The sequence below is a fragment of the Photorhabdus heterorhabditis genome (genome assembly GCF_001280945.1).
In the GTDB taxonomy this organism is placed as follows: Bacteria; Pseudomonadota; Gammaproteobacteria; order Enterobacterales; family Enterobacteriaceae; genus Photorhabdus; species Photorhabdus heterorhabditis.
Window position 1 is genome coordinate 1 of record NZ_LJCS01000032.1, and the last position, 52,848, is coordinate 52,848.

Here is a 52,848-nt window from a genome sequence, read left to right on the forward strand (position 1 = left end):
TATACCCTATGGATTTCAAGATGCATCGCGGCAGCAAGAGAACGCATCCCCAGGAGCATAGATAACTATGTGACTGGGGTAAGTGAACGCAGCCAACAAAGAAGCAACTTGAAAGATGACGGGTATATAATTAAAATTCCCTAACAATTTTAATAGCCTTATATGATGCTAAACATCTGGAAGGATAGTTTGTTATTTTATTTCACAAAATAGAGATGTGATTCTCCAGATAAATATATTTTCCATCCACTTTAGCCCCAACAGTGCAATGATGCCTGCTAATACTATCGGCATCTATGTTATAGTAGGTGATATTTCCACTATTTCCGCGTCTGGTTCCCTATGATATTTGGGGAGCTGGCAGAGTAAAATTAGTAAAAATGTACGAAAGTAAAGAAATTGAAAAGAACGGAGAAACCAATATTTCCAATAAGTTATGGCAAGGCCGGTTCTCCGTCGCCCCGATGCTGGATTGGACAGATCGTCACTGCCGTTATTTCCATCGTTTGTTGAGTAAACAAACTCTGTTGTATACCGAAATGGTAACAACGGGGGCGATTATTCATGGCAAAGGCAATTATCTGGCATATAGTGAAGAAGAGCATCCGGTGGCATTGCAACTGGGTGGCAGTGATCCGCAGGCATTGGCTCATTGTGCGAAAATTGCTCAGGAGCACGGCTATGATGAAATTAACCTGAATGTGGGTTGTCCTTCTGATCGGGTACAAAATGGTCGCTTTGGTGCTTGCTTGATGGCAGAAGCTAAACGGGTTGCTGATTGTGTCAAGGCAATGCAAGATGTGGTCAGTGTGCCGGTGACTGTTAAAACCCGTATTGGTATTGATGAACAGGACAGCTATGAATTCCTGTGTGATTTTATTGATACCGTTGTGCAGCATAGTGGTTGCAATATATTTACCATTCATGCCCGCAAAGCCTGGCTTTCTGGTCTGAGTCCAAAAGAAAACCGTGAGATTCCACCGCTGGATTATCCGCGAGTTTATCAATTGAAAAAGGATTTTCCTCAATTAACGATTGCTATTAATGGCGGTATTAAATCGCTGGAAGAAGCGAAACAGCATTTGCAACATGTGGATGGTGTTATGGTTGGGCGTGAGGCGTACCAGAATCCGGCTATTTTGGCACAGGTTGATCATGAATTATTTGATGCTGCAATTCCGGTAGTTGATACCGTTGCGGTAGTCAAAGCGCTTTATCCTTATATAGAGCGAGAACTTTCACAAGGGACATATTTAGGTCATATTACTCGCCATATTTTGGGTATTTTTCAGGGGATTCCGGGGGCGCGTCAGTGGCGTCGTCATCTTAGTGAGAATGCCCACAAACCGGGGGCAAATATTTCTGTTGTGGAGCAGGCGTTAGCTATGGTGACTGAGCGGATGTAATATCCGTTCATTTTACCGTTAAGTTACAGTTATATGTGGGACTTAAGTATTAAAATATTGATAGATATCGCATGATTTTTTGCCGTGCTTTAATCTGCTTTTCCGGATTAGCTTCCCATTATCGGGCAAAAACAGATATCCATATATTTTTGTGAAACTGCTCGAATAAATTAATTTTGCCATATTGGAATTTGGAAAACTGTTCCGGGTAATAATATCCCAGTTTACGTGATTCTTGCTGATAGTAAGTACATAGCAACTGGCTTGTTAGGTATTATTCAGCACGAAATGTATTAATATTAGGCATTTCTATTTTTTTGATAATGATATATTATGATTATTAACGGTAGACAAGGACTAAGATACCCAGAAGTTATTGATTGCTTAATGGATACTAAATAAATATCTAATAGTAAGGTAAGTAACTAATGATAGCTTGTAAAGAAGAGACGTTATTCAAGATGAAACTTTTATGTTTGGATAACATTAGAATACAAACATAAGAGCACTGGTGTGGTAAAACCACTAGGCTGTTACACCAGAACGAAAAATTACCCTTTTGGAGGCTAGATGTTTATGGATAGTTTAAGATATGAAAAATTCAGCTATTTCAATCATAATGACATTTTTTTCGACTCATTAAAAGAAAGTTATATTGAATTTCCAGATTGGTTAAATAAGAAAGCTAGAAATAATGAATCAGCTTATGTATTGTATGATACTACTGGTAAAATAGAAGGGTTTCTTTATTTAAAACTTGAGAATAATGTTTCAGATGTTGATCCTCCTTTACCTGGTAATACTCATCTTAAAATAGGTACATTTAAATTTGAATCAAAAGGGACATTGCGTGGACAGCGTTTTATAAAGAAGGTATTCGATACAGCAATAGTGATGGAAGTTGATAATATCTATGTGACTGTTTTTGAAAAACATGATTACCTTATTCGCTTATTTGAAAAATATGGTTTCTATAAGCATGGCGAAAAACGTACAGATAATGGTATAGAGTTTGTATATGTTAGAGACTTAACATTGACAAATGGTGATATTCTTCTTGACTATCCGTTGATAGTTAATAAAGAAAAAAATAAATATTTATTATCAATATATCCAGAATTTCATACACGCCTTTTCCCTGACTCGCGGCTTTTCACTGAGTCACCTGATATTGTTCGGGATGTTTCACATACCAATAGTATTCATAAAATATATATATGTGCAATGAAAGATGTCCTTCATATGAAGAGAGGGGATATCATTGTTATATATAGAACGACTGATAAACAAGGGGCAGCACGATATAGATCTGTGATTAGTTCACTTTGCGTTGTTGAAGAAGTCAGGTGTATTAATGAGTTCTCAACGCTAGGAAGTTATATTGATTATTGTAGTAAATTTAGTGTCTTTAGTGAAAATGAATTAATTGAAAAATATAGAATAAGAAAGTACCCATACATAATAAGATTTACTTATAATATGGCTTTACCCAAAAGGATTATTCGTGATAGACTCATTAACGAAGTCGGTTTAAATAATGGTGATTATTGGGGTGTAATGAAATTAACCAATGATCAATTTAATAAAATTATCAAACTGAGTGAAGTGAATGAAAGTTTTATTATCAATTAAGCCAGAATATGTTGATAGAATACTTGATGGCTCAAAGAAATTTGAATTTAGGAAAGTTGCTTTTAAGAATAATCAAGTTCAATCCGTTGTTATATATGCAACTATGCCGATAGGAATGATTGTCGGTGAGTTTGAAATTAAAGAGATCATTTCTAACTCTCCTTCCGTTGTATGGGAAATGACTCATAAATTTGCAGGTACAACGAAGGATTTTTTTGATAGTTATTTTGAGGGAAGAGAAAAGGCTGTCGCAATTAGTATTGGTAATGTTAAAAAATACGATAAGCCTTTGCCTTTAAATATGCTTGGTCAAGGGGTAACAGCGCCTCAATCTTATCGTTACTTATCTGCATGAGGTACGTCCTACCAATAGGGGTATTGCTCTGTCTATCTCCTATGGATTTCAAGATACATCGCAACGGCAAGGGAGCGAATCCCCGGGAAAATAGATAACTATGTGACCGGGGTGAGTGAGTGCAGCCACAAAAGGCAACTTGAAAGATAACGAGTATATTAGACTTGCTGGCTTAGTTAATAATCCGCTCAACTTACCGTTAAGGGATTAGTAAACTTGACCCTTGTGTTGCTCGACTTTCCAGAATCTGATGTGCCCTTGTTGCTTCACTTAATGGGAACTTCTGATTTTCTGGTACATCGACATTAATTTTGCCGCTAGCAATCAGATCAAATAATTCTTTACTTGCTTCATCCAACTCTTCGCGTGTTGAAATATAGCCAGCGATAGAAGGACGGGTAACAAACAGTGAGCCTTTCTGGTTTAAAATCCCCAAATCAACACCAGTAACTGGCCCGGATGCATTGCCAAAGCTGACCATCAATCCGTGACGTTTCAAGCAATCCAGTGAATCCAGCCAGGTGGATTTACCAACCGAATCATAAACTACACCGACTTTCTCATCATGGGTAATTTCATGAACCCGTTCGACAATATTTTCACGGTTATAGTTAATTACCTGCCATGCTCCGGCATTTTTAGCGAGTTGTGCTTTCTCATCAGAGCCAACTGTCCCAATAAGTTTTGCACCTAAAGTTTTTGCCCATTGGCAAGCAATTAGCCCAACGCCACCCGCAGCGGCATGAAATAAAAAGATTTCTCCTGGCTGAATTTTGTAGGTACGGCGTAGAAGATAATAAACCGTCAGTCCTTTTAAAAAAGAAGCAGCAGCTTGCTCGAAGGAGATAGTATCAGGCAGAACAGTGACTTTATTTTCCGCGACATTATGCACTTCACTGTAAGCACCCAAAGTTGATTGTGCATAAACCACGCGATCACCGACTTTTAGGGTAGTGACCGCAGAACCAACTTTGGTAACGACGCCTGCGGCTTCAGTCCCCAGACCGCTAGGTAATTGTGCTGGTGGATAGAGTCCACTACGAATATAAGTGTCGATGTAGTTGATTCCAATAGCTCTGTTTTCTATTTGTACTTCATTATTAGCAGGATCTACAGGTGTAAATTCACAATATTTCAGGGTTTCAGGGCCACCAGTTGTAGAAAATTCGATATGTCTTGCCATGACTCAACCTCTTAAATGTTGGTGGAACGCTTGTACGTAACAGTTGAACTCATTGTAAACGGGCTTTAGTGTGTCAGAAATAATTACAAACTATATGTAATTACTCAAGGCACTTCATAGCGTATACTCGTGTCCTGTTGCAGATTTATCAGTAGATTATTGCGGGATTCATGGCGGGAAAAAAATCAACTCACAACAAAGCGGTCGAACCTAAAGATCGCCAAATGGAAGGACTGAAGCTTCCGCCACACTCTTTGGAAGCAGAGCAATCCGTGTTAGGCGGTTTAATGTTAGATAACGAGCGCTGGGATAATGTATCCGAACGTGTTACTAGCAATGATTTTTTCAGCCGTCCACACCGGCGCATTTTTTCTGAAATGCAGCGATTGCTGGAGATGGGTAATCCAATCGATCTGATTACGTTATCTGAATCTCTTGAGCAAAGTGGTGATCTAAGTAATGTAGGTGGTTTTGCTTATCTGGCCGAGTTATCAAAAAATACGCCAAGTGCCGCTAACATTAACGCTTATGCAGATATTGTCCGTGAACGTGCTGTTGTCCGCGATATGATCGCCGTTGCGAATGAAATTGCGGATGCCGGTTATGATCCTCAGGGCAGGAGCAGCGAAGAATTATTGGATCTGGCTGAATCACGAGTATTCCAGATCGCAGAAAACCGGGCCAGCAAAGATGAAGGGCCAAAAGGGATAGAGCGTATCCTTGAGGAAACCGTCGAACGAATTGAACAACTCTATCAGCGCCCTCATGATGGCGTAACCGGTGTTTCTACCGGTTATCAGGATCTGGATAAGAAAACCGCGGGGTTACAGAAATCGGATCTGATTATTGTGGCCGCTCGTCCTTCTATGGGTAAAACCACTTTCGCTATGAACCTGTGTGAAAATGCAGCTATGATGCAGGATAAGCCGGTTCTGATTTTCAGCCTTGAGATGCCTGGCAACCAGATCATGATGCGTATGTTGGCATCTCTTTCTCGAGTGGATCAAACTCGTATCCGCACCGGCCAGCTTGATGATGAGGATTGGGCGCGGATCTCCAGTACGATGGGAATACTGCTGGAAAAACGCAATATGTATATTGATGACTCGTCGGGTCTGACGCCTACCGAAGTCCGTTCCCGCGCCCGGCGTGTTTTTCGTGAAAATGGTGGATTGAGTCTCATCATGATCGACTACCTGCAATTGATGCGGGTTCCGTCCTTATCAGATAACCGTACCTTGGAGATTGCAGAGATTTCCCGTTCATTGAAGGCGTTGGCTAAGGAGCTTCAGGTGCCGGTGGTTGCACTTTCTCAGCTCAACCGTAGCCTTGAACAACGTGCGGATAAACGTCCAGTTAACTCCGATTTACGTGAATCCGGTTCTATTGAGCAGGATGCTGATCTGATCATGTTTATCTACCGTGACGAGGTTTACCATGAGAACAGCGACATGAAAGGTGTGGCTGAAATCATTCTTGGTAAGCAGCGTAACGGCCCAATTGGTACAGTTCGCCTGACGTTTAATGGTCAATGGTCGCGGTTTGATAACTATGCCGGACCCAGTTATGACGACGAATAAGTACTCACCACCAAAGAATCAATAAATTAAGGAATAGAATGAAAGCGGCAACCGCAGTTATTGACCGCCGCGCTCTGCGACATAACCTGCAACGGGTAAGGGAGCTTGCCCCTAAAAGTAATCTGATTGCAGTTGTGAAAGCAAACGCTTATGGCCATGGTTTACTAGAAACAGCACATACGCTGGAAGATGCCGATTGTTTCGGTGTAGCGCGAATTGGTGAAGCATTGACGTTGCGTAATGGTGGTGTCGTCAAACCGATTCTATTATTAGAAGGATGTTTTGGTGCGGTTGATCTGCCGGTGTTGGTAGCCAACCAGATTGAGACTGTGGTTCACAGCATTGAACAACTGGAGGCACTGGAACAGGCTGAGTTAACTCATCCGGTAAAAGTGTGGATGAAACTTGACAGTGGAATGCATCGCCTTGGCATACGGCCGGAAGATGCAGAAGATTTCTACGAACGGCTGAGTCGTTGTAAAAATGTGCAGCAACCCGTTAATATTGTTAGCCATTTTGGCAGGGCTGATGAACCAACGGCAGACACAACTTGCCAACAGATAGCCTGTTTTCAAGCTTTCTGTGCTGACAAACCGGGAGAAAAATCTATTGATGCATCGGGAGGTATCCTGTTGTGGCCAGAAGTCCATCAGGATTGGGTGCGTCCTGGGCTGATGATGTATGGTGTATCGCCATTGTCTGATAAAACGGCCACGGATTTTAACCTGATCCCAGCGATGACCTTAAAATCGAGCTTAATTGCTGTTCGTAAGCATAAAGCTGGCGAGTCAGTCGGTTATGGCGGGACTTGGGTTAGTGAACATGATACACGTCTGGGGGTTGTGGCTATCGGTTATGGTGATGGTTATCCGCGTAGTGCTCCTTCAGGGACACCAATATATATTAATGGCCGTGAAGTGCCGATTGCTGGCCGTGTCTCGATGGATATGATCTCTGTTGATTTGGGGCCAGATGCGACAGATAACGTCGGTGATGAAGTGGTCCTCTGGGGAGATGTGTTGCCAGTGGAACGGGTTGCTGAATGCACTGGTATCATTACTTATGAGTTGGTGACCAAACTCACTTCCAGAGTGGTAATGGAGTACCTGGACGAATGATGTTGTAGGTTATATTGTTCTTAAGTAACTCACTAATAAGGAGTAAAGCCTGATGTTCCAGAATGTTGATGCTTATGCCGGTGATCCTATTCTTTCGCTGGCTGAAGAATTTAAAAAAGATCCTCGTGCGGAAAAAATTAATCTGAGCATCGGGCTTTATTACGATGAGCAGGGTGTGACTCCGCAATTGCAGTCGGTAGCTACCGCAGAAGAACAACTTAGAGCGTTATCGCAGACTGCCTCTCTTTATCTGCCGATGGAAGGATTGACATCATATCGTCTTGCGGTTCAGGAACTGTTATTTGGTAAAGATCATCCGGTGTTGAAACAGCAGCAAGTGGCAACCATTCAAACATTAGGCGGTTCTGGCGCCCTTAAAATTGGTGCTGATTTTTTGCGTCGCTACTTCCCTGATTCAGAAGTATGGTGCAGTGATCCAACCTGGGAAAACCATGCTGCTATTTTTGCAGGTGCTGGTATTAAGGTGAATTATTACCCTTATTTTGATACACAGACCAAAGGGGTAAAATTCAGTGAGATGTTGGAAACGTTCGGGAAATTACCAGCAAAAAGCATTATTGTGATGCACCCTTGTTGCCATAATCCAACAGGATCTGACCTGACCTATGATCAGTGGGATCAGGTTGTTCAGATTGTTAAAGAGAGAGAATTACTGCCATTCCTTGATATTGCTTATCAGGGACTTGCTGATGGTATGGAAAAAGATGCTTATGCCATTCGTGCTATGGCGACAGCCGGATTGCCTTGTCTGGTAAGTAATTCTTTTTCGAAGATATTCTCCATGTATGGTGAACGCGTCGGTGGCTTATCTGTCATTTGTGATGGTGAGCAGATTAAAGAGCAAGTATTGGGGCAACTGAAAGCGGGTGTACGTCGTGTCTACTCTAGCCCGCCGAATTTTGGTGCACAGGTTGTCGCTAAGGTGCTGACTGATCCCGCATTGAAAGCGCAGTGGTTGGAAGAAGTTGAGCGTATGCGCTTGCGTATTTTGGAAATGCGCACAGTGCTGGTGGATACCTTGAAAACCACATTACCAGAGAAAAACTTTGAGTATTTTCTAAAACAGCGCGGGATGTTCAGCTATACCGGTTTTAGTCAGAAACAGGCGGATCGTTTGCGCCAAGAGTTTGCTGTTTATCTGGTTGGTAATGGCCGGGTTTGTATGGCGGGTGTTAATCACCGTAATGTTGCACGTATTACTGAAACATTTGCGGCGGTAAATAAGTAATAAATTTTAATGTAAATGAGCTGCTGTTGACGATTGTGAGCGGCAGTTTTGTAAAATAGTAGTATACCCTCTTTAGAAGCGTACCGTGTATGGTGTGCTTAATTTTAACTTCAATCAATTGAATTATAATATTTTTTCTCTGTGTTTTTTCACCCTGCAATTATTAATTAAACTATTAACTAGTATCACTAATCTTAAATAAAGTGGAGGGAGAAAGCGTAACATTAAAAAATTTTTATGAGGTGAGTTATGGGGTTAAAGTTAAACATTGTGTGGTTTGACAGAAAATCGGAAGAGTTTATTGGTGAAGAGTATTCTGGAGATCTGGGAGATGATGGTTCAGTAATAGAGAAATTAGGGCTTCCTATTCAAGATAATATTAATAATGGTGGATTCGATGTAAAAAAATAATGGGTTCCGATACTTTAGTCATATTTTAAAAATAAAATTTAAATAGATAAATATTGGTATCAAATATATTTTGACTACCGAGATTAATGGTAATTATTTATTCTTACTTAAACCTTGCTAACATGAATTGCAGAAAAATTAGGTAGATACTAAGCATTGAGTTCTATATATCATAGAATTCAGTTCTTTTATGTACCACTCTTAATGGTAATGACAATATACTTTCATAGTTATTTTATTGAATTTAATTACCTAGTTAAACGATAATTTTTGATTATTATGGTCATAGGATAACTTTCTTATCTAATAATATACTATTTGATAATGCTCCGACTATCCCTATTTATTGTGAAATAGATCACTTTTTTATGAAATATGTTTCATCCGGTAAAAATACTTATGACTATTTCAAAGCATAGCCAAACACTTGTTAGTATTCGATAAGAATTTTCCTATTCCTTTGTTTTATCAGGTTTATTTTAAACATAAAATACAGATTTATTATCAAAGTGCTGGAATAAATGTTTTCTAGCAGAATTTAACTTGATGGTTATCACATAAAATAGGACTGAAAATTCAGCAAAGCATTCTTACGATCATTCTCTCAACTTCGTTATAAAGTAAAAAATCCTTCTTTACTGTTTTGCGTTTCACGCATAAAACAAACGTATGTTTAGAAACAAACAAGTGCCTAAAAATGACGAACCGGGAAAAGCAAATATTGTATCTTCTGAGACAAGATCCGTTGATCCCACAGCAGGAAATTGCCAATATTTTAGGGATAAGCCGCTCTGGTGTCGCGGGTCACATTATGAATTTAATGAATAAAGGGTATATAAAGGGGAAAGGTTATATTTTATCTGATCACAATTATGTGGTGGCTGTTGGTTCTATTAATATGGATGTCTGTGGTTATGCCTCTTCTAAATTAATTTATGCAGATTCTAACCCAGGAAAAGTAAAGTGTGCACCTGGTGGTGTAGGGAGAAATATTGCCCAAAATATCGCGTTGTTAGGTAAAGAATGTCATCTTATTTCTGTGGTTGGTAATGATTTCTATGGTAGTACTTTATTGGATTTAGCCAAACGTGCAGGTGTCAACATCGATCATTGCTATAAGCTTCATGGTGAGAATACCTCAACTTATATCTCTTTATTAGATGACAATGGCGAGATGTTAGTTGCCATTAACGACATGCATATTCTGGAAAAACTGACGCCATCGTTGTTGGTGGATAATTGTGATCTTATCCAGCATGCGGGTGTACTGGCTATTGATTGCAATTTATCCGAAGAAGCCTTGACCTGGCTGTTTACCAATGCCGGAACAGTCCCTGTATTTGTCGATCCGGTATCTGCATTTAAAGCACCTAAAATTAAAAATTGGCTTTCCTATATTCATACTTTAAAGCCTAATCGCCTAGAGGCAGAGGCGCTTAGTGGCATGAAAATAACCCATCTTTCTGATGTTCTTGGTGTAGCACAGTGGTTTCATGATCAGGGCGTGCAGCGATTAGTGCTCAGCATGGGTATGGACGGTGCCTATTTCAGCGAAAATAATGGTGTGGCCGGCTGGTCACGTCCCATCAGTATCAAGATTGTCAATGTAACAGGTGCCGGCGACGCTATGATGGCCGGGTTGGTAAGCTGTTGGCTGGAGGATATGACGCTGGCCGAAAGTGTTCGCTTTGCTCAAGGATGTTCTGCGTTAACGCTATCTTGTGAATTTACCAATAATCCAAATCTGTCGAATGGCAGTGTTCAAAAACTTTTGGAATTACAATCATGAAAAATCACGCTATTGGAAATGAGTATCTGGATATTTCTCCAGAAGTTACAGAGGCTTTAGCAAATAATCAACCGGTCGTAGCGTTTGAATCCACGATTATTGCTCAAGGGATGCCCTATCCGCAGAATGTGGAGGTTGCCTTACAGGTTGAACAGAAAGTCAGAGAAAATGGAGCTGTTCCCGCAACGATAGCTGTCATCAATGGGCGGATGACAGCAGGATTGTCGTATGAGGAAATAGAACTTTTAGGTAGAGAAGGTTATAAGGTGACGAAAGTCAGTCGCCGTGATTTACCCTTTGTTATCGCTGCTGGAAAAAACGGTGCGACTACGGTTGCTTCTACCATGATTATCGCTGAAATGGCGGGCATTAAAATTTTTGCTACTGGCGGCATTGGTGGTGTGCACCGTGGAGCGGAACATACTTTTGATATTTCCGCCGACTTGCAGGAATTGGCTAAAACCCGTGTTGCGGTAGTTTGTGCCGGGGCTAAATCCATTTTGGATCTTGGTTTGACAACAGAATATCTTGAGACTCATGGTGTGCCACTCATTGGTTATCAGACTCACTCTTTGCCGGCGTTTTTCTGTCGTACCAGTCCATTTTCGGTTAGTGCTCGCTTAGATTCCCCAGAACAGATAGCCCAAGTCATGGCGATAAAATGGCGTACTGGATTGCAGGGGGGATTAGTGATAGCTAATCCGATCCCTGAGCAGTACGCCATGCCAGAAGAGGAAATTAATGCTGCTATTGAGCAGGCGGTGCGTGAGTCCATTGAGCAGGAAGTTAGTGGAAAAGAGTGTACACCGTTTTTGTTAGCCAGAGTGGCTGAGTTGACTGGCGGCAATAGCCGGTCTTCTAATATTCAATTAGTGCTCAATAACGCTGAATTAGCGGCGAAAATTGCTTGTCATTATTGGGAAAACTATATGTGAAGTTGCTGTCAGGAAATAGAGGGGCCTCACTAAGCCCCTACCTGCGCGTTATACTTTTTTCTGCAATATAGGTTTCAGGAAACGGGCGGTATGTGATTTTTCACATTCGGCTACCTCTTCTGGGGTGCCAGAAACCAGAATTTCGCCGCCGCCGCTACCTCCTTCAGGACCAAGATCAATGATCCAGTCAGCGGTTTTAATAACATCAAGGTTGTGCTCAATAACCACAATAGTATTTCCTTGAGCGCGTAACTGATGCAAAACCGCCAGCAATTGCTGGATATCAGCAAAATGCAAACCTGTTGTTGGTTCATCAAGAATATATAATGTCTGTCCAGTTCCGCGTTTGGATAACTCGCGTGCTAGTTTTACTCGCTGAGCTTCACCACCTGATAACGTTGTTGCTGATTGCCCCAGACGAATGTAGGAAAGACCAACATCCATTAATGTTTGCAGTTTACGAGCCAAAGCCGGAACAGCATCAAAGAATTCACGAGCTTCTTCGATAGTCATATTCAGCACTTCATTGATATTCTTGCCTTTATATTTTATTTCCAATGTTTCACGGTTATAACGCTTACCTTTACATTGATCGCAAGGTACATAAATATCAGGTAGGAAGTGCATTTCTACTTTAATCACGCCATCACCCTGACAAGCTTCACAGCGTCCACCTTTAACGTTAAAACTGAATCGTCCAAGTGTATAACCACGGGTACGGGATTCCGGTACGCCAGAAAATAATTCACGGACTGGCGTGAATACGCCGGTGTAAGTTGCTGGGTTAGAACGGGGAGTTCGGCCTATCGGACTCTGGTCAATATCAATCACTTTATCGAAATGTTCCAGCCCCTGAATATCAACATAAGGAGCGGGGTTGATATTGGTCGCACCATTTAACTGACGTTGTGCAATGGGGAATAGCGTATCATTTATTAGCGTCGATTTACCGGAGCCAGAAACCCCGGTAATACAAGTGAATAACCCGACTGGCAGATTGAACATCACATTTTTCAGGTTATTACCTTTGGCACCAATCAGTTTCAGTATCTTTTCCGGATCTGCCGGAATACGCTTTTCTGGAATCGCAATTTCTCGTTCACCACTCAGGAACTTACCTGTCAGTGAATCTTTACTCACCATGATATCTTTAACTGTGCCTTCTGCGACGATTTCGCCACCATGCACACCGGCACCGGGGCCGATATCAATGATATGGTCGGCAGCGCGGATTGCATCTTCATCATGTTCAACCACAATCACGGTATTTCCCAAGTTGCGCAAGTGGATCAGTGTCTCCAGCAAGCGTTCATTATCCCGCTGATGCAATCCGATAGAAGGTTCATCAAGTACATACATCACTCCCACCAGACCGGCACCAATTTGGCTGGCAAGGCGGATACGTTGAGCTTCACCACCGGACAGCGTTTCGGCAGAACGGGAAAGTGTCAGATAATTCAGACCAACATTAACCAGAAATTTCAGACGGTCGCGGATCTCTTTCAGTACTTTCTCAGCGATTTGTGCACGTTGACCGCTGAGTTTGAGATTTTGGAAGAAGTTCATCGCATGGCCGATACTGAAATCTGAAATCTCCGGCAGGGTTGTATTCTCGATAAATACGTAACGTGCTTCTTTGCGCAAGCGGGTTCCGTGGCAGGAGATACATGAGCGATTACTAATATATTTTGCCAGTTCTTCACGAACAGCAATGGATTCCGTTTCTTTATAGCGGCGTTCCATATTATGCAGTACACCCTCGAACGGATGGTTGCGTACTGTGGTATCGCCACGGTCATTGATGTATTTAAATTCGATAGATTGTTTACCAGAACCGTACAACACCACTTTCTGAATACTGCTGCTCAGGGAGTTGAAAGATGCTTCAATATCGAATTTATAATGTTCTGCCAGTGAACATAGCATCTGGAAATAGTAGAAATTACGGCGATCCCAGCCACGAATCGCACCACCGGCGAGAGAGATATCACCATTCTGAATCACTCTGTCAGGATCGAAAAATTGCTGAATGCCTAAACCATCACAAGTTGGGCAAGCACCGGCTGGGTTGTTAAAAGAGAACAAGCGAGGTTCCAGTTCACTCATACTGTAGCCACATGTTGGACACGCAAAGTTGGCGGAGAAAATCAGTTCCTCAGCCTGAGCGTCATCCATATCGGCGACAATGGCTGTACCGCCTGAAAGCTCCAGAGCGGTTTCAAAAGATTCCGCCAGACGTTGCGCCAGATCGGCGCGAACTTTAAAACGATCAATGACCACTTCAATGGTGTGTTTCTTCTGTAATTCCAGTTTTGGTGGATCGGATAAATCACAGACCTCGCCATCAATGCGCGCGCGGATGTAACCTTGTGCTGCCAGATTATCCAGTAATTTAGTGTGTTCGCCTTTGCGCTCTTTTACAATCGGTGCCAGCAGCATCAAGCGATTACCTTCTGGCAGTGCTAATACATTATCTACCATTTGGCTAACAGTCTGAGCTGTCAATGGAATATCGTGATCAGGGCAGCGAGGTTCACCTACTCGGGCAAACAGCAAACGTAGATAATCATGGATTTCGGTAATTGTCCCCACGGTTGAACGTGGGTTGTGGGAAGTGGATTTTTGCTCAATGGAAATGGCCGGGGATAATCCTTCAATATGATCAACATCGGGTTTCTCCATCAGTGACAGAAACTGGCGCGCATAAGCTGAAAGCGATTCAACATAACGGCGCTGCCCTTCTGCATAAAGGGTGTCAAATGCTAGAGAAGACTTACCTGAGCCGGACAAACCCGTGATAACGATCAGCTTGTCTCGGGGAATTATCAGATTGATATTTTTGAGATTATGGGTGCGTGCGCCCCGAACTTCGATGTTATCCATGAACTATTTCCCGGATGATTCATACGTGCATATACCCGTCATCTTTCAAGTTGCCTCTTTGTTGGCTGCACTCGCTCACCCTGGTCACAGAGTTTGCTATGCTCCCGGGGATTCACTCCCTTGCCGCCGCGATGCATCTTGAAATCCATAGGGTATATAATAATAAGTGAGTTATTATTACACAGAGTTGACTGATTAGATATACAGTATTTAAGTGAAATAATGTAATAAGTACAGTATGAAAGTACGGTAAGCTTCGCAAAGTCCACTTTAAAGTGGTCACGTTTCATTTTTAGCGTCGCATGTTAAACTGCGTTGCTTAATAATTGTAGAAATTCATTTCATCAGGAGTATTCCCAATGGCCAGCAGAGGCATAAACAAAGTTATTCTAATTGGTAATCTGGGGCAGGACCCTGAAGTCCGCTACATGCCAAACGGCGGCGCAGTTACCAACATTACTCTGGCGACTTCTGAAAGCTGGCGCGATAAACAAACCGGCGAGATGAAAGAGAAGACTGAATGGCACCGGGTGGTTTTATTCGGCAAACTGGCAGAAGTTGCGGGTGAATACCTGCGTAAAGGCTCGCAGGTTTATATTGAAGGTTCCCTGCAAACTCGCAAATGGCAGGATCAGAACGGCCAGGATCGTTACACCACTGAAGTTGTGGTAAACATGGGTGGTACCATGCAAATGTTGGGTGGCCGCGCTGGTGGTAATTTCCAGGAGGGGCAACCACAAGGGGGAAGTTGGGGACAGCCACAGCAACCACAATCACAGCAGCCACAATCACAACCACAACAGGCTCAGCAGTTCAGCGGCGGCGCTACTTCTCGTCCAGCTCAATCCTTTGCTCCACAGAGCAATGAGCCGCCAATGGATTTTGATGATGATATTCCTTTTTAGGTGCGCCGTTTTTGCTTTGTAAATCAAGTGGTTAATTTAATTTATTGAGTTAATCATAGGCTGTTGGAGTGCCTATTGCAAGCCTGACTTATCCTTATCCAGTAATGGGTTTGAACCTTGAAAGAGGAAGGGGAGTGCAGCATGTCAGGAAAAGGCTGGTTGCGGGGAAATAACCTACTTTGCGCCAGCCATTGCAAGTCCCATATGGTTAAGCCTGATTGGTTGAATCATAGTTCATAGTGGGTTTCGGGATGCCTTTGACTCACGGTTATTCAGGAGTCATACCAATATTTATAGTGGTTATCATTAGAAGGCCACTATATCCAACAATACTGGCACCTGCTCGGTGAGAGTGGTAATTGAACGTAAGTGGAACCTAAGTGGGACGTACCTTGACTACAAAGAAATACGGGATTATCTAAGTTGGTTAAGTAATTAACCAATAAGGTAACGGAGACTCCATAGTACCCAACGTAACTCTGTAATGGAGTGGCAATTGGCTGGCCAATCTGAAAAATATATATAAATCGATAAGTAATTATCGGTGAAATTATATTCGTAAGGGGGAAGGGAGTCAGTTGGAACTATACTAAAAGAAGCGAGGTTCGATAGTCAGTGCTATCACAGAGAACACTCAATGCTTTAAGTGGTATAAACAAAGCCAGCATACAAGGTTATAAGATCAGGAAACTGCATAAAATTATGTGCAGCAATAAAGATCTTTGGGCGCAGGCTTATGCCAATATTTATTCCAATCGGGGAGCTATGACGAGAGGAGTAAATAATAATACGATGGATGAAATGAGCGTCAATAGGATCGTAAGTCTTATTGAAACTATTAACTCAAACACGTATAAACCCGAACCTTGTAGGCGCATATACATACCTACAGATGCCCGAAAACCAAATGGGAAGAAACGCCCATTAGGTATTCCTACTGGAGATGATAAATTAATACAGGAAGTAATGAGAATGTTATTGGAAGAAATCTATGAACCGGTCTTTAGTGACTGGAGTTATGGATTCAGGCCAAAACGTTCCTGTCATTCTGCATTAAAAGAAATCAGAAACAGTTGGAAAGGAACAAAATGGGTATGTGATGTTGATATCAAAGGTTACTTCGACAATATTGACCACGATTTATTGCTGAAATTTTTGAGCAAGCGGATCGCTGATAACAAATTTCTGGCGCTTCTCAAGAAGTTCCTGAAAGCTGGCTATCTGGACAATTGGCATTACTTTGGCACCCATAGCGGGACACCACAAGGTGGGATTATTTCCCCTATCCTTGCCAATGTATTCCTCCATGAACTTGATGATTTTATGAGTAATAAAATCAAAGAGTTTGGCAAAGGAGAACGAAGGAAACCCAATCCCATATACAAAAGAGCACTACAGAATCGGGCAAATCGTATTAAATGGATCAGGCAAGGATTCGGAGCTTCTGGAATGCCTGCTGATGAGCAGAAAATCCAAAAATGGAAACATGAAGCGGATGAACTGGAGGAAAAACTGCGCACACTACCCAGTGTTATTATGGATGATGCTGAATTCAAAAGAATGCGGTATGTTCGATATGCTGATGATTTTCTAATTGGTGTGACAGGAAGTAAAAGTGAGGCGAAAAAGATAATGAAAGAGGTTGTCGATTTTGTTGAAACTGAACTTCATCTGGAAATATCAAAAGAAAAATCCGGCATTATTGACCCAAAGAAAGGATTTAAGTTTCTCGGTTATGAAATTAAAACACGCCGTGAAAGCAAACAGGTCAAATGTGTTGTAGGGCTTAATGCAGATGGAAGTAAAACTCATGCGGTAAAACGTACGATAACGGAACATATTCATCTGGGCGTACCGAGGGATAGAATCCAGAAATTCTGCTCTCTACGCGGTTATGGGAATTACGACGGCGGATATGGTAACAGCGTTAGTCGGCCAGCAATGATGCACATGTCTGACTATGAAATTATTAGTCAGTATAATGCTGAAATGCGAGGCTATGCGAATTACTACAATCTTGCACCAGTTCTCTATCTCAATAAGTTGCACTGGATATGGGAAAATAGTCTTTATAAGACGCTGGCAGGTAAACATCGGACATCACGCACTAAAATTGCACGGCGATTAAGGCAAGCGGATGGCAGGTATGTTTATCAGGAAAATCGTAATGGAAAGATATATGAGTTGGAAGTATTCAGACTCAAGAACAGAAGTGCGCCCAAATACAGCTCACCGGATATATTGCCAAACACGCATAAATACTCTGGCAGAACTGAATTGCTGGACAGGATGGCAGCGTCCCAATGTGAATATTGCGGTATCAGAACTGGTCCTTTTGAAGTCCACCATGTGAGGAAGCTCAAGGATATCAAAGCGGGTACAGAAAACTGGAAGAAGCTGATGATTGCCCGTAACAGGAAAACGTTAGTGCTCTGCCAGACATGTCACGTCGATCTTCACAGAGGAACACTGCCAGATCGAAGAACCTTTGTTTGTTCCAATGGAGAGCCGTATGCATAGAAATATGCACGTACGGTTCGGTGGGAGGGCAACGGCTAACCCGTACTGGGCGCACGTGCCCTACCCAACGATTTACCTAAGAGTAAAAGTGTAAATTTACGAGAATAAGCCTCTGTTTTTGCAGAGGCTTTTTATCTGAACTCGTATTAAATTGACTGGATAGCCACTAGGGTATTGGCATGATACGCGATATGTTCGCCGATAAAACTGGCGACGAAATAGTAGCTATGGTCATAGCCGGTGCGTAGGTTTAGTGTGTAGGGATGTCCTGTCCTTTCGCATATATCTTTTAGTCGTTCAGGGCGCAACTGTTCTTCAATAAACGGGTCATCGGTACCGATATCAATTAACACATGCAATGGTTCAGTGCTATTGGCTAGCAGCTCGACTGTATCATAGGCTTTCCATGTGTCACGATCTTCGCCCAAGTAAGCGCGAAAAGCTTTTTCTCCCCAAGGAACCTGAGAGGGCGCAACGATCGGTGAAAAGGCCGATGCACTGCGGTAACGATCTGGATTACGTAGAGCTATCATCAGTGCTCCGTGGCCGCCCATAGAATGACCACTGATGGCCCTAGCGGTTGTTGCCGGAAAATGTGCTTCGATCAGGGCCGGTAGCTCTGACACCACATAATCGTACATGCGGTAGTGCGTCGCCCAAGGTTGCTGTGTCGCGTTGAGGTAAAAACCGGCTCCCTGACCCAAATCATAAGCGTTATCATCCGCAATTTTTTCACCGCGCGGGCTGGTATCCGGGGCGACAAGGATAATACTCTGTTCGGCAGCGTAACGTTGAGCACCGGCTTTAGTGATGAAATTCTGCTCATTGCATGTTAAGCCTGAGAGCCAGTACAGCACCGGTAATTTCTGATGTTCAGCTTGAGGAGGAAGGTAGACAGCAAAATTCATGGTACAGCCAAGTACAGCCGATTCGTGCTGATAAACATCCTGCCATCCTCCAAAACAAGCGTGGTGTTCAATTCTCTCCATTCTTTTTCCTCTGTAAAACTTACCGGTTCACTCATTTCACGTTAAAAACCGTCTGCTACAGCACGGTTTTTAACTCCTGTAAAACAGCTTAGTAATGGATGACTGTGCGAATGGATTTTCCCTCATGCATCAAATCGAATGCTTCATTGATGCGTTCGAGCGGCAAGGTGTGAGTAACAAAGGGTTTTAATTCAATTTCACCTTTCATTGCTTCTTCCACCATTTTAGGCAACTGACTGCGGCCTTTAACACCGCCAAAGGCGGTGCCTCGCCATGAACGGCCCGTGACTAGTTGAAATGGTCGGGTTGAGATTTCTTGCCCTGCACCGGCCACACCAATAATTACTGATTGCCCCCAGCCACGGTGTGCACTTTCGAGCGCGGCACGCATGACATTGACATTACCAATACACTCAAAGGTGTGATCCACACCCCATTCCGTCATTTCGATAATAACCTGCTGAATAGGTTTGTCGTAATCATTCGGGTTCAGGCAGTCGGTTGCACCGAACTGTGTTGCCAGCTCAAATTTTGCTGGATTTGTATCAATGGCAATGATTCTGCCCGCTTTTGCCTGACGAGCGCCTTGGATCACGGCAAGGCCAATGCCGCCGAGTCCAAAGACGGCGACAGAGTCACTAGGTTGCACTTTAGCTGTATTGTGCACGGCACCAATGCCGGTAGTGACACCGCAGCCCAGTAGGCACACTTCTTCATGGTTTGCTTCTGGGTTGATTTTTGCCAGTGATACTTCGGCTACGACTGTATATTCGCTGAATGTGGAGCATCCCATATAATGATAAATAGGCTGCCCTTTGTAGGAAAAACGGGTTGTGCCATCTGGCATGACTCCTTTCCCTTGAGTTGCCCGTACGGACACACACAGGTTGGTTTTTCCTGATTTACAGAACAGGCATTCTCCGCATTCCGCGGTATAAAGAGGGATAACGTGATCTCCGGGTTTAACGCTGGTGACGCCTTCGCCAACCTCAACGACTACGCCTGCACCTTCATGCCCGAGTACGGTAGGAAAAACGCCTTCCGGATCATCCCCTGACAGGGTGAAGGCATCCGTGTGGCACACACCGGTATGACTGATTTTGACCAGTACTTCACCGGCTTGGGGTGGGGCAACATCGATTTCAACGATTTCAAGGGGTTGACTTGGTCCAAATGCAACAGCGGCTCGTGATTTCATAATCTTTCCTTTTGAATAAACAATGTCATGTGTTCGCGAATACAGATTAATAAAGTCAGTCGGTTTGTCAGCGAAGGTATGTTCGGTGCGGATAAACTGCATCTTCGATCGAGGCTTTTTGTGCGTCAATCTGGCCTTTTATCCTCCTGATCTGAGTGAGAACACGTTTTTTCTCTTTCTGGCGAATGGGTATAAAACAAGTATCTCCTGAATAGTCGGGGATGTATATATACTCGTTATCTTTCAAGTTGCCTCTTTGTTGGCTGCACTCACTCACCCCGGTCACAGAGTTATCTATGTTCCCGGGGATTCGCTCCTTTGCCGTCGCGATCCATCTTGAAATCTATTGGGTCTAGCGTGTGGTGAAATATGGATTTAGATCGCACTATTGAGTCTATTTGTTTTTTAATTCTGTATCCTGTTCTGATAAATATTTACCTATTTTTTCAGTGAACCTTAGTTTAAATTAATAGGAATAAACGAGATGAGTTATTCACATTATATGATTGAGAATTCATTGATCTTATTATTAAGGCAAAATCCTTGATTGATTTTAGTATTAATTTTGGCAGGAATTTAGCTTTGGTTGAAAAATGATGATAAAAATTGGGTGATTATCATGTTTAATTTAGATATTTAAATTAGTAAATTATTTATATAAAAATTGCTATAAATTAAAGGTTTATTTCTTGGGTTTTATAATTAAATTTGTTGAAATGAATTTTTCCACGGATGTCTATGAAATAGATAAGCTTTATTTTAGACAAGGAGAATGGGGGGGTTATAAGGCTCTGCATATGCAGAGCCTATATGTATTACTGCGTAACATCGATCAAACCGAGATCATTATTTAATGTTGTGCCACTAATCATATAGTTGGCAATCGCTTGGCTTCCTTTTTTGTATGAAAAAACTTGATGAGCTTCATTATCACGACCCCATACTACAAATACATGCATATAAACCGTCGCGCCATCAGGAACGCCAAGATCGCCTGGGTCAATGGTTTTTGTTACTCCAAGAGTAATGTCATCACTTTGTTTACTTAAATACTTTTCGCCATCAGAATCAATATAACTAAACAGAATTCTGGCAACAAATCCGCCTGAATTTTTTAGGCTCATTTGTCCAATTTGTTGAAATTCCATCATAATTTCCTCTTAAGAAAAACATTAATAACATTAAGATATTCGATTGCACAAATCGTCCAAGATTTATAAAAAGTAAATAACATCTTAAAACAACTGGGGCAAATAAATATTACGTTTATTTTAGGGGGGATAAAATTATGCTGATAAACATCAAGAATATATGATTTATTTGTTTTTATTTTTGCAGATATTTAATATAGTTCATACTTTTTCTTTGAAATATAATTCAGTGTGATGTTTGTTTTTTATTATATAGTAACGTTTTTATATTATTTTTATAATGCTCTTATATTGTTTTTATTAGCAATAATTTCAATGTATAATATTTTTGTTGAGAGTTTGGAATTAAATTTTTATTTTTGAAGGATTTATCCAAATAGCATTTAATATATAACTCTTTGAGTTAAGTTAATGGGAGTCTATTAGACTTCATTTATTGAGTCAGTATTAGTTGTTTGTCATTCTGGAGTATCAATCTAAAATTTTATTTTATAAAACTATAATATCATTAAATGAATTAAGAAAACGTACAATTTTTTAGGTGTTATATTGGAATATGAATAATTGAATCTTTGTAAGTAATAATATATACCCAATAGATTTCAAGTTGCAGGGCGGCGGCAAGGGTGCGAATCCCCGGGAGCATAGAGTTATCTATGCTCCCGGGGATTGGGAGTTTGTTTGGCCCATTGCTTGCAGGTGTAGCGAGTTCAGTGGTGCCATCAGGTTTACCTATTTTACTTGTCATCATTGCGGCATTATTTCTGGTTTCGACAATGGATCGGTTTAATCCACAGAGTGATAATGGCTGAAGATTGTTACAGCGATAGAAGCTGGTTGTGAGCAGCAGCCAGCCCCGAGTAAATCTTATTTCTTTTCGAAGAGTGAATAAATTGAACTCTAAATAATCTCGTTAGCTATTGATTTCGACACTATGATCACTGGATAATCTTTCGCCTTAAATTCTCTCACTGTTTTCTATTCTAAAAGCCAAACGATTGCTTTTATGATTTATTGAACCGATTGGTGCAATATTCATTAGTTGTTATTCAGTGAGGTAATCGTTTTCGTTTGATTAGGAAGTGGAAGAAGTACCATGAACATAATGCAGGGGAATAATATGTCTGGCACTCTGGCACCAGTTAAATGCAGACTGGATAAGTATTTCAAATTGACTGAACGTGGAACAACGGTACGCCGTGAAATGCTGGCAGGACTTACAACTTTCTTGGCGATGGTTTATTCAGTCATCGTTGTACCGGGGATGTTAGGACAGGCAGGGTTTCCCCATACGGCTGTCTTTATTGCGACTTGTTTGGTTGCCGGTTTTGGTTCTTTGTTAATGGGCCTTTGGGCTAACTTGCCGATGGCAATTGGTTGTGCAATTTCATTGACTGCATTTACCGCTTTTAGTTTGGTTTTAGGACAGCAAATCAGTATTCCGGTTGCACTTGGTGCAGTATTCCTGATGGGGTGCTTGTTTACGGTGATTTCTGTTACTGGTATTCGTTCCTGGATTTTACGCAATATACCTATGGGTATTGCACATGGTGCAGGGATTGGTATTGGACTGTTTTTGTTACTGATTGCGTCAAACGGTGTTGGTCTGGTCATTAAGAACCCGTTGGAAGGTTTGCCTGTTGCTCTGGGGGCGTTCACCTCTTTTCCTGTGGTGATGACTTTGCTTGGGCTGGCTGTTATTTTCGGCTTGGAAAAGTTGAAAGTTCCTGGCGGTGTGCTGTTGGTGATTGTTGTGATTTCTGTTATTGGGTTGATTTTTGATCCAACGGTGAGATATCAAGGGTTCTTTAAAGTACCGAGTCTGGGTGATGATGGATTGTCCCTGATTTTTAGTATGGATATTATGGGGGCTTTACAGCCGATTGTATTACCTAGTGTGTTAGCGTTGGTAATGACCGCCGTATTTGATGCGACCGGTACAATCCGTGCGGTAGCAGGGCAAGGGAATCTGTTGGATAAAGGTGGACAGATTATTAACGGTAGTAAAGCGCTGACTGCCGATTCTGTCAGTAGTATTTTTGCCGGTGCTATCGGTGCTTCTCCGGCTGCGGTATATATTGAATCAGCCGCGGGTACCGCAGCAGGTGGTAAAACAGGTTTAACCGCAACAGTTGTCGGTATCCTGTTCCTGTTGATTTTGTTCTTTTCTCCACTTTCATATCTTGTACCGGCATACGCGACTGCACCGGCGCTGATGTATGTTGGTCTGCTGATGTTGAGTAATATCAGGAAACTGGATTTCAATGATTTTGTTGGGGCAATGTCCGGTATGCTCTGTGCAGTCTTTATTGTTCTGACCTGCAATATTGTTACTGGTATTATGCTGGGCTTCAGCTCTTTGGTTGTTGGTCGTATCTGTTCCGGTGAATGGCGTAAATTGAATATGGGGACAGTGGTGATTACGATCGCTTTGGTAGCATTTTATGCTGGTGATTGGGCTATTTGATTGATTAAAAAGTGCGTAAGGGGCGTCTGTGCCTGCGCACTTTACCATTTCTTGCGATTACTTTTAAATTTTCAATTATTTCACCGCTATTTATCTGATTAGTTTACAATATTCCTGCAATTCTTTTGGATACGGCTCGGCATGTATCCACCTTTTTCGATTGATTCAGTTATTTTAGTATTAAGATTCTATTCTCACTGTTTTTGTTTTGACGGAAAGAAAAAGTCTCAATCTATATACCAATGGTTCTCAGGTAAATTGTAAGGGCAACATGGAAATATTCTTTACTATTTTGATCTTGATTTTGGTGGTTTCAGTCTCTGGCATTCTGACTAAGGTGATTCCGTTCCGCATACCTCTGCCGTTAATACAAATTGCGATGGGGGCATTATTGGCTTGGCCACATTTTGGTTTGCATGTTACCTTCGATCCTGAACTGTTTCTTGTTCTGTTAATCCCTCCTCTGTTATTCGTTGATGGCTGGAAAACGCCAACCAGAGAGTTTTTCCAGCATGGAAGAGAAATTTTCATACTAATGTTGGTACTGGTTCTGGTTACTGTTGTTGGTATTGGTTATCTGATTTACTGGCTGATGCCGGGCATTCCATTAATTGCCGCTTTTGCTCTTGCTGCTGTGCTATCGCCAACAGATGCAGTGGCTTTGTCATCCATTGTTGGAAAAGGGCGTATGCCTAAGCGCATGATGAGTGTGATGGAAGGGGAAGCGTTAATGAACGATGCTTCCGGTCTGGTAGCTTTAAAGTTCGCGGTAGCGATAGCAATGGGAACGATGGTATTTACTGTTACCGGCGTGACTATCGAATTCTTCAAAGTTGCTATTGGTGGTTTGTTATCCGGCATTGCCGTGACTTGGTTATACAGTAAATCTTTGCGTTTGATGAACCGTTGGAGCGGTGGCGATCCCGCAACACAAATTGTTTTTATGTTGCTGTTGCCGTTTGCTTCTTACATGATTGCAGAACATATCGGCGTCTCCGGTATCTTGGCTGCGGTTGCTGCGGGCATGACTATCAGTAAAGCTGGGGTTATTCGTAATGCGCCGTTGGCGATGCGTTTACGTGCTGATAGTGTCTGGTTAATGCTGGAATTTGTGTTTAATGGTCTGGTATTTATTATGTTGGGCCTGCAATTACCGGGGATCTGGGAAACGTCTGTTGTACAGGCAGAACTCGATCCAACAGTTGAAACCTGGATGTTATTTGCTGCCGTTGCAGTGATTTATGGTGCGCTTCTACTATTGCGTTTCTGTTGGTTGTGGCTGATGAAAAATATCAGCAAAACTTTTATGAAAAAAAATCCGCTGCATTTCGCGGCTTATACCACCCGTGAATTGTGGCTGGCATCTTTTGCTGGTGTTCGCGGTGCAATCACACTTGCTGGCGCGCTGTCTGTTCCTCTGTTTCTGGCGGATGGTACGCCATTCCCGGCTCGTTATCAGCTTATCTTTATTGCTGCCGGGGTCATCCTGTTCTCGTTGTTAATTGGGGTTATGTCTTTGCCATTCCTGTTACGGGGAATTCAAACTTCCAATAAAGAGGCAGATATCAGTGAAGTAAGAATGGCGCGGGCAGCCATGGCGGAAGTGGCTATTGTCAGTATGAATAAGATGGAGGAACGTCTTTCTGCCAGTACTGAAGAGCAACTGGATGCTGAAGTTATTACTGAAGTTGCTTCCAGAGTAATTGGCTATTTGCGTCGCCGTACTGTGGGGCAGGATGAGATAGAACATAACCTGCTAGTGGAAGATTTGGAACGTCGTTTTCGTCTGACTGCATTAAGGGCAGAACGCGGCGAGCTGTATCATTTGCGTGCAACCAGAAAAATCAGTAATGAGACACTTCAAGCCTTACTGCATGATTTGGATTTATTGGAAGCTCTATTGGTAGAGAAAGAGCACTGATATCCTGTAATTTATTGGTTGTCACGGCAATATTGTGAACGGCTTTATTCAGTCTGAACGGTGAATATCTCGCTTTTCAGGCTGATAGCTGATTTGTGATCTGGCTGGTGGTATTGATTCTCCCGCCGTGGATACCGGAACCTCATTACCCATGATGAATAATATGTTGGTTCCGGCGGCATGGTTGATAAATTTACCATTGGAGGGAGTTTTCTGGTTGTGTTGCTCTGGGGTCATCGACGCTTAATTTTGAAATTCCTTTTACGAACGGCAGATTGTCCATTGCGTGCTGACGTGCAGAATGAATAAATGCGTCAATCTCAGGCTGGTGTTGTTCACCTTCACGGACGGCAGCATACAGCCTACTCCATAGACCTTCTCCCAGTGTTTTAGTGACCACTAACCCTTGCCTTTCGAATGATTCAACAACCCAATGTGGCAGAGCCGCGATTCCCATGCGGGCAGCGACCATTTGAATCAGTAATAGTGTGTTATCCACATTTTTCAACGTAGGAATAACGCCGGCTGGTTGCAGAAAACGCCGCCAGATATCGAATCGCTGACGCTGAACGGGGTAGATCATCAATGTCTCATCAATTAAATCTTTTGGCTGGATGTGCAGTTTATTTGCCAACGGGTGATCCGGAGCGACAACTAGTTTGACCTCATAATCAAATAGCGGTGTGTAGTGTAGATGACTTTCAGGGAGAATATCTGATGTCAGAACCACATCCAGTTCCCGTTGCTGTAGTGCAGGCTGTGGATCAAAAGTGACGCCAGATTTGAAATCCACGTTGACCTGTGGCCAGGCTTCGCGGAAATGTTTGAGTGCCGGTGTCAGCCATTGAATACAACTATGGCATTCAATGGCGATACGTAGATTTGTTTGGCTTGGCTCTTTACATTCGCAGAGTGCACTTTGGACCAAAGGAAGAACTTGTTCTGCCAACCGTAATAAAATCTCACCCTGTGGGGTGAAACGAAGTGGCTGACTTTTACGAATGAACAGCCGAAAACCAAGGCGATGTTCAAGATCACTGAACTGATGGGATAAAGCGGACTGTGTTTGATGCAGGTGATTGGCTGCTGCCGCTAATGAACCACAATGACTCAATGATTGTAATGTTTTTAGATGTTTTATTTCGATCATGAGAAACCTTCAGGATGATAATGAATAAATTGCGCTTGTGGTTTATACCTTACCTGTTGATTATGGATGTGTAAACATCTAGACGGCTAAAAATGACGGGATAATGAAATGACGATTATTAATCACACACTTGGCTTTCCACGTATCGGTTTGAAAAGAGAACTCAAAAAGGCTCAGGAAAACTATTGGGCAGGGAAAATTTCCCAGCAAGAATTATTGGAAACAGGCCGTGAGTTACGTGCCCGTCACTGGGAGCAACAGAAGCAGGCTGGTGTTGATTTAGTGCCGGTTGGTGATTTCGCTTGGTATGATCATGTTCTGACGACTAGCTTACTACTCGGTAATGTACCACCGCGTCACCAGAATCCAGATGGCACGATTAATCTGGATACACTATTCCGTATTGCCCGCGGTCGTGCGCCGACAGGTGAACCTGCCGCTGCTGCAGAAATGACTAAATGGTTTAATACTAACTACCATTATATTGTGCCAGAATTTCAGCAAGGACAGGAATTTAAACTGAGTTGGACTCAGTTACTAGAAGAAGTGGATGAAGCGTTGGCCTTGGGTCATCAAGTGAAGCCAGTTTTACTGGGGCCGGTAACTTACCTGTGGTTGGGTAAGGTGAAAGGTCAGGTATTTGATCGTCTCTCTTTATTGCAAGATATTCTTCCTGTTTATCAGCAAGTATTAGCTGAGCTGGCTAGACGTGGTATTGAATGGGTTCAGATTGATGAGCCTGCGCTGGTTCTGGAATTACCAGCAGAGTGGCTGGCAGCTTATCCGGTTGCTTATCAGGCACTTCAGGGGCAGGTTAAATTATTGTTGACCACCTACTTCGATAGCATTGGTCACAATCTGGAAACGATCAAATCCCTGCCGGTACAAGGGCTGCATGTGGATCTGGTTGCTGGTCAAGATGATATTGCACAATTGCATGAATTATTGCCAAAAGAATGGTTACTTTCCCTTGGTGTGATTAATGGTCGTAACGTATGGCGTGCCGATTTAACCGCTAAATATCAGTTGATTAAGCCATTGATAGGTAGTCGTACACTGTGGGTCGGTTCTTCTTGTTCCCTGCTGCACAGTCCTATCGATTTGAGTGATGAGACAGCGCTTGATGCAGAGGTGAAAAGCTGGTTTGCGTTCGCATTACAGAAATGTGAGGAATTGGCTCTGCTAGCTGCGGCATTGAATCAGCCAGAAGGCAGTAAACAAGCAGAATTGGATGCTTACAGTGCGCCAATCCGTGCTCGCCGTGAATCTAAACGGGTGAATAATCAGACGGTTACTGAGCGACTTACCGCAATTAATCCACAGGACAGTGAGCGTAATCAGCCATATCCACAACGTGCAGAAATACAGCGCCAGCGCTATAACTTGCCATTGTGGCCGACAACAACAATTGGATCATTCCCGCAAACAACGGAAATCCGCAGCTTGCGTCTGGATTTCAAAAAAGGCCGGGTAGATGGTACTAACTATCGAACCAATATTTGTGAACATATTAAGCAGGCAATTAACGAACAGGAACGTTTAGAATTAGATGTCTTGGTTCATGGCGAAGCTGAGCGCAACGACATGGTGGAATACTTTGGTGAACACTTCGATGGTTTTGTCTTTACGCAGAATGGTTGGGTTCAAAGTTATGGGTCCCGTTGTGTTAAGCCACCAGTGATTATTGGTGATATTAGCCGTCCTGAAGCTATCACTGTGGAGTGGGCGAAATATGCTCAATCGTTGACAGAGAAACCTGTCAAAGGAATGTTAACCGGGCCTGTAACTATTCTCTGTTGGTCATTCCCAAGGGAAGATGTCAGCCGTGAGACGATTGCTAAGCAAATTGCATTGGCACTGCGTGATGAAGTGAATGATTTGCAGGAAGCTGGCATTGGTATCATCCAGATTGATGAACCTGCATTGCGAGAAGGTTTGCCACTGCGTCGGGAAGAATGGCAAGCTTATCTAGACTGGTCGGTAGAGGCATTTAAATTGAGTGCTGCAATTGCTAAAGATGACACGCAGATTCACACTCATATGTGTTATTGCGAGTTCAATGACATCATGCCTTCTATTGCAGCATTGGATGCGGATGTGATTACTATTGAAACTTCCCGTTCAGATATGGAGCTGTTGGAGTCATTCGAAAACTTCTCTTATCCAAATGAGATTGGGCCGGGTGTTTATGATATTCATTCACCTAACGTACCTAGTGTTGAATGGATTGAAGCACTATTACGCAAAGCAGCTGATCGTATTCCGGTCGAACGTTTGTGGGTTAACCCGGATTGTGGCTTGAAAACTCGTGGTTGGACCGAAACTCGCCAGTCATTGGCAAATATGGTGCAGGCGGCGAAACGTCTACGTGAATCGGCGAAATAACTAATCTAACAATTTGCCTGTCACCTCTAATGGGTGATGGGCATTTTTCATAAAATAATCTTTCTCTTAGGGGAGTTTGTCGCTTAATGGGACTTCCTCTGTAATAAAACTTTTTGTGATTTATATATTCCATATTGATATTGGAAAAAATATATTTTATTAACAAAATACCCGCAACGTAACAAAATGGAAACTGGAAGCATTGTAATAGAAACTAAATAATTAATGAGAGGATTATATGGATGTAAATAATTTGCAAGGTAAGAAAAGTAGCTCTCGAAGAGATTTTCTAAAAAGTGGTGCTGTTATCACGGCTACGGCTGCACTTGCTCCGATTGGTTTGGCCCGTGCAGAAGGAAAATTATCGTCACAGAATGGAATAGGTGTGTGTACGCTTGCTCCAGAGCAAATATCAGGGCCATATTTCCGAAATAGTAAAATTGTAAGGAGGGATATTACTGATTCAGAAGCAGGAATACCTTTTTTATTAAAAATCACTATCATGGATGAGAAAACATGTAAGCCTGTCGATAAATTATTTGTTGATATTTGGCACTGTAATAGTCGGGGGAAATATTCTGGCTGGAGTTATATAAGCCCTGATATACCACCTAAAGCCGGTGAAATATCCGCTATCGACAGAACTGATGATAAAGTTTTTCTAAGAGGTGCTCAACAATCGGATAAAAATGGAGTGGTCAATTTTACTACTATTTATCCTGGGTTTTATGTTGGTAGGGCAACTCATATTCATATTGCAATTAGACAGATTAGCAAAGATATAAATGAAAAAGAGCATTTTTCCTTTGTTGGTCAGATGTATTTTCCTGAAGAAATCAACACAGAGGTTTATAAATATGATCTGTATTCAAAACGGAAGATAATCAGAACCAAAAATCATGAAGATGAATATTTTAAAAATATGAATGGTCATCTTTCAGAAATAAAATTAACAAAAATAGATGAATCTGATATTAACCGTGGAATATTGGGTGAAATAATTTTATCAATAGACTTGGAAAATATATCTAATTTCATAACTAAAGATGATTTATATTCTCATGCGGTATGACCGATTCTGTTGAATAGACTAAATTTCAATGTAATAACAGTCGAAATTATAAAGTAACCTATGTAAATAGTATGCTGATTAGTCATTTAAAAAAAGTATCAGGTGCTTGATATACCCAATAGATTTCAATTTGCAGCGTGGCGGCAAGTGAACGCAGCCAACAAAGAGGCAACTTGAAAGATAACAGGTATATACCCAATAGATTTCAAGATGCATCGCGACGGCCAGGGAGCGAATCCCCGGGAGCATAGATAACTATGTGACCGGGGTGAGTGAGTGCAGCCAACAAAGAGGCAACTTGAAAGATAACAGGTATAGTTACATATGGACATTGTGCAGGCACAGAGAGAGAGGATTATCTTTGCTGTTTGGTTAATATTATCCAGTAGATCGTGGTTCTCTGTGCCTGTCATTTTCGTGGAGAGTTTTCAACCGCAGTGAGCGAAACATCAAATTAATGAGTTGCACCTCCACTGATGACGACATCCTCACTGTTTTTTAATGCTTCATCGATGGCAATTTCCAGCGCTGTTATGACAGTTTCTAAGGTCATACTTGGAGTACCTGAGTGCCGAGCTGCCTGCTCAGGCAGATAGGGAATATGGATAAATCCACCACGTATTTCAGGATTGGTGTATGCCAAATGATGCAACAAGCCATACATAACGTGATTACAGACAAAAGTGCCTGCGGTTTGTGAGATTGAGGCAGGGACTCCTGCTTTATGCAAGCCTTTGACTATCGCATTGATCGGTAATGTGGAGAAGTAGGCCGCAGGGCCTGTTACGACTATGGGAGTATTGATAGGCTGATTGCCTTGATTATCAGGAATACGAGCATCATTAATATTAATTGCTACGCGTTCTACGGTAATATCTGGCCTACCGCCCGCTTGTCCTACTGAAATCACTAGATCAGGTTGTATTTCATCAATAGCGGTGTATAGGCAAGCCAGAGAGACATCGAATACGCATGGAAGCTGGCGAGCTTCGACCCGCGCTCCGCATAGTCTGCGACCTTGCAGCTGTTTAGCTGCTTCCCATGACGGGTTTATCGTTTCATCGTCGAAAGGATCAAAACCTGTAATTAAAACTGTTTTTTGTGGCACCATAGATAGCACTCCTGCATGTTGGAAAAATTCTAATATGTTTAAACAATATGCATTCTATAAAAGGTGATTGTGATATTTATATTTGTTAATTGTTACATTTTTATTGTAAATATAATTATAACATTGTGAAAAATAATAAAGAAAAAACATTTCATTAGATATGGAAATAAAATATAATTTTTTTTAATTTTTCACGATAATAAAAATTCGATGAAAATATAATTCGATGTATTGTACTGTTGGTTTATATACCCAGTGGATTTCAAGATGAATCGCGACGGCAAGGGAGCGAATCCCCGGGAGCATAGATAACGATGTGACCGGGGGAGTGAGTGCAGCCAACAAAGAGGCGACTTGAAAGATTACGGGTATAAACATAGGAGCGGATAATTTATATTTAATGAAGTTGCAGTAGACCTTTGTTTTTCTTCTTCACGGTTAATAAATCAAATCAGTTATTTGGGCCTATTCTCTTCTTGGTGTTGTTTGAAATATAAATATAATTAAACAATTTATTGTTTGTTTCCCAGTGTGAATGTATTCAGATAGCTTATGATTGAGAGAAAACATTCGGCTTTTTTTGTTAAATTTGCAATTGTTGTTCAATCCCGTGTTAATCTTCAGTAATAGTTAGACCACTCATTTTTTCTTGTTTTATGGTTATTTTGTGACTTATGTCTCAAAATAATGTACGTTTTTCTTTTTTATCTTACTTTAAAGTGATATTTATCACTAATAGATGTCTAAATACTCAATACAGTAGATTTCAATTAATTTCATTATAAATTCTTCCCTCTGAGGAGTCTGATATGTCTGATGTGTTTCACTTGGGTCTGACCAAAAGCGACCTGCAAGGCGCAACTCTAGCTATTGTTCCGGGTGATCCGAAACGTGTGGAAAAAATTGCAAGATTAATGGACAACCCAGTTCATCTTGCTTCTTTGCGTGAATTTACGTCATGGCGAGCAGAAATTGATGGTAAAGCAGTTATTGTTTGCTCCACGGGTATAGGTGGTCCATCAACGTCCATTGCTGTTGAAGAATTAGCACAATTAGGTGTTCGTACTTTCCTGCGTATTGGTACAACAGGGGCAATTCAAGAAAATATTAATGTTGGTGATGTACTGGTAACCACGGCGGCTGTTCGCTTGGATGGTGCTAGCTTGCATTTTGCGCCGATGGAATTTCCGGCAGTTGCAGATTTTGAATGTACAACTGCGTTGTATGAAACGGCAAAAGATTTAGGTGCAACGACACATGTTGGCGTAACAGCTTCTTCAGATACTTTCTATCCTGGTCAGGAACGTTATGATACCTATTCTGGCCGTGTTGTGAGTCGTTTCAAAGGGTCAATGGCTGAATGGCAGGCAATGGGCGTCATGAACTATGAAATGGAATCTGCAACTTTGTTGACTATGTGTGCAAGCCAGGGGCTGCGTGCGGGTATGGTTGCTGGTGTCATTGTTAACCGTACTCAGCAGGAAATCCCTGATGTTGAATTGCTAAAGAAAACCGAGAGCAGTGCATTGATGATCGTAGTAGAGGCTGCTCGCCGCCTATTGTAAATCATATTCTTTAGGGCCGGAATATTCCGGCTCACTCTTCTTTTTAGATAGAAATCTGTTAATGTCTTAATATTTTACAACTAATTAAGAGTAATCATGATTACAACATCCTTCTTATTACATCCATCGGCGCTTCCCCTCCATGGAGGGATTAATTTCCGTGATTTAGGTGGTAAAACGGTAGTCAGTGGCGGGAAAATCAAATCAGGTTTACTTTTCCGTTCCGGTTCTCTAGATCTTTTGACAGAAAAAGACCAATCTTTCTTGGCAAAGAAAAACCTGTTTCAAATTATAGATTATCGGGATATAAGTGAAATATCTGATAAGCCCGATCAGATATGGAATGGTGCTAATTATCACCATGCCCCTGCTAATCCATTATCTGAGGAGGTGAATGCTAATCTGGAGAAATTAGCGTCAGAAACGTTGGAACAATTTAATCCACAGGCATTTATGTTCCGTCTTTATGAATTATTGCCTTTAAAAAACCCCGCTTATAAGACACTGGTTAGCTTACTGCAACAGCCGGAAAAAGGCGGAATAGTACAACATTGTGCGGTAGGTAAAGATAGAACCGGTGTAGGTTCTGCGCTGGTGTTGTTTGCACTTGGCGCTGATTTGGACACGGTAATGGAAGATTATTTGGTGACTAATTCTACGTTGGCTCCTTACCGAGAGTATTTGTTGAATGAACATGCGAAAACCATGAGTGACAATGTGGTTGAGAAATTCGCTTATGTCTATTCCGTCAGAGAAGAGTTTCTCATGACGGCATTAAACAGTATTAATCAGAATTATGGCAGTGTAGATGTATGGCTGGAGAAAGACTTTGGCCTTGATTGTGCAGCCCGTAAGAAATTACAAGGTTATTTCCTTGAATAAAATATCGGTTTAATTCTGGTTAATACGGTAGTAGTTAAATTGAATATGGTATTAATCAATATAGGAATATGAATTTGAGCCTCCATGAATTAGTTGATCTGGTTGTAGATTTTGTTAAAGCCCATGATACTTGGATCATACCGATAATTTTCTTACTCGCTTTTGGTGAATCTTTAGCTTTTTTCTCCTTGCTATTGCCAGCAACTATCATATTGCTCGGATTAGGTGCATTAATAGGTGAAAGTGGCCTTAATTTTTGGCCAATGTGGTTGGCAGCAGCAGCAGGGGCCTTTTTCGGCGATTGGGTATCCTACATCGTTGGTGCTTATTTTAAAGGTGATGTTGTCAAGATTTGGCCGATTTCCCGCAAGCCACAGTTGTTGACACGAGTGCACCATTTCTTTGATCGTTGGGGTATTTGGAGCATTTTCTTCGGTCGGTTCTTTGGCCCATTTCGTGCAATTGTGCCATTAGTGGCGGGGATCTGTACTATGCCATTGCGCTATTTTCAAATTGCTAATATCTGTTCTGCACTTATCTGGTCTTTTGGGATATTAGCGCCAGGTGCTTTTGGTTTGCAATGGCTGGCTGAATGGATGAGCTGATTGCGAGTGGCTTCGCAAACTGAACCATTTATATAAATCAATCTGGACATATATACAGTATCTATTTAATTTAACTGGCTGAAGAATGTAACAGAGGAAATACAGGTGGATATCCAGTTGCTATATATGTTGATTGGTATTTTCGGGGGCTTGCTGGGTGGGGGCGTTATCGTCTGGCTTTCTGTTTATCAACGTATTCAGCAACAAGAACGGGAGTTCCGGGAATTAAACAGCCAGCTTGCAGTTGCCAATGAAAAACTTGAGCAGTTGGCTTACTGGCGGGCTGAATGTGAACAATTGAACCAGGAATTGCGAGCCCAGAGAGAAGTCAACAGCGTGCAGGAATCTGAACTACGGGAAGTGACTACTCGGCTGGAAGAGAGTCGCCTTGCAGCTGAGGAGAAACAGCGGTTATTGATCAATAGTGAACTACGTCTGAATACTCAATTTGAAAATTTGGCTAACCGTATTTTTGAACAAACTGGTCGTCGTACAGATGAGCAAAATCGGCAGAGTCTTAGTAGTCTTCTGACTCCGTTTCGTGAACAACTTGATGGTTTTCGCCGCCAGGTACAGGAGAGTTTTGGTCAGGAAGCCCGTGAACGGCATACTCTTACACATGAAATCCGTAATTTACAGCAACTGAATGCCCAGATGGCGAAAGAGGCTGTTAATCTGACAAATGCCCTTAAAGGTGATAACAAAATTCAAGGAGATTGGGGGGAAGTGGTGCTTGCTCGTATTCTGGAAGCCTCTGGGTTACGAGAGGGACATGAATTTTGCACTCAGGTGAATATCAAGGTAGAGGGTAACAGTCGTTTCCAACCCGATGTTATTGTTCATTTGCCGCAAGGGAAAGATGTGGTTATCGATGCCAAAATGTCACTAGTGGCTTATGAGCGTTATTTTAACAGTGAAGATCGGCATCAGCAGGAATTAGCCCTTCAGGACCATATTAACTCAATTAAAGGCCATATTCGCGGCTTGAGTCGTAAAGATTACCAGCAACTACCTGGGTTGAAATCGCTGGACTATGTACTGATGTTTATTCCAGTTGAACCCGCTTATTTGATTGCGCTCAACAGAGCGCCTGAGCTGCTTGATGAGGCACTTAAACACAATATTATGCTGGTTAGCCCATCAACATTATTAGTTGCAGTGCGTACTATCAATAACTTGTGGCGATATGAGTATCAGAGCCAAAATGCTCGTTTAATCGCGGATAAGGCTTCTAGAATGTACGATAAGATGCGTTTGTTTGTTGAGGATATGCAAGGTTTAGGGCAAAGCTTGGATAAGGCCCAACTTAATTATCGGTTGGCAATGAAAAAGCTTACTGAGGGACGTGGTAATCTGATTAGCCAGGCGGAGGGTTTTCGTAGTTTAGGAGTTGAAGTAAAACGTCCTATTGATCCTGAATTAGCTGATAGGGCTAACCAACCATCCTGTGCTAATGATTAACGCTAGGATGGGGTTTTGTATGAAAGGCTGATACACTTTTATAACAGTTTGAGTAAAAAGCGGGCAAATAACATGGTAGACCAAACGAAACAAACCACACATTTTGGTTTCCGCACTGTAGCGAAAGATGAAAAAGAGGGCATGGTAGCTGAAGTGTTTCATTCTGTTGCTGCAAAATACGATTTAATGAATGATTTAATGTCGTTTGGCATCCATCGTATCTGGAAGCGTGTGGCGATTAATGCCAGTGGTGTTCGCCGGGGTCAACGGGTGCTTGATTTGGCTGGTGGTACGGGAGATCTGACAGCTAAATTTTCCCGCATAGTTGGTGAGAAAGGGGAAATTGTTCTTGCTGATATAAATGAATCTATGCTGAAGGTTGGGCGTGAGAAATTACGTGATACTGGTATTGTTGGTAATGTCAGTTATGTGCAAGCTAATGCGGAAGCTTTACCTTTTCCTGATAACTATTTTGATTGCATCACTATCTCTTTTGGTTTACGCAATGTGACTGAAAAAGAAAAGGCCCTGCGCTCTATGTTTCGGGTTTTGAAACCTGGTGGGCGCTTATTGGTGCTTGAATTTTCTAAACCTTTGCTTGCACCATTAAGTAAAGCTTATGATGCTTATTCTTTCCATGTGTTGCCAAAAATTGGTCAAGTTTTTGTGCAGGATGCTGATAGTTATCGTTATCTGGCGGAATCTATTCGTATGCATCCTGATCAAGAAACACTTAAAACAATGATGGAAGATGCTGGCTTCGAACAGGTGACTTATACCAATATGACTGGCGGCATTGTTGCACTACATAGAGGTTTCAAATTCTGAGATGGAAAGGCCATCACTGAGTAAAACTATGAATTCCACATTGATGCCGGTTTTAACCGCAGTGATGGAAACATCGTTGAATCACATGTTGTACCGCGAACCTGTGTTGAGGCTAGCCCGTATACGCTTGATGGGTAAAGTTTTGTCGATTGAACTGAAAGAAATGAATACACCACTTACACTGGTATTCAGTGAAAAACAAGTGGACGTATTAAGTCAATGGACTGAATCTGCCGATTGTACAGTTAAAACTAATTTTTCTGTTTTGCTTAAGCTACGGGATCGTCAACAGCTTTCCAGGTTACTCAATAATGGTGAAATAGTTATTGAAGGGGATATGCAGGTCGTTCAGCAATGGTCTGCTTTGCTGGATATGGTTGAATGGGATTTGGCCCATTACCTTTCCCCTTATGTTGGAGATATCGCTGCTGAAGGTATTAATCAGGTAATTAAAAAAGGATTTCAGTTTTTTTCCGGTTCAATAGCGTGCCAGAAAAATTATCTGGTGGAAACATTAACAGAAGAATGGAAACTGGCGCCAAATAAGCTTGAAGTGGCTCATTTCAGTGAAGAAGTTAGCGTGTTAACCGAAGATATCAGGCAAATAGAGCAACGATTGGCGGTATTAGAGGGAAAATATGACACCAAGTGAATTAAGACGCCTTTATTTGATTATACGGGTTTTGCTTTCTTACGGATTGGATGAACTGATTCCCCGGATTCGTTTGACTTGGCCTCTTCGTTTTGGGCGTTATTTGTTATTCTGGATTCCGAACAGACATAAAGATAAATCACTTGGGGAGAGATTACGACTTGCCTTACAGGAGTTGGGACCAGTCTGGATTAAATTTGGCCAGATGCTTTCAACAAGGCGTGATCTTTTTCCACCTGCAATAGCGGATCAATTGGCTTTGTTGCAAGACCGGGTTGCCTCTTTCGACGGTGCTTTAGCTCGTCAATATATTGAAACTTCTTTAGGGGGAGAGCTGGAAACTTGGTTTGATGATTTTGAACCTAAAGCTTTAGCTTCTGCTTCAATTGCTCAGGTACATACTGCTCGGTTAAAAGAAAATGGTCAGGAAATCGTTATTAAAGTAATCCGCCCGGATATTCTGCCAATTATTAAAGCAGATATCCGGTTAATGTATCGTCTGGCTAACTGGGTACCAATGTTATTGCCCGATGGGCGCCGTTTACGTCCTCGTGAAGTCGTGAGGGAATACGAAAAGACGTTGATTGATGAGCTAAATTTACTGCGTGAAGCAGCTAATTCAATTCAGCTTCGCCGTAATTTCGAAAAGAGTTCAATGCTCTATGTGCCAGAAATTTATTCTGATTATTGCCGTGAAAATGTTCTGGTGATGGAACGGGTTTATGGTATTCCAGTTTCTGATATTGAAGCGTTGGAAGCGCAGAATACCAATATGAAATTACTGGCTGAACGGGGAGTTCAGGTTTTTTTTACTCAGGTTTTTCGTGACAGTTTCTTTCATGCGGATATGCATCCGGGAAATATTTTTGTCAGTTATGAACATCCTGAAGATCCGTTTTATATTGGTATTGATTGCGGTATTGTTGGTTCTCTTAATAAAGATGATAAACGTTACTTGGCTGAGAATTTTATCGCTTTCTTTAATCGTGATTATCGGAAAGTTGCTGAACTTCATGTGGATTCAGGTTGGGTGCCCAGTGATACCAATGTTGAAGACTTTGAGTTTGCAATTCGTACAGTTTGTGAACCAATATTTGAGAAGCCGCTTGCAGAAATTTCATTTGGGCATGTTCTTCTGAATCTGTTTAATACTGCACGCCGTTTTAATATGGCAGTACAGCCTCAGTTGGTTCTTCTGCAAAAGACGCTTTTGTATGTAGAAGGCTTAGGACGGCAGCTCTATCCACAACTTGATTTATGGAAAACAGCAAAACCGTTTCTGGAGGAGTGGTTACATAGTCAAGTCGGATTACCTGCGGTTATTCGTGCACTGAAAGAAAAAGCACCTTATTGGGCAGAAAAGTTGCCAGAGCTACCCGAATTAGTGTATGACAGTCTTCAGCAGCATAAGTATTTGCAAGCCAACATTGAGAAGCTGTCAGATCAGTTAAAAGGACAACAGATAAAACAGCGGCAGTCACAGTATTTGCTCGGTGTTGGTGCGACATTGTTTCTCTGTGGGAGTTTGTTTTTGTTGTCTGGCTTAGCAAATATCCCTTGGCTGTTTATAGGCATGGGCGCTGTTTCATGGCTGTTTGGCTGGTGTAGGTTGAGTAAAACTTAGTAAAATTTGTCTTAGGTAGCTTTATTTGAAGGTCGGTATTTTCGAAGACATAGTTCGTCGTATAATGAGCTATGAATGATAATCCCTGTTAATAGAGGTAAATCAGGATGGGCGGTATAAGCATTTGGCAATTACTTATCATTGCGGTCATTGTGGTGCTGTTGTTCGGCACAAATAAACTTCGTACTCTGGGTTCTGATCTTGGGGCATCTATTAAAGGTTTTAAAAAAGCGATAGGGGATGATAATCAGCCTGATCACGCTCAGAAAACCAGTAATGATGCTGATTTTGAAACTAAAAACATTACTGAAAAACAATCTGTAGCTCGATCTGAAACATCTGAGAGCAAAAACAAAGAGCAGGTATAAACCGTGTTTGACATTGGTTTTGGCGAGCTACTATTGGTTATGGTCATTGGCTTGGTGGTTCTGGGGCCAGAACGGCTACCGGTGGCAGTAAAAACGGTTGCTGGTTGGATCAGGGCATTACGTTCTTTGGCTGCTAACGTCCAAAATGAGCTTGCCCAGGAACTGAAATTACAGGAACTCCAGGAAAGCCTAAAAAAAGTCGAAGAAGAAGCAGGCTTGCAGAATTTATCTCCGGAATTAAAAGCTTCGATGGATGAGTTGAAAGAAGCGGCTGAATCTTTGAAAAAAGCATACCAAACCGAACCTGATGCGGGGAATATGCAAGCATCAGAAATAAATGGGGTGGCCCAAAAGTCGGCAACGTCTCAGATTGTGGCTTCATCCGGATCTTCTTCTCCAGTGGATGATAAAGCGGCTTCTGATGCGAAGAAAAAAACTTCTGATTAAGTTAATGGTGAACACTAAAACATGGCTGTTGATGATACTCAACCACTTATCAGTCATCTTATTGAACTGCGCAAGCGAATTCTAAACAGTTTACTGACTGTATTAGTGGTTTTTTTAGCATTGGTTTATTTTTCTAACGACATCTATCAGATGATTTCTGCACCTTTAATTAAGCAATTGCCTCAAGGTGCCAGTATGATAGCGACGGATGTTGCTTCTCCCTTTTTCACACCAATAAAATTGACCATTATGGTGTCGATATTTGTATCTGCACCTATGGTTCTCTATCAGGTGTGGGCATTTATTGCTCCTGCATTATATAAGCATGAGCGCCGCTTGATGATCCCTCTGCTTTTTTCCAGTAGTTTGTTGTTCTATTTGGGGATGGCATTTGCTTACTTCGTCGTATTTCCGATAGCTTTTGGATTCTTTGCTAAGACTGCTCCTGAAGGAGTTTTGATTGCAACAGATATCAGTAACTATTTAAGCTTTGTCATGGCACTGTTCATGGCTTTTGGTGTTTCTTTTGAAGTACCAGTTGCCATTATTTTATTGTGCTGGAGTGGGGTGGTGACACCTGAATCCCTGAAGAAAAAGCGCCCGTATATTTTGGTAGGCGCTTTTGTTGTCGGCATGTTGTTAACGCCCCCAGATGTCTTCTCGCAAACTTTACTGGCTATTCCTATGTATCTGTTGTTTGAACTGGGTATTTTGCTCTCTCGTTTTTACACTGGGCAGCGCAAACTGGGAGATCGTTCAGAAGACGAGCAAACATCGGAAGCAAATACGGAAAAGTGATAATAGTAATCTTAACATGTTGTTCTGTAGTGCTAAGATATTAACACAAAGCGATAGCATATTAATTAACCCAGCGCTAGTGCGCTGGGTTTTAAGTTAGGAGAGCTATATGGGCTATGTATTTCCAGGCACTTTCCCAGGCCGCCGAATGCGCCGAATGCGCCGTCATGATTTTTCCCGTCGTTTAGTTGCTGAAAATCAATTAACTGTTAATGATTTAATCTATCCTGTATTTGTGATGGAAGGAACTCACTGTCGTCAGGAAGTTCCTTCTATGCCAGGAGTGTATCGTCTGACAATTGATCTTTTGTTGAAAGAAGCTGAAGAGATTGCTCGGTTGGGTATTCCTGTGTTGTCTCTGTTTCCTGTTATTGAAGCAGATAAAAAATCTTTGGATGCGAAAGAAGCTTATAGCCCTGATGGGCTAATTCAGCGGACTATACGTGAGCTGAAAGATGCAGTTCCTGAACTGGGATTACTAACTGATGTGGCATTAGATCCGTTTACTACACATGGTCAGGATGGGATCATCGATCAGGATGGTTATGTAATTAATGATGTAACCAAAGAGATCTTGGTTAAACAGGCGCTGTCACATGCGGAGGCTGGTGCTGAGATTGTTGCACCGAGTGACATGATGGATGGGCGGATTGGTGCAATTCGAGAGAAGCTTGAAGAGGAAGGTCATGTAAATACTCAGATTATGGCTTATTCCGCTAAGTATGCTTCTGGTTATTATGGTCCTTTCCGTGATGCTATCGGCTCAAGTAGTAATCTAAAAGGTGGTAATAAAAAGAATTATCAGATGGACCCAGCCAACAGCGATGAAGCATTGCAAGAGATTGCACAGGATTTGCAGGAAGGCGCTGATACTGTGATGGTTAAACCGGGTATGCCTTACTTGGATGTTATCCGTAGGGTAAAAGAGACATTTGGTGTTCCAACCTTTGCTTATCAAGTATCTGGCGAATATGCCATGCATATGGCTGCTATCCAGAATGGCTGGTTACAGGAACAGGTAATTATAGAGTCCCTGTTATGCTTCAAGCGTGCAGGAGCAGATGGCGTACTGACATATTTTGCAAAACAGGTTGCTCAACAGTTATTTGAGCAGCGGTTTTAATATTGATTAAAAACGGGTGAATATGATTCTGCCCGTTTTTTTGTTTGGTTAAATTTTCACAAACTGCTTGTTATCAAGTGCCTTAGGTAATTGCTTATTCAGAATATTAAGCAACAAAATAGAACGGGTTTCTCCATCTGGCTCATTGTAGATAGCTTGTAATCCTTCAAAAATTCCTTCTGTGATTAATACCGTGTCACCAGTCACAGGTGTATTTGGTGATACATATTCTTGCTCTGTCGTAGACATGATTTCATTAATCAGCGTTTCCGGCACGATAGCCGGATGTATACCAAAACGGACAAAATGGCTGACGCCGCGCGTTGAATTGACAGTCGTAGTATGGATAACTTCTGGGTCAAACTGAACAAACAAATAATTAGGGAAAAGTGGTTCTGTATTCACAGTACGTTTACCACGGGTTATTTTTTCAATTCTCGCAGTAGGAGTCAGGCAGGCAACATCCTGTCGTTCTAGATTTTCTATTGCTCGTGAAATTTGTCCACGTTTACAGTAGATGAGGTACCAGTTTTCCATGTTTATTTAACCTTGATCCAATGACTATTAAGCATAGCAAAATAGGAAAGGGCATTACAGGCATTATCTTAGTGATAATTGTTTGATGATAGATATTTATTGTTATGAGTAGGCACTGTATTTTCAGTAAAAAAGCGATGAGTAATATTATGGTAGACCGTTGGTGATTCTTTCTGCAATTAATAGGGGGAAAAAATAAATGTATAAATATTTCTGCTTAATAATGGCAAACTTTCAGATAATTCGAGCTAGTTAATCTATGCTAAAGATCGGTTGGATATAATGTTTGCCGAGCATGATATCTGCTCTGTTAATTGCAGGTATATTTGGCTCTGAGATCGCAAGGTTGAATTAAACCCATTGCTTTTTATTAAGTTATTGGTTTACCTTGTAGTCTTCCAAAAAAACACAAAAAAGCTGAATGGGATAGCTTATAATGTTTTCCCCCCTTAAAAACCGGCATGAATGGATAGTATGAAATACCGTGATTTGAGAGACTTTCTGACCTTGTTAGAGCAGAAAGGTGAATTGAAACGTGTCAGCCTTGAAGTTGATCCTTATTTGGAGATGACTGAGATTGCGGATCGTACTCTTCGTGCTGGTGGACCGGCCTTATTGTTTGAAAATCCCAAAGGCTATTCAATGCCTGTATTGTGTAATTTGTTTGGTACTACCGAACGTGTTGCTATGGGGATGGGGCAGGATGATGTTAAAGCTTTGCACGATGTAGGTAAGTTGCTCGCTTTTTTGAAAGAACCTGATCCCCCGAAAGGTTTTCGTGATTTGCTGGATAAGTTGCCGAAATTTAAGCAAGTCCTTAATATGCCGACCAAACGGCTTAGTACTGCGGCTTGTCAGGAACAGGTTTGGGTTGGGGATGATGTAGATTTAAACCGTATCCCTATAATGCACTGTTGGCCAGAGGATGCGGCTCCGCTGATTACTTGGGGGCTGACAGTAACACGTGGCCCAAATAAAGAGCGGCAAAACCTTGGTATTTATCGCCAGCAGGTGTTGGGTAAAAATAAACTCATTATGCGTTGGTTATCTCATCGTGGTGGGGCTCTTGATTTTCAGGAATGGTGTCAGGCACACCCAGGAGAGCGTTTTCCTGTTGCTGTTGCGTTGGGGGCTGATCCGGCAACGATATTGGGTGCTGTGACGCCAGTTCCCGACACGTTATCAGAATATGCATTTGCTGGGCTGTTAAGGGGACATAAAACAGAAGTTGTGAAATGTCTTTCAAATAACTTGGAAGTGCCAGCAAGTGCAGAGATCATATTGGAGGGATATATTGAGCCTGGCGAGTTAGCCCCTGAAGGGCCATATGGTGACCATACGGGTTATTATAATGAAATTGATATGTTCCCAGTGTTCACTGTGACACATGTTACTCAACGTCACGATGCTATTTATCACTCGACTTATACTGGTCGCCCGCCAGATGAACCTGCGGTATTAGGGGTTGCATTGAATGAGGTGCTGGTTCCGATTTTGCAAAAGCAATTTCCTGAAATTGTCGATTTTTATTTGCCTCCAGAAGGTTGCTCTTATCGCCTTGCAGTTGTGACTATGAAGAAACAGTATGCAGGTCATGCTAAACGGGTCATGATGGGGGTTTGGTCATATCTGCGGCAATTTATGTATACAAAATTTGTTATTGTTTGTGATGATGATATTAATGCCAGAGACTGGAACGATGTCATTTGGGCAATAACTACGCGAATGGACCCGGTAAGAGATACAGTATTAATGGATAATACTCCAATCGATTATCTCGACTTTGCATCACCAGTTTCAGGATTAGGTTCGAAAATGGGAATGGATGCAACGAATAAATGGCCGGGGGAGACGCAGAGGGAATGGGGACGCCCTATCGTGATGAGTGAGGAAGTGCGTACTCGCGTCAACAAAATTTGGGATGAATTAGATATTTTAAGACCATAAGAGGGAACGCATGACAACACTGAGCTGTAAAGTAACCTCCGTAGAGGCTATTACTGATACGGTTTATCGGGTACGGTTACTTCCTGATTCTCCGTTCTCATTCCGTGCCGGTCAGTATCTGATGGTGGTGATGGATGAGAGAGATAAGCGTCCGTTTTCAATGGCATCAACGCCTTCAGAAAAGAAGTTTATTGAACTACATATTGGTGCCTCCGAACTGAATCTGTATGCAATGGCTGTGATGGATAGAATTCTTGAACGGAAAATAATTGATGTTGATATCCCTTATGGTAAAGCTTGGTTCCGTCAGAGTAGCACTAATCCGCTGTTATTGATTGCAGGTGGTACGGGGTTTTCTTATACCCGTTCTATATTGTTGACAGCTTTGGAAGAACAACCTGAACGCCAGATCTCTATTTACTGGGGGGGAAGAGAATCACAACATTTATATGATCTTGCCGAATTACAGCTACTTACAGATAGTTATCCTAATCTGATAGTTGTTCCAGTTGTTGAACAGTCGGAGAATGGCTGGTGTGGGCGTACTGGGACAGTTCTCAAAGCGGTGCTAGAAGATTTTGGTAGTTTGTCCAATTACGATATCTACATTGCTGGGCGTTTTGAAATGGCAAAAATTGCTCGTGAGCGCTTTTGTTGTGAGCGTGGGGCCTCTGCTGACAGTATGTATGGCGATGCTTTCGAATTCATTTAAAATGATAATAAAAAAACCCGCCCCTGACAGGCGGGAATTACGGCAACAACGACTCAGTTATAGTATTTTTTACAGATAAGTTCTTAATCCATTCTTTCTATGATGGTGGCAATACCTTGGCCTAAGCCGATACACATGGTTGCCAGACCAAATTGAACATTGCGGCATTCCATCAGATTCAACAATGTTGTTGTGATGCGAGAACCTGAGCAGCCTAATGGGTGTCCGAGAGCAATTGCGCCACCGTTCAGGTTGACTTTGTCATCCATACTATCCAGCAAATTCAGGCCCTTCAGGCAGGCAAGTGACTGAGCAGCAAATGCTTCGTTTAGTTCAATCACGCCAATGTCATCCAGTTCTAAACCTGCTTTTTTGAGCGCCATTTGTGTAGCAGGGACTGGGCCATATCCCATAATGGAAGGATCGCAACCAACAACTGCCATGGAACGGATACGGGCACGAGGTTTCAGCCCCAGACTCTTGGCATAACTTTCACTGGTTATCAGCATTGCAGATGCACCATCGGATAAAGCAGAGGAGCTTCCTGCTGTGACTGAGCCTGTTACTGGATCGAATACAGGACGCAGAGCAGCCAGATCTTTCAGATTAGCATCTGGGCGGATCACCTCATCGTAATCAAGTAGCTTCAGTGTGCCATCGGCATCGTGACTATAAATTGGTGATATCTCGTTGGAGAATGCGCCTGATTGTGTGGCTTGTGTTGCACGTTGATGAGAACGAAGTGAAAATTCATCCTGCATTTCACGGCTGATATGGTGAATTTTTGCCAGCATTTCAGCGGTTAAACCCATCATACCTGCGGCTTTAGCAACGCTTAGACCCATTTTAGGGTGGAAATCCACACCATGAGTCATCGGAACATGGCCCATGTGTTCTACGCCACCAATCAGAGTAGCATTGGCTTCTCCGGTCATGATCATACGGGCGCCGTCATGCAGTGCCTGCATTGATGAACCGCACAGCCGGTTAACAGTCACGGCGGGTACAGAGTGAGGAAAACCAGCCAGCAATGCAGAATTACGGGCGATGTTGAAACCTTGTTCCAGAGTTTGTTGAACACAGCCCCAGTAAATATCATCTATCTTGTGTTTCTGTATTGCCGGATTACGCTTAAATATTTCTTTCATCAGGTGAGCGGAGAGATCTTCAGCCCGGACCTGACGGAAGGCACCACCTTTTGAGCGCCCCATGGGGGTACGGATGCCATCAATAATGACTACATTTTCCATGTTTCCAGACCTCACACTGTTGTTCCGGTGCTGACAGCAATCGTTGCTGCTGTAGGATAGTAACTTTCATTACGTTCAGCTTTGGCTTTCAGACCAGGTGGCACCTGATAAAGAGCACCGAGGTGAGCATAATTTTCAGCCATTTTTACGTAAGCTGCTGTTCCCATTGTTTCCAGATAACGGAAAACGCCACCACGGAACGGAGGGAAACCGAGGCCATAGACCAGAGCCATATCTGCTTCTGCTGGGCTGGCAATGACACCTTCTTCCAAACAACGGACAACTTCATTGATCATTGGAACCATAGTACGGGCAATGATTTCCTCGCCGGAGAAATTATTCTTCGGTTGGCAGATGGTTGCCAGAAGTTGATCTGTTTGATCGTCCTGCTCTTTCTTCGGTTTGCCTTTCTTATCCTGCGTGTATTTATAGAAACCAGTGCCGTTTTTCTGCCCGTAACGTTGATTTTCATATAAAACATTAATGGCATCTTTATAATCAAGCTGCATACGATCTGGGAACCCTTTGGCCATGACTGACTGGGCATGATGTGCAGTATCAAGACCAATAACATCAATAAGATAAGCAGGACCCATCGGCCAGCCAAATTCCTTCTCCATAATTTTGTCTATTTGGCGGAAATCGCCACCGTCACGTAACAACAGACCGAAACCAAAGAGATAAGGGAGTAGCACCCGGTTTACAAAGAATCCCGGGCAATCATTAACTACGATGGGGGTTTTGCCTATTTTGCTGGCGTAAGCAACTACGGTTGAAATTGTCTTTTCAGATGTTTTTTCACCCCGGATAACTTCAACCAACGGCATACGATGGACCGGATTAAAGAAATGCATACCACAGAAGTTTTCTGGACGTTTTAAGGCGTTGGCTAATTCTGAAATTGGAATTGTTGAAGTGTTGGATGCCAAGACACAATCTTCATTAACTAAATTTTCAGTTTCTGATAGTACAGCCGTTTTGATTTTAGGATTCTCTACTACTGCTTCAACCACGATTTGAGCCTGTTCAATACCGGCATAATTTAATGTAGGTTGAATAGAAGAGAGGGTTTTTGCCATTTTTATAGCATTCAGACGACCACGTTCAAACTGTTTGTTTAAAAGTTTCGCCGCTTCATTCATGCCTAACTCAAGGGCCTGCTGACTGATGTCTTTCATCATAACAGGGATCCCTTTCCGGGCAGATTGATAGGCGATACCACCCCCCATAATTCCTGCGCCTAGCACTGCAGCATATTCAGGTGTTGTGACTTCTTTCAGATGTTTTTTCGCCAGTCCTTTTATGTACTGGTCATTAAGGAAAATACCGACTAAAGCACGGGCAACATTTGTCTGTGCCAGAGGAATAAAGCTGGCAGTTTCTTGTTTCAGTGCTTCATCACGGCCAAGTTTAGCGGCTTTTTCTATGGATTTAACTGCAGTGATAGGTGCTGGGTAGTGTGGGCCAGCAACTTTCATCACCATGCCTTTTGCTACACTAAAACTCATACCACGTTCAATGTCATTAAGTTTCAAAGGCTCTAACTTTGGCTGGCGTGCTGCTTTCCAGTCTAGGTTTCCTGCAATAGCCTGTTCCAGCATTGAGACTGCAGAATCAATCAGTTTTTCATTAGAAACAACGGCATCAATAAGGCCATTTTTCAATGCTTCTTCCGCACCAATATCTTTACCTGCGGCGATGATATCCAGTGCATTGTCTGTCCCGATAAGGCGTGGAAGGCGAACTGAGCCGCCGAAACCAGGCATGATACCAAGCTTGGTTTCTGGCAGCCCAATGCGCACGTCGGGGGAGGCTACACGGAAATCTGTAGATAGAACACATTCACAACCGCCACCTAGAGCATAACCATTTATTGCCGAAATGGTTGGGACGGGTAAATCTTCTATCCGGTTAAAAATGCTATTTGAGAAATCAAGCCATTCTTGCAGTTTTTCTACGGGTGAATCAAATAAAGAGAGGAATTCAGTAATATCCGCACCAACAATAAATGCGACTTTCTCAGAACGTAATAAAACGCCTTTCAATCCAGCTTGTTGCTCTAGGCTTGCGACAGCCTTATCCAGAGATGCAACAGTTTTGGTATCCAGTTTATTAATAGCGGCTGGGGCATTGAAAACTAGCTCAGCAATGCCATCTTTCAGCCAGCTTACTTGAATTGTTTCACTTTGATAGAGCATGTCGTTCTCCTAAATGAGCGCATACCATCTGGTATGACCAGATGGGTTTGATTGTGGTTATTATGTTAAGTAAATGCAAATGAGTGATTAATTTTTTGCAAGGGTGATCACAAGTAAGATTTATATCTCATGGGCAATAATTGTTTTTATATTTTGATAAATAAGGGATTTAGTAGGATCAGATAATATTGAAATGATTTTGACGTGATACCTGCAAAGATCAACGATTGTGATAAGCTGATGATTCAGACATAAAATAAAAAAAGGTCAATTGAAATGGAAAAGTTGGCATCTCTGTACCACGAACATATCTCTACATTACAACAACGTGCCCGTGAAGTATTGGCACATAATCAATTTGACGCTCTGCTTATTCACTCTGGAGAGTTACAACGTATTTTCCTTGATGACAGAGACTATCCTTTCAACGTTAATGCTCACTTCAAAGCTTGGGTGCCAGTAACTAAAGTGCCTAATTGTTGGTTATGGGTAGATGGTATTAATAAACCTAAATTATGGTTTTATTCACCAATAGATTATTGGCACAGCGTAGAACCGTTACCAACCAGTTATTGGACCAAAGAAGTCGAAATGATTCATCTGGCAAATACCGGAGATATTAATTCAGAGCTAAATTCTTATGTAAAACATAATGTTGTTTATATCGGTTGTTCTCAACAAAGAGCAAAAGAACTTGGTTTTTCTGAACATAATATTAATCCAAAGGCTGTTCTGGATTATTTGCATTTTTATCGTTCATATAAAACAGATTATGAATTGGCTTGTATGCGTGAAGCGCAGAAAACGGCTGTTGTTGGGCATTTGGCAGCTCATGAAGCATTTCAGGCTGGCATGAGTGAATTTGATATCAATATATCTTATCTGATGGCAACAGGTCACCGTGATACAGATGTTCCTTATGACAATATTATTGCTATGAATGAGAATTCAGCCGTCTTGCATTACACAGTATTACAGCACAATGCACCTGCCGAAGCGCGTAGTTTTCTGATTGATGCCGGTGCTGAATATAATGGCTATGCGGCAGATATTACCCGTACTTATGCAGCAAAAAGTAATAACGAATTTGCTTCTCTGATTAAAGATGTAAATGCTGAACAAAAAGCTCTCATCAGTACAATTAAAGCAGGAGTTCGCTATACCGAATATCATATCCAAATGCATCATAGAATCGCCAAATTGCTGAAAAAACATGGGATTGTGAAAAATATTAGTGAAGAGGCTATGGTTGAAAAAGGGCTGACAATGCCATTTTTTCCGCATGGTATTGGTCATCTTCTTGGATTACAGGTTCATGATGTGGCAGGATTTATGCAGGATGATACAGGTACGCATTTAGCAGCGCCGGATGTATATCCATATCTACGCTGTACCCGTATTCTGGAACCTCGTATGGTGCTGACCATTGAACCGGGCCTTTATTTCATTGAATCGCTGCTTGCATCTTGGCGTGAAAGTGAATTTAGTAAACATTTTGACTGGAATAAAATAGAGATGTTTAAACCTTTCGGTGGTATACGTATCGAAGACAATATTGTTATCCATGAAAATAAAGTGGAAAACATGACTCGGGATCTTCAACTGCCATAATGAAACCTTATTTGATACCGGCAGCTTCAGTGAGTTGGGCTGAAGAGATTAAAAAAAGCCGTTTTATTACTCTGCTGGGACATACCTGCGGAGTAGATGAGGCTAAAGCGTTTATTCAGCAAATTAAAGCTCAATACCCTGACGCTCGTCATCATTGCTGGGCATTTGTTGCTGGTGCACCAGATGATTCACAGCAATTGGGTTTTTCAGATGATGGTGAACCTTCAGGAACCGCTGGTAAGCCAATGTTATCCCAGCTTATGGGAAATAATGTTGGTGAAATAACAGCGGTTGTTGTCCGTTATTTTGGTGGAATAAAATTAGGTACTGGTGGATTGGTTAGGGCATATGGAAGTGGTGTCCAACAGGCGCTGAAGTTACTGGAAACAAAATATAAGGTTCCACAGAAACTCTGTTCTTTACAGTGTGAATATGCCCATATTTCTATGGTTGAACAGTTATTACAGAAGTCAGCAGGAAAGATCATTTCCAGTGAGTATACAGAGAGTGTTACTTTGCAAATTTCACTCCCAGCTACCCTAGTGGGTGAAGTCAGTGATAAATTACGTGATCTGAGTCGTGGTGTACTGAATTTAACACCTGATTTGTAAATATTCTCTGTAACTGGATTTCTAAGGAACCAGCTGAATGCATTTTCGTGCCATAACCCGTATTGTTGGGCTGCTTGTCATTCTTTTCTCTGTCACTATGATTATTCCCGGGTTGGTAGCGCTTATCTATCGTGATGGCGCTGGGCGTGCATTTAGTCAGACATTTATTTTTGCCTTAGTTATTGGTCTGATACTTTGGATACCTAACCGGGAGCAAAAACACGAATTAAAACCTCGAGAAGGGTTTCTTATCGTGGTTTTATTCTGGACGGTATTAGGAAGTGTTGGGGCTTTGCCTTTCATCTTTTCTGAACAGCCAAGTCTTTCTATTACAGACGCATTCTTTGAATCTTTCTCTGGTTTAACAACAACCGGTGCGACAACACTTATTGGACTTGATTCCTTACCTAAGGCGATTCTCTTCTACCGGCAGATGTTGCAATGGTTGGGTGGGATGGGGATTATTGTATTGGCGGTTGCAATACTGCCTCTGCTTGGGGTTGGGGGAATGCAGCTCTATCGAGCTGAAATGCCGGGACCTTTGAAAGATAATAAAATGCGTCCGCGAATTGCTGAAACGGCAAAAACTTTATGGTTGATCTATGTGTTACTGACAATTGCTTGTGCTCTGGCATTATGGGCGGCTGGCATGTCAGTTTTTGATGCTATTTCTCACAGCTTTTCAACTATCGCGATCGGTGGATTTTCTACTCATGATGCCAGTATTGGTTATTTCGATAGTCCCGCGATAAACACCATTATTGCGATTTTTCTGTTGATTTCTGGTTGCAACTTTGGTCTGCATTTCGCGGTGTTAACGGGACGTAGTCTGACAGTATATTGGCGAGATCCTGAATTCCGTATGTTTATCTCCATTCAATTAGTTCTGGTGATTATTTGTACTCTAATATTATGGAATCATGCTGTTTATAAATCGGGGATAGAGACATTAAACCAAGCTTTTTTCCAGGTTGTCTCAATGGCGACAACCGCTGGATTCAGTACAGATAGCTTTGCCCGTTGGCCATCATTTTTGCCCATATTGTTATTGTGTTCTGCTTTTATCGGTGGCTGTGCCGGTTCGACGGGGGGGGGACTGAAAGTTATTCGTATCTTATTGTTATTCCTGCAAGGTTCCCGTGAGTTGAAGCGCTTGGTTCATCCGAATGCGGTCTATACCCTTAAGTTAGGACGAAGGGCATTACCTGAACGTATTATTGAAGCTGTCTGGGGATTCTTCTCTGCTTATGCTTTGGTATTTATCATTAGTTTGTTGTTACTGATTGCAACAGGTGTAGACGAGCTTTCTGCTTTTTCTGCGATAGCCGCTACACTGAATAATCTAGGGCCAGGGCTGGGTGTTGTTGCAGATAACTTTACTGCAATGAATCCGATAGCTAAGTGGATATTAGTTATAACGATGTTGTTTGGTCGTTTGGAAGTATTCACTTTGTTAGTTTTATTTACACCGACCTTTTGGCGTGAATAGCCTATTGGGAAAAGGGTATAGATATGAATTGTTTATTGCTTTATTCCAGTCGAGATGGGCAGACGAAGAAAATTATTACTTGTATTGCTGAAAATTTACGCAGAGCAGGGGAAGTATGTGATCTTAAAGAATTGGCAACAGTAGAAAGAGTCAATTGGGAATCTTATGACAAGGTTATGATTGGAGCTTCAATCAGATATGGCCATTTTAATCCAGTACTGAAAAAATTCGCTATTTGCCATCAACAACAACTTAATAAAATGCCCACCGCATTTTTTGGCGTTAATCTAACCGCAAGGAAGCCAGAGAAATGTACTCCTGAAACGAATGTATATGTTCGTAAATTTTTGCTTAATACACCTTGGAAACCAGATCTGTGCGGTGTTTTTGCTGGCGCATTACTTTATCCTCGTTATCACTGGTTGGATCGTGTAATGGTTAAATTGATCATGAAAATGACTGGAGGGGAAACGGATACAACTAAGGAGATTGAATATACAGATTGGCAGCGAGTCGCTCGTTTTGCCGATGATTTCCTTAGAGTCTCGAATGAAAAATAATCAATTTGTTCTTTTTATCAATGTTTTGTTGAAAAAAACCGCGGTCGTTAACTTTTTTCAAATAAACACTTGCCAGCGCCGAAGAACGCCCTATAATGCGCCACCACTGACCGACACAACGCTAAGAAAACGTGTGGGGTTGGGCAGGGGAGCGCAAATAAGCGCTTGAC

The 52,848-nt window shown here is 42.0% G+C and carries 42 protein-coding genes and 1 pseudogene; 33 read left to right on the plus strand and 10 right to left on the minus strand.

Annotated features, from left to right (window positions below):
- Window positions 1–380: 380 nt before the first annotated feature.
- From dusA to AM629_RS12145, 3 genes are all read left to right on the plus strand, one after another.
- Complete coding sequence (gene dusA, locus AM629_RS12135; protein ID WP_054479268.1) at window positions 381–1,406, plus strand: tRNA dihydrouridine(20/20a) synthase DusA; 1,026 nt, start codon at window positions 381–383, stop codon at window positions 1,404–1,406.
- 576 nt (window positions 1,407–1,982) lie between these two features.
- The gene (locus AM629_RS12140) at window positions 1,983–3,038 is read left to right on the plus strand and encodes an N-acetyltransferase (RefSeq protein WP_054479345.1); all 1,056 of its coding nucleotides are present in this window, start codon (window positions 1,983–1,985) and stop codon (window positions 3,036–3,038) included.
- Entirely contained in the window at window positions 3,016–3,393 is a 378-nt protein-coding gene (locus AM629_RS12145; protein ID WP_054479270.1) for an ASCH domain-containing protein, read from the plus strand. Before AM629_RS12140 ends, AM629_RS12145 begins: the two co-directional genes overlap by 23 nt.
- Window positions 3,394–3,592: 199 nt before the next feature.
- On the opposite strand, the gene AM629_RS12150 is transcribed toward AM629_RS12145, so the two are convergent.
- Complete coding sequence (locus AM629_RS12150) at window positions 3,593–4,576, minus strand: quinone oxidoreductase (protein ID WP_054479272.1); 984 nt, start codon at window positions 4,574–4,576, stop codon at window positions 3,593–3,595.
- Window positions 4,577–4,746: 170 nt separating this feature from the next.
- Between AM629_RS12150 and dnaB the strand changes: the two genes are divergently transcribed.
- From dnaB to AM629_RS12180, 6 genes and pseudogenes are all read left to right on the plus strand, one after another.
- Window positions 4,747–6,156, plus strand: coding sequence for a replicative DNA helicase (gene dnaB, locus AM629_RS12155; RefSeq protein WP_054479273.1), 1,410 nt, complete (start codon window positions 4,747–4,749; stop codon window positions 6,154–6,156).
- A gap of 38 nt (window positions 6,157–6,194) precedes the next feature.
- Window positions 6,195–7,274: an alanine racemase gene (gene alr / locus AM629_RS12160; RefSeq protein ID WP_054479275.1), complete on the plus strand. Its 1,080-nt coding sequence runs from the start codon at window positions 6,195–6,197 to the stop codon at window positions 7,272–7,274.
- 52 nt (window positions 7,275–7,326) lie between these two features.
- Window positions 7,327–8,523, plus strand: a complete 1,197-nt coding sequence (locus AM629_RS12165) for an amino acid aminotransferase (protein WP_054479277.1) — start codon at window positions 7,327–7,329, stop codon at window positions 8,521–8,523.
- A 249-nt stretch (window positions 8,524–8,772) separates the two neighbouring features.
- A pseudogene (locus AM629_RS12170) lies at window positions 8,773–8,976 on the plus strand (colicin E3-like toxin immunity protein).
- Window positions 8,977–9,631: 655 nt separating this feature from the next.
- On the plus strand, window positions 9,632–10,723 hold the full coding sequence (locus AM629_RS12175; protein ID WP_054479280.1) for a PfkB family carbohydrate kinase: 1,092 nt from the start codon (window positions 9,632–9,634) through the stop codon (window positions 10,721–10,723).
- On the plus strand, window positions 10,720–11,658 hold the full coding sequence (locus tag AM629_RS12180; protein WP_054479282.1) for a pseudouridine-5'-phosphate glycosidase: 939 nt from the start codon (window positions 10,720–10,722) through the stop codon (window positions 11,656–11,658). Before AM629_RS12175 ends, AM629_RS12180 begins: the two co-directional genes overlap by 4 nt.
- 48 nt (window positions 11,659–11,706) lie before the next feature.
- Here the strand turns inward: AM629_RS12180 and uvrA are convergent, their stop codons facing one another.
- The gene (uvrA, locus tag AM629_RS12185; RefSeq protein ID WP_054479284.1) at window positions 11,707–14,541 is read right to left on the minus strand and encodes an excinuclease ABC subunit UvrA; all 2,835 of its coding nucleotides are present in this window, start codon (window positions 14,539–14,541) and stop codon (window positions 11,707–11,709) included.
- Between the two features lie 359 nt (window positions 14,542–14,900).
- On the opposite strand from uvrA, the gene AM629_RS12190 reads away from it, so the two are divergent.
- On the plus strand, window positions 14,901–15,446 hold the full coding sequence (locus AM629_RS12190) for a single-stranded DNA-binding protein (protein ID WP_054479287.1): 546 nt from the start codon (window positions 14,901–14,903) through the stop codon (window positions 15,444–15,446).
- 615 nt (window positions 15,447–16,061) lie between these two features.
- Complete coding sequence (locus AM629_RS12195; RefSeq protein ID WP_054479289.1) at window positions 16,062–17,966, plus strand: reverse transcriptase domain-containing protein; 1,905 nt, start codon at window positions 16,062–16,064, stop codon at window positions 17,964–17,966.
- A 146-nt stretch (window positions 17,967–18,112) separates the two neighbouring features.
- On the opposite strand, the gene fghA is transcribed toward AM629_RS12195, so the two are convergent.
- From fghA to AM629_RS12215, 3 genes are all read right to left on the minus strand, one after another.
- Window positions 18,113–18,955, minus strand: a complete 843-nt coding sequence (fghA, locus tag AM629_RS12200) for an S-formylglutathione hydrolase (protein ID WP_054479291.1) — start codon at window positions 18,953–18,955, stop codon at window positions 18,113–18,115.
- An 88-nt stretch (window positions 18,956–19,043) separates the two neighbouring features.
- Window positions 19,044–20,153, minus strand: coding sequence for an S-(hydroxymethyl)glutathione dehydrogenase/class III alcohol dehydrogenase (locus AM629_RS12205; RefSeq protein ID WP_054479292.1), 1,110 nt, complete (start codon window positions 20,151–20,153; stop codon window positions 19,044–19,046).
- Window positions 20,154–20,968: 815 nt separating this feature from the next.
- Complete coding sequence (locus tag AM629_RS12215; RefSeq protein WP_054479294.1) at window positions 20,969–21,301, minus strand: hypothetical protein; 333 nt, start codon at window positions 21,299–21,301, stop codon at window positions 20,969–20,971.
- A 659-nt stretch (window positions 21,302–21,960) separates the two neighbouring features.
- On the opposite strand from AM629_RS12215, the gene AM629_RS22250 reads away from it, so the two are divergent.
- From AM629_RS22250 to AM629_RS12225, 3 genes are all read left to right on the plus strand, one after another.
- A complete protein-coding gene (locus AM629_RS22250; protein WP_235525468.1) occupies window positions 21,961–22,116 on the plus strand; it encodes a hypothetical protein in 156 nt (51 codons plus the stop codon).
- Window positions 22,117–22,424: 308 nt separating this feature from the next.
- The gene (locus AM629_RS12220) at window positions 22,425–23,771 is read left to right on the plus strand and encodes an NCS2 family permease (RefSeq protein ID WP_054479296.1); all 1,347 of its coding nucleotides are present in this window, start codon (window positions 22,425–22,427) and stop codon (window positions 23,769–23,771) included.
- A 271-nt stretch (window positions 23,772–24,042) separates the two neighbouring features.
- Entirely contained in the window at window positions 24,043–25,692 is a 1,650-nt protein-coding gene (locus tag AM629_RS12225) for a Na+/H+ antiporter (RefSeq protein WP_054479297.1), read from the plus strand.
- Window positions 25,693–25,885: 193 nt separating this feature from the next.
- Here the strand turns inward: AM629_RS12225 and metR are convergent, their stop codons facing one another.
- A complete protein-coding gene (gene metR, locus AM629_RS12230; protein WP_054479300.1) occupies window positions 25,886–26,842 on the minus strand; it encodes an HTH-type transcriptional regulator MetR in 957 nt (318 codons plus the stop codon).
- Window positions 26,843–26,950: 108 nt separating this feature from the next.
- On the opposite strand from metR, the gene metE reads away from it, so the two are divergent.
- A complete protein-coding gene (metE, locus tag AM629_RS12235) occupies window positions 26,951–29,227 on the plus strand; it encodes a 5-methyltetrahydropteroyltriglutamate--homocysteine S-methyltransferase (RefSeq protein ID WP_054479303.1) in 2,277 nt (758 codons plus the stop codon).
- Window positions 29,228–29,465: 238 nt separating this feature from the next.
- Window positions 29,466–30,299: a twin-arginine translocation signal domain-containing protein gene (locus AM629_RS12240; RefSeq protein WP_054479305.1), complete on the plus strand. Its 834-nt coding sequence runs from the start codon at window positions 29,466–29,468 to the stop codon at window positions 30,297–30,299.
- A 454-nt stretch (window positions 30,300–30,753) separates the two neighbouring features.
- Here the strand turns inward: AM629_RS12240 and pcp are convergent, their stop codons facing one another.
- The gene (pcp, locus tag AM629_RS12245) at window positions 30,754–31,410 is read right to left on the minus strand and encodes a pyroglutamyl-peptidase I (RefSeq protein WP_054479307.1); all 657 of its coding nucleotides are present in this window, start codon (window positions 31,408–31,410) and stop codon (window positions 30,754–30,756) included.
- Between the two features lie 809 nt (window positions 31,411–32,219).
- On the opposite strand from pcp, the gene udp reads away from it, so the two are divergent.
- The 11 genes from udp to hemB all read left to right on the plus strand — a co-directional run bounded on the left by udp (window position 32,220) and on the right by hemB (window position 41,763).
- Window positions 32,220–32,975: a uridine phosphorylase gene (gene udp / locus AM629_RS12250; RefSeq protein ID WP_054479309.1), complete on the plus strand. Its 756-nt coding sequence runs from the start codon at window positions 32,220–32,222 to the stop codon at window positions 32,973–32,975.
- A 96-nt stretch (window positions 32,976–33,071) separates the two neighbouring features.
- On the plus strand, window positions 33,072–33,857 hold the full coding sequence (locus AM629_RS12255; RefSeq protein WP_054479311.1) for a tyrosine-protein phosphatase: 786 nt from the start codon (window positions 33,072–33,074) through the stop codon (window positions 33,855–33,857).
- Between the two features lie 68 nt (window positions 33,858–33,925).
- Window positions 33,926–34,462, plus strand: coding sequence for a DedA family protein (locus AM629_RS12260; RefSeq protein WP_420806671.1), 537 nt, complete (start codon window positions 33,926–33,928; stop codon window positions 34,460–34,462).
- 126 nt (window positions 34,463–34,588) lie between these two features.
- Window positions 34,589–35,923, plus strand: a complete 1,335-nt coding sequence (gene rmuC, locus AM629_RS12265; RefSeq protein WP_420806672.1) for a DNA recombination protein RmuC — start codon at window positions 34,589–34,591, stop codon at window positions 35,921–35,923.
- Window positions 35,924–35,995: 72 nt separating this feature from the next.
- Window positions 35,996–36,751 carry a bifunctional demethylmenaquinone methyltransferase/2-methoxy-6-polyprenyl-1,4-benzoquinol methylase UbiE gene (gene ubiE / locus AM629_RS12270; protein ID WP_054479349.1) on the plus strand — a complete coding sequence of 252 codons (756 nt, stop codon included), beginning with the start codon at window positions 35,996–35,998 and terminating at the stop codon, window positions 36,749–36,751.
- Window positions 36,752–36,779: 28 nt separating this feature from the next.
- Window positions 36,780–37,403 (plus strand): ubiquinone biosynthesis protein UbiJ, encoded by a 624-nt coding sequence (gene ubiJ, locus AM629_RS12275; protein WP_235525469.1) that lies wholly within the window; start codon window positions 36,780–36,782, stop codon window positions 37,401–37,403.
- Window positions 37,390–39,027, plus strand: coding sequence for a ubiquinone biosynthesis regulatory protein kinase UbiB (gene ubiB / locus AM629_RS12280; RefSeq protein WP_054479317.1), 1,638 nt, complete (start codon window positions 37,390–37,392; stop codon window positions 39,025–39,027). The genes ubiJ and ubiB overlap by 14 nt, the downstream gene beginning before the upstream one ends.
- Before the next feature lie 107 nt (window positions 39,028–39,134).
- The gene (gene tatA, locus AM629_RS12285) at window positions 39,135–39,395 is read left to right on the plus strand and encodes a Sec-independent protein translocase subunit TatA (RefSeq protein ID WP_054479319.1); all 261 of its coding nucleotides are present in this window, start codon (window positions 39,135–39,137) and stop codon (window positions 39,393–39,395) included.
- 3 nt (window positions 39,396–39,398) lie between these two features.
- Complete coding sequence (gene tatB, locus AM629_RS12290) at window positions 39,399–39,842, plus strand: Sec-independent protein translocase protein TatB (RefSeq protein ID WP_054479321.1); 444 nt, start codon at window positions 39,399–39,401, stop codon at window positions 39,840–39,842.
- A 21-nt stretch (window positions 39,843–39,863) separates the two neighbouring features.
- Window positions 39,864–40,640, plus strand: a complete 777-nt coding sequence (tatC, locus tag AM629_RS12295) for a Sec-independent protein translocase subunit TatC (RefSeq protein ID WP_054479323.1) — start codon at window positions 39,864–39,866, stop codon at window positions 40,638–40,640.
- Window positions 40,641–40,749: 109 nt separating this feature from the next.
- The gene (gene hemB, locus AM629_RS12300) at window positions 40,750–41,763 is read left to right on the plus strand and encodes a porphobilinogen synthase (RefSeq protein WP_054479325.1); all 1,014 of its coding nucleotides are present in this window, start codon (window positions 40,750–40,752) and stop codon (window positions 41,761–41,763) included.
- Between the two features lie 48 nt (window positions 41,764–41,811).
- Here hemB and rfaH read toward each other — a convergent pair whose 3' ends face one another.
- On the minus strand, window positions 41,812–42,300 hold the full coding sequence (rfaH, locus tag AM629_RS12305) for a transcription/translation regulatory transformer protein RfaH (RefSeq protein ID WP_054479327.1): 489 nt from the start codon (window positions 42,298–42,300) through the stop codon (window positions 41,812–41,814).
- A 474-nt stretch (window positions 42,301–42,774) separates the two neighbouring features.
- Here rfaH and ubiD point away from each other — a divergent pair, with 474 nt between their 5' ends.
- The gene (gene ubiD, locus AM629_RS12310; RefSeq protein ID WP_054479329.1) at window positions 42,775–44,247 is read left to right on the plus strand and encodes a 4-hydroxy-3-polyprenylbenzoate decarboxylase; all 1,473 of its coding nucleotides are present in this window, start codon (window positions 42,775–42,777) and stop codon (window positions 44,245–44,247) included.
- Between the two features lie 10 nt (window positions 44,248–44,257).
- Window positions 44,258–44,959 carry an NAD(P)H-flavin reductase gene (gene fre, locus AM629_RS12315; protein ID WP_054479331.1) on the plus strand — a complete coding sequence of 234 codons (702 nt, stop codon included), beginning with the start codon at window positions 44,258–44,260 and terminating at the stop codon, window positions 44,957–44,959.
- An 83-nt stretch (window positions 44,960–45,042) separates the two neighbouring features.
- Here the strand turns inward: fre and fadA are convergent, their stop codons facing one another.
- The gene (gene fadA / locus AM629_RS12320; protein WP_054479332.1) at window positions 45,043–46,209 is read right to left on the minus strand and encodes an acetyl-CoA C-acyltransferase FadA; all 1,167 of its coding nucleotides are present in this window, start codon (window positions 46,207–46,209) and stop codon (window positions 45,043–45,045) included.
- A gap of 11 nt (window positions 46,210–46,220) precedes the next feature.
- On the minus strand, window positions 46,221–48,407 hold the full coding sequence (gene fadB / locus AM629_RS12325) for a fatty acid oxidation complex subunit alpha FadB (protein ID WP_054479334.1): 2,187 nt from the start codon (window positions 48,405–48,407) through the stop codon (window positions 46,221–46,223).
- 276 nt (window positions 48,408–48,683) lie between these two features.
- On the opposite strand from fadB, the gene pepQ reads away from it, so the two are divergent.
- Genes pepQ through hemG form a run of 4 tightly spaced genes read left to right on the plus strand, consistent with a single transcriptional unit; the run spans window position 48,684 to window position 52,678 of the window.
- Entirely contained in the window at window positions 48,684–50,018 is a 1,335-nt protein-coding gene (gene pepQ, locus AM629_RS12330; RefSeq protein ID WP_054479336.1) for a Xaa-Pro dipeptidase, read from the plus strand.
- Window positions 50,018–50,629: an IMPACT family protein gene (locus tag AM629_RS12335; protein WP_054479338.1), complete on the plus strand. Its 612-nt coding sequence runs from the start codon at window positions 50,018–50,020 to the stop codon at window positions 50,627–50,629. The genes pepQ and AM629_RS12335 overlap by 1 nt, the downstream gene beginning before the upstream one ends.
- Window positions 50,630–50,666: 37 nt before the next feature.
- Window positions 50,667–52,118 carry a Trk system potassium transporter TrkH gene (gene trkH, locus AM629_RS12340; protein ID WP_054479340.1) on the plus strand — a complete coding sequence of 484 codons (1,452 nt, stop codon included), beginning with the start codon at window positions 50,667–50,669 and terminating at the stop codon, window positions 52,116–52,118.
- Window positions 52,119–52,141: 23 nt separating this feature from the next.
- Window positions 52,142–52,678 (plus strand): menaquinone-dependent protoporphyrinogen IX dehydrogenase, encoded by a 537-nt coding sequence (gene hemG, locus AM629_RS12345; RefSeq protein WP_054479342.1) that lies wholly within the window; start codon window positions 52,142–52,144, stop codon window positions 52,676–52,678.
- The last annotated feature ends 170 nt before the right edge of the window (window positions 52,679–52,848 follow it).

Coding starts and splice junctions, on each gene's coding strand:
- dusA (WP_054479268.1), top strand. CDS start 381: ATGTACGAAAGTAAAGAAATTGAAAAGAACGGAGAAACCAATATTTCC.
- AM629_RS12140 (WP_054479345.1), top strand. CDS start 1,983: ATGGATAGTTTAAGATATGAAAAATTCAGCTATTTCAATCATAATGAC.
- AM629_RS12145 (WP_054479270.1), top strand. CDS start 3,016: ATGAAAGTTTTATTATCAATTAAGCCAGAATATGTTGATAGAATACTT.
- AM629_RS12150 (WP_054479272.1), bottom strand. CDS start 4,576: ATGGCAAGACATATCGAATTTTCTACAACTGGTGGCCCTGAAACCCTG.
- dnaB (WP_054479273.1), top strand. CDS start 4,747: ATGGCGGGAAAAAAATCAACTCACAACAAAGCGGTCGAACCTAAAGAT.
- alr (WP_054479275.1), top strand. CDS start 6,195: ATGAAAGCGGCAACCGCAGTTATTGACCGCCGCGCTCTGCGACATAAC.
- AM629_RS12165 (WP_054479277.1), top strand. CDS start 7,327: ATGTTCCAGAATGTTGATGCTTATGCCGGTGATCCTATTCTTTCGCTG.
- AM629_RS12175 (WP_054479280.1), top strand. CDS start 9,632: ATGACGAACCGGGAAAAGCAAATATTGTATCTTCTGAGACAAGATCCG.
- AM629_RS12180 (WP_054479282.1), top strand. CDS start 10,720: ATGAAAAATCACGCTATTGGAAATGAGTATCTGGATATTTCTCCAGAA.
- uvrA (WP_054479284.1), bottom strand. CDS start 14,541: ATGGATAACATCGAAGTTCGGGGCGCACGCACCCATAATCTCAAAAAT.
- AM629_RS12190 (WP_054479287.1), top strand. CDS start 14,901: ATGGCCAGCAGAGGCATAAACAAAGTTATTCTAATTGGTAATCTGGGG.
- fghA (WP_054479291.1), bottom strand. CDS start 18,955: ATGGAGAGAATTGAACACCACGCTTGTTTTGGAGGATGGCAGGATGTT.
- AM629_RS12205 (WP_054479292.1), bottom strand. CDS start 20,153: ATGAAATCACGAGCCGCTGTTGCATTTGGACCAAGTCAACCCCTTGAA.
- AM629_RS12215 (WP_054479294.1), bottom strand. CDS start 21,301: ATGGAATTTCAACAAATTGGACAAATGAGCCTAAAAAATTCAGGCGGA.
- AM629_RS22250 (WP_235525468.1), top strand. CDS start 21,961: ATGCTCCCGGGGATTGGGAGTTTGTTTGGCCCATTGCTTGCAGGTGTA.
- AM629_RS12220 (WP_054479296.1), top strand. CDS start 22,425: ATGTCTGGCACTCTGGCACCAGTTAAATGCAGACTGGATAAGTATTTC.
- AM629_RS12225 (WP_054479297.1), top strand. CDS start 24,043: ATGGAAATATTCTTTACTATTTTGATCTTGATTTTGGTGGTTTCAGTC.
- metR (WP_054479300.1), bottom strand. CDS start 26,842: ATGATCGAAATAAAACATCTAAAAACATTACAATCATTGAGTCATTGT.
- metE (WP_054479303.1), top strand. CDS start 26,951: ATGACGATTATTAATCACACACTTGGCTTTCCACGTATCGGTTTGAAA.
- AM629_RS12240 (WP_054479305.1), top strand. CDS start 29,466: ATGGATGTAAATAATTTGCAAGGTAAGAAAAGTAGCTCTCGAAGAGAT.
- pcp (WP_054479307.1), bottom strand. CDS start 31,410: ATGGTGCCACAAAAAACAGTTTTAATTACAGGTTTTGATCCTTTCGAC.
- udp (WP_054479309.1), top strand. CDS start 32,220: ATGTCTGATGTGTTTCACTTGGGTCTGACCAAAAGCGACCTGCAAGGC.
- AM629_RS12255 (WP_054479311.1), top strand. CDS start 33,072: ATGATTACAACATCCTTCTTATTACATCCATCGGCGCTTCCCCTCCAT.
- AM629_RS12260 (WP_420806671.1), top strand. CDS start 33,926: ATGAATTTGAGCCTCCATGAATTAGTTGATCTGGTTGTAGATTTTGTT.
- rmuC (WP_420806672.1), top strand. CDS start 34,589: ATGTTGATTGGTATTTTCGGGGGCTTGCTGGGTGGGGGCGTTATCGTC.
- ubiE (WP_054479349.1), top strand. CDS start 35,996: ATGGTAGACCAAACGAAACAAACCACACATTTTGGTTTCCGCACTGTA.
- ubiJ (WP_235525469.1), top strand. CDS start 36,780: ATGAATTCCACATTGATGCCGGTTTTAACCGCAGTGATGGAAACATCG.
- ubiB (WP_054479317.1), top strand. CDS start 37,390: ATGACACCAAGTGAATTAAGACGCCTTTATTTGATTATACGGGTTTTG.
- tatA (WP_054479319.1), top strand. CDS start 39,135: ATGGGCGGTATAAGCATTTGGCAATTACTTATCATTGCGGTCATTGTG.
- tatC (WP_054479323.1), top strand. CDS start 39,864: ATGGCTGTTGATGATACTCAACCACTTATCAGTCATCTTATTGAACTG.
- hemB (WP_054479325.1), top strand. CDS start 40,750: ATGGGCTATGTATTTCCAGGCACTTTCCCAGGCCGCCGAATGCGCCGA.
- rfaH (WP_054479327.1), bottom strand. CDS start 42,300: ATGGAAAACTGGTACCTCATCTACTGTAAACGTGGACAAATTTCACGA.
- ubiD (WP_054479329.1), top strand. CDS start 42,775: ATGAAATACCGTGATTTGAGAGACTTTCTGACCTTGTTAGAGCAGAAA.
- fre (WP_054479331.1), top strand. CDS start 44,258: ATGACAACACTGAGCTGTAAAGTAACCTCCGTAGAGGCTATTACTGAT.
- fadA (WP_054479332.1), bottom strand. CDS start 46,209: ATGGAAAATGTAGTCATTATTGATGGCATCCGTACCCCCATGGGGCGC.
- fadB (WP_054479334.1), bottom strand. CDS start 48,407: ATGCTCTATCAAAGTGAAACAATTCAAGTAAGCTGGCTGAAAGATGGC.
- pepQ (WP_054479336.1), top strand. CDS start 48,684: ATGGAAAAGTTGGCATCTCTGTACCACGAACATATCTCTACATTACAA.
- AM629_RS12335 (WP_054479338.1), top strand. CDS start 50,018: ATGAAACCTTATTTGATACCGGCAGCTTCAGTGAGTTGGGCTGAAGAG.
- trkH (WP_054479340.1), top strand. CDS start 50,667: ATGCATTTTCGTGCCATAACCCGTATTGTTGGGCTGCTTGTCATTCTT.
- hemG (WP_054479342.1), top strand. CDS start 52,142: ATGAATTGTTTATTGCTTTATTCCAGTCGAGATGGGCAGACGAAGAAA.